This is a genomic window from Jonesia quinghaiensis DSM 15701, from assembly GCF_000423205.1.
GTDB lineage: Bacteria > Actinomycetota > Actinomycetes > Actinomycetales > Cellulomonadaceae > Jonesia > Jonesia quinghaiensis.
The window spans coordinates 288177-345847 of sequence record NZ_AUHN01000005.1 but is presented as its reverse complement, the minus strand read 5'-3'; the positions used below and the strand labels follow the sequence as shown (position 1 = coordinate 345847).

51 protein-coding genes and 1 pseudogene (2 of these 52 cut by a window edge) are annotated in these 57671 nt (G+C 56.0%); 22 read left to right on the top strand and 30 right to left on the bottom strand.

The window, feature by feature from the left end:
• The 3 genes from G538_RS0104780 to G538_RS0104770 form a co-directional block, all read left to right on the top strand.
• Nucleotides 1-82, top strand: the final stretch of a protein-coding gene (locus G538_RS0104780; protein WP_029068422.1) for an endonuclease/exonuclease/phosphatase family protein. It extends 1676 nt beyond the left edge of the window; the window shows 82 of its 1758 coding nt (coding positions 1677-1758); its start codon lies off the left edge, out of view; the stop codon is at nucleotides 80-82.
• Between the two features lie 91 nt (nucleotides 83-173).
• Nucleotides 174-401 carry a hypothetical protein gene (locus G538_RS17945; RefSeq protein WP_029068421.1) on the top strand — a complete coding sequence of 76 codons (228 nt, stop codon included), beginning with the start codon at nucleotides 174-176 and terminating at the stop codon, nucleotides 399-401.
• A gap of 10 nt (nucleotides 402-411) precedes the next feature.
• Nucleotides 412-681, top strand: coding sequence for a hypothetical protein (locus G538_RS0104770; protein ID WP_051196580.1), 270 nt, complete (start codon nucleotides 412-414; stop codon nucleotides 679-681).
• A gap of 21 nt (nucleotides 682-702) precedes the next feature.
• On the opposite strand, the gene G538_RS0104765 is transcribed toward G538_RS0104770, so the two are convergent.
• Nucleotides 703-2004: a polysaccharide pyruvyl transferase family protein gene (locus G538_RS0104765; protein WP_029068419.1), complete on the bottom strand. Its 1302-nt coding sequence runs from the start codon at nucleotides 2002-2004 to the stop codon at nucleotides 703-705.
• Nucleotides 2005-2126: 122 nt separating this feature from the next.
• On the opposite strand from G538_RS0104765, the gene G538_RS15125 reads away from it, so the two are divergent.
• The 3 genes from G538_RS15125 to G538_RS15120 all read left to right on the top strand — a co-directional run bounded on the left by G538_RS15125 (nucleotide 2127) and on the right by G538_RS15120 (nucleotide 7408).
• Nucleotides 2127-4031, top strand: a complete 1905-nt coding sequence (locus G538_RS15125) for a hypothetical protein (protein WP_051196579.1) — start codon at nucleotides 2127-2129, stop codon at nucleotides 4029-4031.
• Nucleotides 4032-4135: 104 nt separating this feature from the next.
• On the top strand, nucleotides 4136-5587 hold the full coding sequence (locus G538_RS0104755) for a bifunctional cytidylyltransferase/SDR family oxidoreductase (RefSeq protein ID WP_029068418.1): 1452 nt from the start codon (nucleotides 4136-4138) through the stop codon (nucleotides 5585-5587).
• 48 nt (nucleotides 5588-5635) lie between these two features.
• Nucleotides 5636-7408, top strand: a complete 1773-nt coding sequence (locus G538_RS15120; RefSeq protein WP_051196578.1) for a CDP-glycerol glycerophosphotransferase family protein — start codon at nucleotides 5636-5638, stop codon at nucleotides 7406-7408.
• 25 nt (nucleotides 7409-7433) lie between these two features.
• On the opposite strand, the gene G538_RS0104745 is transcribed toward G538_RS15120, so the two are convergent.
• The 12 genes from G538_RS0104745 to G538_RS17935 all read right to left on the bottom strand — a co-directional run bounded on the left by G538_RS0104745 (nucleotide 7434) and on the right by G538_RS17935 (nucleotide 21855).
• On the bottom strand, nucleotides 7434-7694 hold the full coding sequence (locus G538_RS0104745; protein ID WP_029068417.1) for a type II toxin-antitoxin system RelE family toxin: 261 nt from the start codon (nucleotides 7692-7694) through the stop codon (nucleotides 7434-7436).
• Nucleotides 7691-7954 (bottom strand): type II toxin-antitoxin system prevent-host-death family antitoxin, encoded by a 264-nt coding sequence (locus tag G538_RS0104740; protein ID WP_029068416.1) that lies wholly within the window; start codon nucleotides 7952-7954, stop codon nucleotides 7691-7693. The genes G538_RS0104745 and G538_RS0104740 overlap by 4 nt, the downstream gene beginning before the upstream one ends.
• Before the next feature lie 140 nt (nucleotides 7955-8094).
• Entirely contained in the window at nucleotides 8095-9852 is a 1758-nt protein-coding gene (locus G538_RS15115) for a CDP-glycerol glycerophosphotransferase family protein (protein ID WP_051196577.1), read from the bottom strand.
• Entirely contained in the window at nucleotides 9849-10706 is an 858-nt protein-coding gene (locus G538_RS0104730) for an ABC transporter ATP-binding protein (RefSeq protein ID WP_342664639.1), read from the bottom strand. The genes G538_RS15115 and G538_RS0104730 overlap by 4 nt, the downstream gene beginning before the upstream one ends.
• Nucleotides 10699-11571 carry an ABC transporter permease gene (locus G538_RS0104725; protein ID WP_245566793.1) on the bottom strand — a complete coding sequence of 291 codons (873 nt, stop codon included), beginning with the start codon at nucleotides 11569-11571 and terminating at the stop codon, nucleotides 10699-10701. The genes G538_RS0104730 and G538_RS0104725 overlap by 8 nt, the downstream gene beginning before the upstream one ends.
• A gap of 329 nt (nucleotides 11572-11900) precedes the next feature.
• The gene (locus tag G538_RS17940; protein ID WP_157544299.1) at nucleotides 11901-13814 is read right to left on the bottom strand and encodes a hypothetical protein; all 1914 of its coding nucleotides are present in this window, start codon (nucleotides 13812-13814) and stop codon (nucleotides 11901-11903) included.
• Nucleotides 13804-14628 (bottom strand): glycosyltransferase, encoded by an 825-nt coding sequence (locus G538_RS0104715; protein WP_245566801.1) that lies wholly within the window; start codon nucleotides 14626-14628, stop codon nucleotides 13804-13806. Before G538_RS0104715 ends, G538_RS17940 begins: the two co-directional genes overlap by 11 nt.
• A 243-nt stretch (nucleotides 14629-14871) precedes the next feature.
• On the bottom strand, nucleotides 14872-15651 hold the full coding sequence (locus tag G538_RS17690; protein ID WP_084618086.1) for an acyltransferase: 780 nt from the start codon (nucleotides 15649-15651) through the stop codon (nucleotides 14872-14874).
• A gap of 75 nt (nucleotides 15652-15726) precedes the next feature.
• Entirely contained in the window at nucleotides 15727-18372 is a 2646-nt protein-coding gene (locus G538_RS0104705; RefSeq protein WP_157544298.1) for a bifunctional glycosyltransferase/CDP-glycerol:glycerophosphate glycerophosphotransferase, read from the bottom strand.
• Nucleotides 18373-18452: 80 nt separating this feature from the next.
• Nucleotides 18453-19163 carry an acyltransferase family protein gene (locus tag G538_RS0104700; RefSeq protein WP_029068410.1) on the bottom strand — a complete coding sequence of 237 codons (711 nt, stop codon included), beginning with the start codon at nucleotides 19161-19163 and terminating at the stop codon, nucleotides 18453-18455.
• A 51-nt stretch (nucleotides 19164-19214) separates the two neighbouring features.
• Complete coding sequence (locus G538_RS0104695; RefSeq protein ID WP_029068409.1) at nucleotides 19215-20543, bottom strand: CHAP domain-containing protein; 1329 nt, start codon at nucleotides 20541-20543, stop codon at nucleotides 19215-19217.
• A 46-nt stretch (nucleotides 20544-20589) separates the two neighbouring features.
• Entirely contained in the window at nucleotides 20590-21855 is a 1266-nt protein-coding gene (locus G538_RS17935; protein WP_157544297.1) for a CHAP domain-containing protein, read from the bottom strand.
• Nucleotides 21856-21960: 105 nt separating this feature from the next.
• Here G538_RS17935 and G538_RS0104675 point away from each other — a divergent pair, with 105 nt between their 5' ends.
• On the top strand, nucleotides 21961-23136 hold the full coding sequence (locus G538_RS0104675) for an acyltransferase family protein (RefSeq protein ID WP_029068406.1): 1176 nt from the start codon (nucleotides 21961-21963) through the stop codon (nucleotides 23134-23136).
• Nucleotides 23133-24182: an acyltransferase family protein gene (locus G538_RS0104670; protein WP_029068405.1), complete on the top strand. Its 1050-nt coding sequence runs from the start codon at nucleotides 23133-23135 to the stop codon at nucleotides 24180-24182. Before G538_RS0104675 ends, G538_RS0104670 begins: the two co-directional genes overlap by 4 nt.
• A 76-nt stretch (nucleotides 24183-24258) precedes the next feature.
• On the opposite strand, the gene G538_RS0104665 is transcribed toward G538_RS0104670, so the two are convergent.
• A complete protein-coding gene (locus G538_RS0104665; RefSeq protein WP_029068404.1) occupies nucleotides 24259-25104 on the bottom strand; it encodes a COG1361 family protein in 846 nt (281 codons plus the stop codon).
• A 159-nt stretch (nucleotides 25105-25263) separates the two neighbouring features.
• Here G538_RS0104665 and cmtR point away from each other — a divergent pair, with 159 nt between their 5' ends.
• The 3 genes from cmtR (at nucleotide 25264) to G538_RS0104650 (ending at nucleotide 27508) form a co-directional block, all read left to right on the top strand.
• Complete coding sequence (gene cmtR / locus G538_RS0104660; protein WP_029068403.1) at nucleotides 25264-25620, top strand: Cd(II)/Pb(II)-sensing metalloregulatory transcriptional regulator CmtR; 357 nt, start codon at nucleotides 25264-25266, stop codon at nucleotides 25618-25620.
• Nucleotides 25617-26279, top strand: coding sequence for a cation efflux transmembrane domain-containing protein (locus G538_RS0104655; RefSeq protein ID WP_029068402.1), 663 nt, complete (start codon nucleotides 25617-25619; stop codon nucleotides 26277-26279). The genes cmtR and G538_RS0104655 overlap by 4 nt, the downstream gene beginning before the upstream one ends.
• Nucleotides 26280-26413: 134 nt before the next feature.
• Complete coding sequence (locus G538_RS0104650; RefSeq protein WP_029068401.1) at nucleotides 26414-27508, top strand: acyltransferase family protein; 1095 nt, start codon at nucleotides 26414-26416, stop codon at nucleotides 27506-27508.
• Between the two features lie 299 nt (nucleotides 27509-27807).
• Here G538_RS0104650 and G538_RS17930 read toward each other — a convergent pair whose 3' ends face one another.
• From G538_RS17930 to G538_RS18505, 6 genes and pseudogenes are all read right to left on the bottom strand, one after another.
• The gene (locus G538_RS17930; protein ID WP_157544296.1) at nucleotides 27808-28002 is read right to left on the bottom strand and encodes a hypothetical protein; all 195 of its coding nucleotides are present in this window, start codon (nucleotides 28000-28002) and stop codon (nucleotides 27808-27810) included.
• Between the two features lie 570 nt (nucleotides 28003-28572).
• Entirely contained in the window at nucleotides 28573-29316 is a 744-nt protein-coding gene (locus G538_RS15110) for an ABC transporter permease (protein WP_051196576.1), read from the bottom strand.
• Complete coding sequence (locus tag G538_RS0104640; protein WP_029068400.1) at nucleotides 29313-30221, bottom strand: ABC transporter ATP-binding protein; 909 nt, start codon at nucleotides 30219-30221, stop codon at nucleotides 29313-29315. Before G538_RS0104640 ends, G538_RS15110 begins: the two co-directional genes overlap by 4 nt.
• A gap of 295 nt (nucleotides 30222-30516) precedes the next feature.
• A complete protein-coding gene (locus G538_RS0104635) occupies nucleotides 30517-30711 on the bottom strand; it encodes a Trm112 family protein (RefSeq protein WP_029068399.1) in 195 nt (64 codons plus the stop codon).
• A gap of 47 nt (nucleotides 30712-30758) precedes the next feature.
• Complete coding sequence (locus G538_RS0104630) at nucleotides 30759-32267, bottom strand: phosphomannomutase/phosphoglucomutase (protein WP_029068398.1); 1509 nt, start codon at nucleotides 32265-32267, stop codon at nucleotides 30759-30761.
• Between the two features lie 635 nt (nucleotides 32268-32902).
• Nucleotides 32903-33094: pseudogene (locus G538_RS18505) on the bottom strand (DUF3499 domain-containing protein); the annotation flags it as partial.
• Nucleotides 33095-33173: 79 nt separating this feature from the next.
• Between G538_RS18505 and G538_RS18290 the strand changes: the two are divergent.
• The gene (locus G538_RS18290) at nucleotides 33174-33764 is read left to right on the top strand and encodes a metallopeptidase family protein (protein ID WP_245566792.1); all 591 of its coding nucleotides are present in this window, start codon (nucleotides 33174-33176) and stop codon (nucleotides 33762-33764) included.
• A 10-nt stretch (nucleotides 33765-33774) separates the two neighbouring features.
• Here G538_RS18290 and G538_RS0104615 read toward each other — a convergent pair whose 3' ends face one another.
• The 3 genes from G538_RS0104615 to G538_RS0104605 form a co-directional block, all read right to left on the bottom strand.
• Nucleotides 33775-35850, bottom strand: coding sequence for a DUF5719 family protein (locus tag G538_RS0104615; protein ID WP_029068397.1), 2076 nt, complete (start codon nucleotides 35848-35850; stop codon nucleotides 33775-33777).
• On the bottom strand, nucleotides 35850-39383 hold the full coding sequence (locus G538_RS0104610; protein WP_029068396.1) for a glycosyltransferase family 2 protein: 3534 nt from the start codon (nucleotides 39381-39383) through the stop codon (nucleotides 35850-35852). Before G538_RS0104610 ends, G538_RS0104615 begins: the two co-directional genes overlap by 1 nt.
• A 62-nt stretch (nucleotides 39384-39445) precedes the next feature.
• A complete protein-coding gene (locus tag G538_RS0104605) occupies nucleotides 39446-39775 on the bottom strand; it encodes a WhiB family transcriptional regulator (protein ID WP_029068395.1) in 330 nt (109 codons plus the stop codon).
• 282 nt (nucleotides 39776-40057) lie between these two features.
• Between G538_RS0104605 and G538_RS0104600 the strand changes: the two genes are divergently transcribed.
• Nucleotides 40058-40816 (top strand): TIGR03089 family protein, encoded by a 759-nt coding sequence (locus G538_RS0104600; protein WP_051196575.1) that lies wholly within the window; start codon nucleotides 40058-40060, stop codon nucleotides 40814-40816.
• 10 nt (nucleotides 40817-40826) lie between these two features.
• Here G538_RS0104600 and rfbB read toward each other — a convergent pair whose 3' ends face one another.
• Nucleotides 40827-41843, bottom strand: a complete 1017-nt coding sequence (gene rfbB / locus G538_RS0104595) for a dTDP-glucose 4,6-dehydratase (RefSeq protein ID WP_029068393.1) — start codon at nucleotides 41841-41843, stop codon at nucleotides 40827-40829.
• 120 nt (nucleotides 41844-41963) lie between these two features.
• On the opposite strand from rfbB, the gene G538_RS15095 reads away from it, so the two are divergent.
• Both G538_RS15095 and G538_RS18285 read left to right on the top strand, forming a co-directional pair.
• Complete coding sequence (locus tag G538_RS15095; protein ID WP_051196574.1) at nucleotides 41964-43157, top strand: LCP family protein; 1194 nt, start codon at nucleotides 41964-41966, stop codon at nucleotides 43155-43157.
• Between the two features lie 11 nt (nucleotides 43158-43168).
• The gene (locus tag G538_RS18285; protein ID WP_245566791.1) at nucleotides 43169-44620 is read left to right on the top strand and encodes an LCP family protein; all 1452 of its coding nucleotides are present in this window, start codon (nucleotides 43169-43171) and stop codon (nucleotides 44618-44620) included.
• Between the two features lie 5 nt (nucleotides 44621-44625).
• Here the strand turns inward: G538_RS18285 and purE are convergent, their stop codons facing one another.
• The 3 genes from purE to G538_RS0104570 all read right to left on the bottom strand — a co-directional run bounded on the left by purE (nucleotide 44626) and on the right by G538_RS0104570 (nucleotide 47304).
• Nucleotides 44626-45144 carry a 5-(carboxyamino)imidazole ribonucleotide mutase gene (purE, locus tag G538_RS0104580; protein WP_029068392.1) on the bottom strand — a complete coding sequence of 173 codons (519 nt, stop codon included), beginning with the start codon at nucleotides 45142-45144 and terminating at the stop codon, nucleotides 44626-44628.
• A 30-nt stretch (nucleotides 45145-45174) separates the two neighbouring features.
• On the bottom strand, nucleotides 45175-46347 hold the full coding sequence (locus tag G538_RS0104575; RefSeq protein ID WP_029068391.1) for a 5-(carboxyamino)imidazole ribonucleotide synthase: 1173 nt from the start codon (nucleotides 46345-46347) through the stop codon (nucleotides 45175-45177).
• Between the two features lie 105 nt (nucleotides 46348-46452).
• Nucleotides 46453-47304 (bottom strand): alpha/beta hydrolase family protein, encoded by an 852-nt coding sequence (locus tag G538_RS0104570; protein ID WP_035833223.1) that lies wholly within the window; start codon nucleotides 47302-47304, stop codon nucleotides 46453-46455.
• A 231-nt stretch (nucleotides 47305-47535) separates the two neighbouring features.
• Between G538_RS0104570 and G538_RS15085 the strand changes: the two genes are divergently transcribed.
• Nucleotides 47536-47928, top strand: a complete 393-nt coding sequence (locus G538_RS15085) for a maleylpyruvate isomerase family mycothiol-dependent enzyme (RefSeq protein WP_051196573.1) — start codon at nucleotides 47536-47538, stop codon at nucleotides 47926-47928.
• Between the two features lie 163 nt (nucleotides 47929-48091).
• On the opposite strand, the gene G538_RS0104560 is transcribed toward G538_RS15085, so the two are convergent.
• Nucleotides 48092-48760 (bottom strand): maleylpyruvate isomerase family mycothiol-dependent enzyme, encoded by a 669-nt coding sequence (locus G538_RS0104560; protein ID WP_029068389.1) that lies wholly within the window; start codon nucleotides 48758-48760, stop codon nucleotides 48092-48094.
• 120 nt (nucleotides 48761-48880) lie between these two features.
• Here G538_RS0104560 and G538_RS0104555 point away from each other — a divergent pair, with 120 nt between their 5' ends.
• Nucleotides 48881-49354 carry a GtrA family protein gene (locus G538_RS0104555; protein WP_245566790.1) on the top strand — a complete coding sequence of 158 codons (474 nt, stop codon included), beginning with the start codon at nucleotides 48881-48883 and terminating at the stop codon, nucleotides 49352-49354.
• On the opposite strand, the gene G538_RS0104550 is transcribed toward G538_RS0104555, so the two are convergent.
• Together G538_RS0104550 and G538_RS0104545 are read right to left on the bottom strand one after the other, a co-directional pair.
• On the bottom strand, nucleotides 49351-50706 hold the full coding sequence (locus G538_RS0104550; RefSeq protein ID WP_029068387.1) for an ATP-binding protein: 1356 nt from the start codon (nucleotides 50704-50706) through the stop codon (nucleotides 49351-49353). The two genes, G538_RS0104555 and G538_RS0104550, sit on opposite strands and share 4 nt — an antisense overlap.
• A 45-nt stretch (nucleotides 50707-50751) precedes the next feature.
• Nucleotides 50752-51432 carry a response regulator transcription factor gene (locus G538_RS0104545; protein WP_029068386.1) on the bottom strand — a complete coding sequence of 227 codons (681 nt, stop codon included), beginning with the start codon at nucleotides 51430-51432 and terminating at the stop codon, nucleotides 50752-50754.
• Nucleotides 51433-51532: 100 nt separating this feature from the next.
• Between G538_RS0104545 and G538_RS0104540 the strand changes: the two genes are divergently transcribed.
• From G538_RS0104540 to G538_RS0104520, 5 genes are all read left to right on the top strand, one after another.
• Nucleotides 51533-52753 (top strand): sensor histidine kinase, encoded by a 1221-nt coding sequence (locus G538_RS0104540; RefSeq protein WP_029068385.1) that lies wholly within the window; start codon nucleotides 51533-51535, stop codon nucleotides 52751-52753.
• A gap of 8 nt (nucleotides 52754-52761) precedes the next feature.
• Entirely contained in the window at nucleotides 52762-53472 is a 711-nt protein-coding gene (locus G538_RS0104535; RefSeq protein WP_029068384.1) for a response regulator, read from the top strand.
• A gap of 189 nt (nucleotides 53473-53661) precedes the next feature.
• Nucleotides 53662-54438: an ABC transporter ATP-binding protein gene (locus tag G538_RS0104530; protein WP_029068383.1), complete on the top strand. Its 777-nt coding sequence runs from the start codon at nucleotides 53662-53664 to the stop codon at nucleotides 54436-54438.
• Nucleotides 54439-54475: 37 nt separating this feature from the next.
• Complete coding sequence (locus G538_RS0104525) at nucleotides 54476-57100, top strand: ABC transporter permease (protein ID WP_051196572.1); 2625 nt, start codon at nucleotides 54476-54478, stop codon at nucleotides 57098-57100.
• 109 nt (nucleotides 57101-57209) lie between these two features.
• Nucleotides 57210-57671, top strand: partial view of an FtsK/SpoIIIE domain-containing protein gene (locus G538_RS0104520; RefSeq protein ID WP_029068381.1) — the beginning only. 3345 nt of this gene lie beyond the right edge of the window; only the first 462 of its 3807 coding nucleotides appear in the window; it begins with the start codon at nucleotides 57210-57212; its stop codon lies off the right edge, out of view.

The window sequence follows — 57671 nt, the reverse complement described above, 5'->3', positions numbered from 1 at the left end:
GAACTCGGATGGCAGCTTCAACGATGCTTTCCGTGGGTCAGACCACAACCTGCAGGTCGCGCAACTGTCGGTCGCGAACTGACAGGTTCGTTCACTCAACTAGGAACACGCTCACCACCCACGCACGTCAAGCCTTACTTGACAATACCAAATTGTCAAGTAAGGCTTGACGTGTGAGAATTTTACCCAGCGCACTGAAGCACGGAATTTCAGAAGATCAGATAAAAGCCGGGTTACAGGTGCCGATGCGTCGGGTAAAGATGGATGACAAACTGGTGTTAATCATCGGAGCGGATCAAGGCGCACAATTACTTGAGCTCGTCATAGCTGACCCCGAGAGCGATGACCCACGTGTCATCCATGCCATGCCCCTGAGGGCAAAGTTCTACCACTATTTGTGAGGTGAGAAAAATGACGGCACACCAAAATGACCACGATGGGACTATCAACGCCGAAGCATGGCTTGACGCTCTAGACCCTACAATGACACCTGCTGAGGACCCCCAAGAACTACGCCGAGTAGGTTTGGCTCAGCGAGACGTTCATGCCGCTGATCTAGAACTACGAAAAGCCGTAACTTTGGCGCGTCAGGCAGGATACACCTGGGCTGATATCGGCATGACACTGGGCGTAACTAGGCAAGCAGCGCAAGCTAGGTTTCGCGAACCAGCACATACATAGATCGGTCGCGAACTGACAGGCTTAGCGCCGTAGTAAACTCTCAGCCTTGCGCTGCACTTTGTTCGCAAAGCGCAGCGCAGGGTTGTTTTGTGGGGGCCGCACAGCACCAATGCGTTTACCTGCGCGGATTTTTTTGTCGAACCGTGGTGCGGTGCCGTCTTCATCCCAGATGGTGTGAAGGTTGTTGTCCCGCAGGAACTGCAAGTACGTCTCAAAGCGCTGTGGCATCAGTTCGTTGAACTGGGTGTAGTCAGTGTCTTGGTAGAGGTCTTCGGCGAGGGGCACATCGCCATCACGGGTGTATTTGGTGTGTGGCATTGCGTGATATTCGGCGAGTTCCAGGGTGCGGGAGTCGTGCGCGAGGATGTGCGCTGGGGTGCCCGCGAGGATCGCTGCGATATTCCCATGAAGGCGGGTACCAAAGGCGAAGTCCTGCTCTGTGAATGACTCAATCCAGCCCCACGGGTTGGGGTAGTACACAACCTTGCGTTTTTTGTAGAGCGGGTGGCCGGTGTGCACGGGGGTGCCCAGGTTCACGGTGTCGAGGTCGTATTGGTCGTTGCCCGTAACAATCATGCGTGCTGATTTTGCGTCTTGGGATGGGCTGGTGAGGTTGCGGTACCGGGCCATGTTGGCGTCAATGAGGCGTTCAATACCGGGCACACGGTAGTCAATGTTCATGGACACTGCTGAGCGTGGGGTGAGTGCGTCAACGCCTTTGTTGACTTGGTGTTGTGGGCCCCACGTGAAAATTGAGGGGCACCCAATGACCGTGATGCGGTCGGCAGGTAAACCCAGTGAAACAAGGAATTTGCGGGTGTACTCGCCGCGCACCCCCATTGAGTGGGATTTCTCAAGCACTGCTTCAACGAGGTTGTAGATCGCTTCGTTGTGCCGGTCAGCGGCTTTGGTGCTCATTGTTTTGGTGCGGCCGGTGCGGCCCATGGTGAATTTTTCCGACTCAGCGGCATCGGCGGTTGTTTGTGCCCCTGCACCCACAATGGTGACGGGGATCTCTAGTTGCCGAATAATGCGGGTGAGTGACTGCAGTTGGGTGGTGAATGACGCCCGGAACATGTTGGACATCGGCATGACGTAGTGGTCGTACTTTGCGTTAGTCTCGGCGATCCACTGGCTTGGGTCTTGGTCTCGGTGTACCGCGAAACCCCCGTACCGTACTGTGTTTTCCTGCGCGGATAAGGCGCGCGCTACGCCGTTGGCGTAGAGAAGGTTCCCTGAATTTCCACCCATGAGACGGGTCGATTCCATGGTCCCATAGGTCAGGAGCGGGTTTTGGGCGGCACGTACGAGAATCTTGGGCATTATGCAGTTTCTGTGTGAAGGGCCTGATCGGACTGTAGAGGAGGCGTACTGCGTCATAGGGATGCCGGGAACGGCACTATTCTAGAGGTGGATCTTCCAAAAAATCTGTATCAGGAGCTCGAATGCTGCGACGCGTTGCGTCTTTCTGCTTGTCCATCTTTGGTTCGCTTCCCGCAACGGCGGCCTATGCCCTTGTGGGGTATACCTTACAGATGGCGGCTATTGCCACACATCAGTGGCAGTTTGCGGTTCCTGGCCTGGCGTTATGGGCTGCTGGAGAATTCTCATTACGTATGCACCCTAAGGTCGCTGCATTACTCCGCAGGGCCGCTTTTGGATTCGCTGTGCGTCTCAGCGTGTCGCTCCTCCTTGTCTCACTAATTGTCGGGACAAACAAAGTTAATGAGCAACTGACAACAACTGTTGTTTTTGCGATTCTCACTTTGTTGCTCCACTGTGCTCAGGTGCTCTTGATGAGTTCACTTAATGCGCGCCGCTCGGTGTCTGTTGACGCCCGCAATATTGATGCCTACCTCCCCACGCACACTTACCGCCCTCGATTCTTAGCCCAACTACCTGAGGTGTGGCGCACGGTGCCTGCGGCGTTGCTCTTTGGTATCCCTGCCATGATCACTGACACCATCGGTGCTGTGGTTATTTTTGGGCTGATTGCTGCGCTGTGGCAGTTGGTTGTTTTAGGTCAGATCGCGCGGTGCATTCTCGATGTTCGTCGTGTGCCTCGTACCGGTGACCGGTTGGCGTTGATCCAAAGCGCGTTGAACGAGCTCAACCCACAGGTTGCGTTGTATTTCTCAGGTGATGCACCCTCCACCTACCAGGTGAACTCGTGGCTTTCCACGATGGAACGCCTTGAGCGGCAAGGTATCCGTGGGGTTGTTGTGCTGCGTGAGAAGTCTGTTTTCAATGCACTAGCGCCCACGTCGATTCCTGTGCTGTGTATTCCTGGTGCCGTTGATTTGATGTCTTTGGACTTTGGCTCAGTGCGCGTTGCGCTCTACCCCGCCAACGTGGGTAAGAACATCCACTTTTTGCGTATCCCAACAATGCGTTCGGTGTTTGTGGGCCACGGCGACAGCGACAAAAACGCCTCATTCAACCCGTACTCCAAGGTGTATGACGAGGTGTGGACTGCAGGCCAGGCAGGGATTGACCGGTATGTGCGCGCAGAGATTGGCGTCCACACCGAAGATGTTGTCGCTGTTGGGCGCCCGCAAGTATTGGACCTGCTGGAATCCTCAGTGGCCCCAACCCCCATTCCCACGATTTTGTACGCACCCACGTGGGAGGGGTGGAACGAACTTCAGAACTACTGCTCTATCCCCACTGTTGGGCGTCAACTTGTTGAAGCAGTGCGAAGCAGTGCAACGCCGGTGCGTTTGATTTACCGCCCCCACCCGTTCACGGGGCGCCGCTCCGCTGAGGTGATGGCAGCACACAACGAGATCGTTGATGCTCTTGCGCAGCTGAATGCACAGGTTGTCACAGCCCCGATTGTCTTGCCGGAATTTGTTGCTGACAACGCCGTTTCCAGTTTGGAACTCCTTGACCAGCAATCACGCCGCGACGCCGCATATATTGCTGCTTTTGGTGAGCGCGGGCACATCACCTCAGATTCGAGCGCAGGCTTGTCTATCTGGTCGTGCATGGCGGCTGCAGATTTCATGGTTGCAGACATTTCTAGTGTCATTTCAGATTTCATTGCGTTGGACCGCCCGTACGCTGTCACCAATTGCACGGGTAAATCGACGAGCGAATTCTTGGAGGAGTTCCCTTCAGCATCCGGCGCTCAAGTCCTCTCCCCCGCTAACCCTGACCTCGCCCAAGTTTTGGGTGTAGCTACTGGAAACCAGGACGATGCGTTCCGTGAGGCACGCGGCGCGTTACGGCGGGCGTTGTTGGGTGATGCCCCTGAAACGTCAGTGGAGACGTTCTCAGCGGCTGTTCGCCGTTTGTCTCGCGAGTCCCAGCAGCGTAACGAGCGGGTTGCTGCACTGGGAATGGTGTAAACCGATCGCTATTGTTGGGCTCAGCCCTTTGCGTCGTTGCGGGGTAAAGTTAATCCCGGCGCCACGTGTGGGCCATTTACTTGTCATCGAGGAAAGGTAATCCTGTGCGGACTGTAGGCGTTGTGCTCGCCGGTGGAGTTGGAGCCAGGCTCGGGCTGAATGTGCCCAAGCAAATGGTGAAGATCGCTGGCAAAACTATTCTGGAGCACACGGTCACCGCGTTCGACCAGAGCCCTGAGATCGATGAAGTGATTGTCATGATCACTCCGGGTTGGTCGGAGAATGTGGCTACTCTTTTGGGGAGCCGTTTCAAAAAGCTCACCAAAATTCTTGAGGGTGGTTCCACTCGTAATGAAACAACCCGCAAGGTTCTTGACGCCATTGATGACGCCGAGTGCAAAGTAGTCCTTCACGATGCTGTGCGGCCGTTGCTGGATGAGCGGATTATCCGTGAATGCGTTGAAACACTTGATGTGTATGGCGCTGTTGACGTTGTGATTCCTTCCTCTGACACCATTGTTGCTGTCGATGGCGATGAGGTCATCACCTCAATCCCTAACCGTGCGCTGCTTCGCCGCGGTCAAACACCTCAAGCTTTTAAACTCACCGTCCTCAAAGAGGCATACGAACGGGCCATGGAAGACCCGTACTTCGCTGCCACTGATGACTGTGGTGTTGTTTTAAAGTACTTGCCAATTGTGCCTATCAAGACGGTTCAAGGTGCTGAGCACAACCTCAAGGTCACCCACCCGGTGGACTTGTTCATTGCTGACAAGTTGTTCCAACTTGCTTCACGTTCCGCTCCCCTTCACGCCAATGATGAAGAGCGCGCCGTGCACTTGGCGGGTAAAACCATTGTGGTGTTGGGTGGGTCGTACGGGATTGGCGCTGAGATTTGCCGGATCGCCGCAACACACGGAGCGAACGTGGTTTCCCACGGCCGTTCCACCACGGGCTTGCACGTACAAGACCCCGAATCCATTGCGAAGGCCTTTGAGGAGACCTACGAGAAGTACGGTGCTATTGACGCCGTGATCCTTACCGCTGGTGTGCTGCGCATTGGACGGCTTGCTGATACCTCAGAAGAGGAAATCACGGAAACCATTGGCGTGAACTACCTTGCCCCTGTGCAGGTGGCGAAGGCCGCGTACCGGTACTTGTCGAAGTCCAAGGGTCACCTGCTGTACTTCACCTCGTCGTCATACACTCGTGGGCGGGAGAACTACTCACTGTACTCGTCGACTAAGGCCGCCGTGGTGAACCTGACTCAGGCGTTATCTGAGGAATGGGCAGCGCAGGGCATCAAGGTCAATGTCATTAACCCTGAACGCACTGCCACCCCCATGCGCACTAAAGCTTTTGGTGAGGAATCACCTGGAAGTTTGTTGTCTGCCGTGTCAGTTGCTGAAACATCGTTGGATGTCATCACATCTGACATCACCGGCTTGGTCGTTGATGTCCGTAAAGAAAATGCTGGTGCACGCTCAGCAGGGGACGCAATCAACGAGGCGTTGAGCGAGGCGGAACAAGAGCTGTCTGCTACAGAAACCAAATAACCGTCGCCCCGGTCCCTTTGTGACCGTTTCACAATGATCGGATGACGCGTGTCGCTTGCTGATGACGAGCCTCGGGTGTGGGCCCGTGAGCACCGGCGAATGATGAAGTTCGCTGGGCTCGCGGGGGTCCGCCCTTTGGCGACCAGCTTGATATTTGTTGTTGCGGTCATTGCCGCGTATTTGGACCAAGCATATGTGGCTGTTGGCGCTGTCCTGGTTGGGATAGCAACGATTATGTGGGCGTGGCGCCCAGCGCTGCGCTTGGCACCCGCGCACAGTGATCACCGGTTGGTTGCAGTGACCGGTTCAGCGGCTGGCACATTCCTGATACCCCGGATGCTCCTCATCACGGTGGGGTTTGCCGGGGTGTCAGGCCAAGTACCTGTTGAATACATGGTCACGGGGTTGTTACTTGTTGTGGCGGTGGCTTTGGAACTGAGTTTGCGTTCTATTGCTGAACGCATTGTTCCCATGGCTGCGAACCTTCCGGGGTTCACGTACTACCCACAGTTGTTCTATTCGCCCTCGCTTGTGGCGTTGGTGTGGTTGGGAGCTGGGTGTGTTCACGCCGCATCGATGTATCGCCCTGATTTTCTGAGTGGATCGCTGGTATTGGCAATTATCTCGGTGACCCTGACTGCGGTGTTACTGGTCCAGGCGGCGTCCCTTGTTCTTCAACGGAACCGCGAGATACCGAACCTGCGGCGGGCGTTGGAAGAGTACTCCCCTGTGGTGCTGTTCCATTGGGAGGCGCCACCTGAAACCACCTACCAGGTGGGCATGTGGCTCCCATATGTTGAAAAGTTGGGTGTGCCGTTCGCAGTTTTGTTGCGTAGCCCCGCAAACTTTTTGGAAGTTGCCGCCCTCACTGACCGGCCCATCATTTTCCGTGAGCGCCTCTCAGAGTTGGACACTGTCATTGTGCCGTCACTGCGTGCGGTGTTGTATTGCAACACCGCAACGGTCAATAACCATGTGGTGCGGTACACCCACTTGAAGCATATTCAGCTGAATCACGGTGACTCTGATAAGGCCCCGAGTTATAACCCGGCGTTCAAAATGTTTACGCGTAACTTTGTGGCCGGGCAGGCAGCTGTTGACCGTTTCACGGAGCACGGTATCGCTACCCCACCGGACTTTTTCCGGATTGTGGGGCGCCCCCAGATCACCACTATTGCGGTGGGTGCTCGTGCTGAGGGGGCGCAGCGTACGGTGTTGTACGCACCTACGTGGCAGGGTTTTTATTCTGATGCAAATTATTCGTCGTTGCCGCTAGGGCTGGATATTGTGCGGTTTTTTGCGGAGCGCGGGGTGAGGGTTGTTTTCAGGGCGCACCCTTATTCTCAGTTGCACCCTCGGTACGCGCAGTACCGTACCGCGATCATCGATTTTTTGCGGCAGCATTCCGCCCAGTCTGGGGTGAAACATGTGTGGGGCGATGAAGCAGAGTTGGTGCCGCTTGCCCAAGTTTTTAACAGGGTTGATGCGTTGATTTCTGATGTGTCTTCTGTTGCTGCAGACTTTTTGTACTCGGAGAAACCGCTCGCGATGGTGCGAATGTCGAACGCTGATGCGTTTTCGGCTCAGACGTCTCTGGCTCGTTGCGCGTATGTGCTCCCGGGGCGGGAAATGGTTGTTGACCCGAAGACCCGCACTGCGGCGTTGGAGGTGTTGTTTGATCAGTTGTTTACGCATGACCCATTGGCTGCGGCTCGTGTTGCGATGAAGCGCCACTACTTGGGTGACATCCCGGACGATGCCCGGGAACAGTTTTTTGTTGAGACCTTGCGTGATGAGGTTCTGAACCCAGTTAGGAGTTGACCATTCTAGTGCTGCCTAACAAGATCTACCGTTCATAGACCTCACGCCGATGCGCCGCTCTGACAATCGACACGATCAGCTCTCCGTCAAAGACGTCATAAATCACGCGGTAATCTCCGACTCTAATACGCCAAGCCGTTGCTTCTCCGACAAGTTTTTGGGAACCATGTGGCCGGGGATTTTCTTCCAATCGCTCAATGGCGTCTAGTATTCGTGCGCGCACAGAATGCGGTAGTTTCTTCACCTGCCGCGCTGCGGCACTAGTGAACTGAATGCTGTAGTTCATGAAGCGATGTCAGCACGCAACTCTTCAATCGACACCCGGGCACCATCATCCGATGCCTTCGCTTCACGATAGGCAGCAACGTCTTGCATCATTTCGAATTCTTCAAGGGCTTCTAGGTCAGCAACACTGACAACAACGGCTGCAAGTTTGCCGTTACGCGTCACGCCGATGCGCTCGCCTGCGTACATGGTGCGCCCGAGAACGTCCGAGAGTTGGCTTCGTAACTCACGGGTTGTCACTGCGCTCGTAACTGTATCCATGTGTACACAGTATCACTAGATTACACATTCACACAGACTCGTGCCCATTGAATTGACACACCGGTGCACCTGTCACATGAGGCGTCAGTGAAAATGTCCGTCGGGCGGGTATGAGATTTACAGCTTCACTGTTGAGTTGCTCATGCGTTGCCGTTGACGTAGCGCCTTGCTGTGGTGAGGAACGCTTGGTCGTATGTTTCGTGGGGAAAGTCGCCCAGGTAGTGGGTGCGCAGGCGTTGGCGTTGTTCGCGCAGAGTGTCAGTGTGGACGGCCTCAGCGATGACCTCGTGCAGGTTGCTGAGGTCTTCGGTGAGGATGTAGCAGGCCGCCCCAATGGGGTTTTCGGTGAGAAACTCTTCGAGGCTTGGCGCCCCGATTGCGGTGAGGATGATGGGTTTCCCGGAGTACAGGTAGTCAGGGATCACTGAGGATACGTCTGAGATGAGGGAATCTGAGTGGTTGATGCAGTCGATGATGCTCCACTCGCGTTCTGCTGTTTCGCCAAACACATGGTCGATGCCGGTCGTTGCGGCGTGTTCGGTGAGGCGGGCGGTGATGGCGTCGCACCCGGCTCGTAGCGCCGGGGTTTTGCGGGCGTGGGGGTGCGGCCTGAAGATGATGCGTGTTCCTGCGGATAGTGCGGCGTTGATAATGTTGAGCCCGATGTGCAGTGAGGAGCATTGGCTGTCTGCCATGAACCCAGCCCAGGTGGGCGCGTACAGCATGGTGTGCCCGGTTGGGTCGGCTTGTTTGTGCGCGGGTTGGATGTCTTTGATTTGTGGGCGGCCAACAATGTCGAAGTAGCCGGGGGCGGTGTCAACGCCGTGGTTGGCGTAGCGTTCCACGGCTGCTTGGCCAGCGACGAAGTTCCGGTCGTACATGCGCATCGCAGGGTTGTAGCTTGGGGGTTTGTCGGAGTCCCCGTGGTTTAACTGGATGTGGGTGTACTGGTGGAACCGCACAAAGTGAGCGTTCTTGATGGCGTTGTTGGCGTAGAACACTGTGGTGACGCTGTCGATGGTGACGTCGTCGAGTTTGGTCATGGAGTTACGCACGATCACGGGGGCGTTTGTGAGTGCTGCTACTTCATTGAGTGTGTTTTGGTTTCGGAGGATCACGCAGTACCGTTCACCGATGGCGTCGAGGTGCGGCAGCCACATCCCTATCTGGTATGCGGTCCCTGGGGCGGCGTCGTAGTAGAGGTAGAACTTTGGCTGGTAGGCGGTGAGTTCTTTGCGCAGTGTTGCTTCAACGGTGCGTTTGATGCGGTTGCGCGACAATGCGGCAACGTTGCTGAGGAGTTGCAGGGCCAGGCTGAGGGTCACGAGCGCCGCGGTGATTGCGAGGAGCGCTGGGGTGTGGTTGGCGAGGGCCAGTGGGATGGGGGTGAGGGTGTTGGCGAGGTATGCGGGGTAGTGCGGTGGCGTGTTGGTGCGTGGTGTTGGCGCCCACGGTAGGTGTGCGTGGCTGAGGGTGCCGCGGCGGGTGGCTCGTAGGGTGATGGGTTCGAGGGTGAGCGAGAGTACTGCGAACCCTATGACGATGCTTGTGGTGAGTGTGCTGTGCCCTGTTGGGGTGTTGGTGATGGCGAGGTAGCTTGCGGTGGCGAGTGTGAGGTAGCGCTGGGCGTGCCCTGAGCCGAGGTATCCGCGACCGTCGTAGGTGGTGAATTGTGTGCGGGTGCGGGGTAGGTACCTGCGGGTGGTGAGGTCTGTGGTGGTGATGAGTGCGAGGAGCACTGCGATGGTGGGGGTGGTGAGTTTGCCGGCGAGGGTGGCTACGAAGACGAGCGCGGTTGCCAGGAGGAGGACTGCCGGGTACCCGGCGAGTTCTTTGGTGAGTGTGTGCAGCTTTTTCAACGGGTTGGTTGTTGTGTTGGGCTGCACACTGTCACTCATTTTGTGGCTGAATCCTTGGTGTATTTGCGGTACGCGGCTGTTACTTTTTGTGGGTCGCCATCCATTTTGATGACGCCTTTGTCCATCCAGATCACTCTGGTGCACATTGCTTTTATACTCGCCAGGGAGTGCGCGACGATGAACACTGTTCCGGCGTGTTGCCGGATTTCGTCGATTCGTTCGCGGCTTCGTTCGCGGAATGCTGCGTCTCCGGTGGCGAGGGCTTCGTCGACCATGAGGACGTCTGGGGTTGCTGCGGTGGAGATCGCGAAGCGGAGGCGCGCACCCATTCCTGCGGAGTAGGTTTTCATGGGCAGGTAGATGGCGTCTCCGAGGCCGGAGAATTCGACGATTTCGTCGAACCGGTCTTCAACTTCTTGGCGGGTGAGCCCGAGGGCTAACCCACCGATCATGATGTTACGTTCTCCGGTAAGGTCTCGCATGAGCACTGCGCTGACGCCGAGGAGCGATGGGATCCCTGAGACGTAGATTTCGCCTTGTGATGGTTGCAGTAGCCCGGCGATTGCTTTGAGGAGTGTTGATTTTCCGGACCCGTTGGTGCCGATCACTCCGATGGATTCGCCGTGGCGTGCGGTGAAGCTGACACCTTGGACTGCTTTGATTTCGGTGTAGCCGCCGGTGAGGTTTTTGCCGCGGCGTAGGAATTTGCGCAGCATGTTGTCTTTGACGGGGGTGGCGCCTCTTTTGCGTGCACCGACCACTTTGTAGGTGACGTGGAGGTCGTTGACCATGACGGAGGGGGCACCGAGTTCACCACGGGTGGGGGTGCCTTGTGGGAGGTCTTCTGGGTCGATTTCGTAGTCGAACTCGTCATCCATTGCTGTATTACTCACGGCCGTACCTCGCTTCGTCTTTCCAGAAGGTAACGAAACCAATGATGAAGAAGACAAGAGCCCATCCTAATCCGAGCGCCCACTTTGACCAGTCGAGTGGAATGTTTGATTCTGCCAGTACTGCTTGCCGTGCCAGGTTGAGGAACACAGCCACGGGTTGGTAACTCATGATTGCTTGTAGAACTGGGTGTTCCACCCATCTATCGATGGAGAAGATGACACCTGAGGCGTACATTCCGATGCGCAGAATGAATGGGAGTGTGTTGTTGATGTCTGGGATCCGTGAGGCATAGCGGGCCAGGATCATCCCAACGCCTGAGGAGAAGAGAAACAGCATAACCAGCGCTGGTATGAGGAGCAGCCACCGTTCAGGGTGGATCGCTTCACTACCTTGTATTACTCCGATAGCTATCTGGGAGATCACCATCATGATGACGAGGCCGGGAAGGAGGACGAACATTTCCTTCATGGCGATGGAGATGGGCAGAATCGCTCGGGGGAACTGGAGTGATTGGACGAGCTTGAGGTTCCCGGAGATCGATTTTGCGCTGGAAGTCACCGTGGATGAGAAGAACCCGTAGATGAAGGTTCCAACCACGATGTAGCCGATGACGTTGTCCATGCCGTCACGGGTTTTCAGCAGAATCCCAAAGATCAGGACGTACACCATGGAGTTGAGCAGCGGGGTGAGGATCGCCCAGATTTGCCCAAGGTAGGTGTTTTGGTTTTCTGCTTGCGCCTTTGATGAGGCGAGGACGGTGATGAATTCGCGACGTTTGATGATCGCTTTGATGTATTCGCCGAACTTGGGTCGCACCCCAACGGGGTGCAGACCGTGTTGGGCTGCCTGCTCACTTATCGACACGGCTAACTGTCTCTCTTTGACCAGCACCATTAGCGCTGGTCCGCATAGGTATACGTGTAGGGATCATGCCGTGGTAGCGCGTAGTACGCACCGCATCACCGCGACTGCTCAATGATACCCGCCGCAAACTCACGACCATCGCCATGTGGGGTGCGTTCACCATACCCACAAGTCTTCTTCGGATCCTGTTCAACGAAGACAGAGCTCAAAAACTACTGTACTTACCCGGCTTGAACTCTTGACGTGAAAACGGAGCACTGTCGGTCACATCAAACATTCTTAGCCGGAACATTCAACTTGATGATCTCCTTGTAGACTCGCGCAAACAATCATCTCCATCGCGGATGTATTTCTAGCAGTTCAGAAACTTCATTGAATAGATCATGATAAAAGTGCTCTTCATACGCATAAGGATCGGAACAAATTTTTGCTTGTATATTCGCCCGGTAGTTTGAACTCATTCTCAGCACCTGTAAATACGGTAACTCAGCAACTGCCTCATCTCTTGCGGTCGAAGATGCTTCGTACAGGATTTTTCCCTCCGCAGCGAAGGGACGACGTAAATCACCGTCAACAAGTTCGGAGGCTGGTGGAGCGTCCACGAAAACCGCTCTATAACGCCCTTCGACAGAATGCTCTTTGATCCGCTGAATTAGTTCACTAACAGGAACGAGCTTGCGAGTTTCGCGAAATCCGAATCGATCCAGATCAATGGGAGAGACGTTTTCCGAGAACGCTTCTTCATTTAGATTGAAAAAAACAACAGGAGAAACCGTACTTAACACAAACTCGCCTGAATCAATCGCTTTTATGAAGTCCGACATCGTCTCGTAACAGTGCAGTCCATCTTCGCCACCTCCAAACCGAAGCGTGAAAGCAGTCGAATTCAAAACATCACGAAGAGAAACTCCAGCAAAGCAAAAAGGTCGACTTAACGAATGTTCATGCAACACTGACAACTTTTTACCCATAAACCCGTGTATGGGCGCACGCTCGAGCGTGACAGAGTTAAGTGCTTGCAAGAAATAACGACCAGGTGGCCGGACTAGATTGGAATTTCTAAGCACTTTGATCAGATCAGATGCGCCTGCGTTTGCAGAAGAAGGAGAGCGAAACCCATAGGTCTCGCCACCTTCCATTTCATAAATGACTACGTCCGAAGGCAGTTTTTTAACCGGGGCCCCGAGTGGCAACTGCGAATATTTGTATTTATCGAAAAATATACGACCCGCATCGCGTCGAAATTTTGCAATAGCTGTATCTGTGATTTTAGATGGCAGAGAGTCGAGATCACAGTCAAAGCAATCAATGTTAAAGGTGCCCTCTATTCTAGTGATCTTTATGGAAACTTTGAAGCTCCCATCTGGTAGGTCAGAGTAGGGAATAGAGCGTCCGCTTAAGTTCTCGAATCCGCTATATTCGAAACCGAAGTTGAAATCTGACTCCACTTTTAATAAATCAGACGGAGTTAAACCCAACGGATAAGAATACTTTGTCTCGCCATCTAAGACGTCAGTTAGAACCAAACTAGTTCTTTGTGAGCCGTACTTATCGACCGGCAAACCTTCAACAGCGGCTGCACCTCGTACCAATAAGCCTCGTCGGGCGAGTTTTATGCGAGTTAGGGTAGCTTTTGAATGCGTATGCTGTGTATTTGGTGTTAGTACCTTAGACAGAATCCCTGAAAGAGCTGCCTTTGTTAACGATGAGCTAGTGAAATCTAAGGGGAAGAGGTGCTCGAACAGTAATTCAAAAGAACCAGCCTGAATCACGAGCGGTACGTAATTTTGACTTGAGCGTACAGAAAACAAATTTCTTGAATAAAAATCTGAAGGTTCTACACCTGTGAACGAGCGAACTTTTTGCGCGAAGGAGTCTTCTACGACTAGAAATGTATTAGGATGACAGAAGATACCATTTGAAAGACCTATTGCCGGAAATCTGTGGCGGTAAGCGGACTTATAGCCTTCTATTTCGGGTAACCCATGGGTGAAAGCAGCCAACATTTGTTGGCTTCCAGCTAGAAGAAGAACAATTTTTAAATCGATTGATACTTGACGGAGTACGGGATAGAGCCATGCGGAGGTATCGTCAAGGAAAACGACTTCAGAGTTTCCGATCATCGAACGAACTAACGCTGAATCCTGCCCAGCAAACTTACAAACGTCAAGTAGCTCGACGTAATTCGGTAAACGAATTCTGTCACGAGATAAATTCGACAGATAAATTATTTCAGAACTCATGCGAATCTCCGTCAAGTCGAAATTTTACGGGAACCGAACTCATATCGAAGCGTGAAACATCCATTGAATCACAGATTACTGAGGAAAACAGGTTATCTTTAGACAGCAGTACTGGTATTGAAGTGATTTCTTTGACCCATTTGGGCGTCCATGAGTTGTGCAGTAACATCAAGTCCGCTATAGCGACGTTTCGATAGTTTAGATCGGCATATTTCGTCTCCTCGAACCAGATTCTACGATACAACTCCATGGGATGCGCTTTAACGCCAAGTGAAGTCTCCAAAATGACGCCATACTTATTCTTATCAAGTACTTTAATTAGATCTTTTGTATCCATGGACTTTAAAATGTCTGAAAGCGGAGCGTTGCCAACGTGACTCCATTCATACTTACCAGGGAGTGGACTGAGTCTCCTTGCGATCTGGTCAACCCAGAATCGAGCGAGCTGATTTGGACCCGATGAACTAAGGAGGGCCAAGTGAAAACCACTTTCCGGACTAATCCCGAAGCAATGAAGACGCTCGTCCTTCGGTAGCATGAAGCTTCTAGCGCGCTCTCCTGTCACGATCGTATCGATATCAACGAAGACACCGCCTACTTTACTCAAAACTGCGGCGGATACGACATCTGATTGCATCGCAAAACTTAACTTTTTCACTTCGGAAACGGGTAATAGGTCTTCGAGCCACTCACCCATATTTGAATGATCGATAATCGTTAACTCGAGTTCCGGGAAATGAGAGTACCAAGTTGCGACACATGCCTTCAGGTAAACTGACGGGGCAGCTCCTTCCCAAAATGTATATAGTTTCATCTGATCCACCAATTTCCTGTGTATATGAGCGAGAAAAACACGAACTCATTCTAATAGATCTTTACATATGGAGAACTTCAAAAGTTTACTCCATCCAGACGATATCGAAAACTCTAAATGACTCGGTCTTTCGATTTCCACTACTTCACAATCGAACGCAACTTTCAATCTCGGGTAAAAAAATAAAGGTGCGACGACTTAAACAACCCCCTTTCATGAATCGACTAGTACTATCCAGGATCACTAAGATTTTTTTCGATCAAAATTGATGAGGCCTTTTATTTTATTAAAGATTAGTCGAGATCGCTTTTTTATGGCAGGCGCAGAGAGATGTTTTTCAGTAGTTTTCCAATATTGCAGAGTGGGTGTTATGTGTGACGAGTCCGGACGGTAGGGAGGTGATGTCAACGATAAGTGAGGTCTCTCCCACGCAATATTTTCTCTTATCACACGAGCTGGAATTCCGGCTGCAATACAATTATTTGGAACATGTCGATTCAATACACTTCTAAAACCTATGACAGATCCGCCTCCTACGTGAGCACCGCCAAGTAGACATGCTTCGTAGGCAATCCACACATGATCGCCTATTGATATAGACTTTGAATCGTTAACACGGTTACCCGTGACAACATCATATATCGCATGTCCATCGTCGGCACGCAGCTGGTTTCCGGTGGCAAACATTACATCATTACCTATGACGACTGATGTACCTTCAACAGCAGAGATCACGCACATCGAAGTAGTGGAAACATCGTTTCCTATAACCACCTTCGAGTCCTCACCGGCACGTATATTCCAACTCGAGGGCCCTACATTACGGTTCGCACCAATTTGCACTAGAGCATTGTTTCCATCAAAGTTTACTATGATGTTCGCAATTCGTGCAGACTCATGAAGAATTAAACGGTTGCCTGACCCCTTAAAAGTAATTCTAGATTTTTCTAGGCTGAGATTCGAATCAATGGAGTTTCCTTTATCATCAGAATAAGGAGCTAGAGGAACAATTTTCGCAGTCATGATGCCTTCCACAAAGGGATGATGTTTTTCGACGAAGCAATTTCAACAATTGATGGCGCAATATCTGCATTACTTTCAAGCATCTCGATGTCTTTTTCGCAGATTCTTAATAGCGACAAACGTGCGCTCAGAATTCAGTCCGTCCCTGAACTCAAAAGCATCTCTTGAAGAGTGGTGAATATGGTTGTTCAAATTTTTGAACAACTGATCGAGATCTGATGAAACTGGTCCGAATCCATGTGTATCGTAATCGAAATAGCCGGGAATAACAGTGTGATTCCCGGAAAATACAGCATCTCTATCAAACTGGAAATAATGAACATGACCACCGCAATATTCAACATCAAAGAAGACTGATGAATAATCGGTCACGAGTAGCGCAGACGAAGCAAATATTTTTTGCACATCGTCGTCGTATGATGCAAGGAGCACCCAACTGGGGATATCGAATCTGTTAACATGTTCTTCTAGATTTGGATGAACCAAAAATACCACGCTCAGCCCTTTATCTAGAGCCTGCTCTTTTAGTCGGGGATCATTCAGTAAACCGTTCCAGTTTGTGTAGTATTCACTACTTTCAAAATCCGGAACGAGAGTTCTAACAGGATCACCGACCACCTTAGGGGTGAAAAGAGTGTCTCTCCAAGTTGGCGCGATTAGGATTTTATCCTTCAGTAGATTTGATGACAGGTCATGAAGTCTGTCGAAACGGGGAAAGCCTGTAAGTACAACTTCTTTGCTCGTTAACTTGTACCTTGTCTTATCTGCGGTAAAGGATTCATACTCCTCTGACGTAGCTGTGACACACATCGCGAACTCTTTAGTATTTAGCCAAAGCGATAGATCATCCTTTGTTATGCCGTGCTGCAGAAAGACAAAACGCCAAGGTACTTGGCTACTTGGGTAGAACGAAATAGGTTTTGGATTGGTCATCTCAACATCTGCGTGAGACGAAATAACAAATTGCGCCATTAAAAGTGCAGCACAGTGTTCAACTGAACCATATTCTAATAGATTAAATCCGTCTCTTCTTAATCGATCCCAGTCAGCAGAGTCTTTTTTGAGAACAAAAAAAACTTTGATGGACGGGTCTTTTGCTTTTACGTATCGGTATAGATGCTCAGCATTGTCTCTAGCCCTGTCAAGACGGTCCATAAAGAGCCAAGCATTGTCAAAACGCATCGCTGTTTTAGGTCTCTTGGTGAGTGCATAAGCGCTGACTTCCACCTGGTTGATCTGTAATCGTTCGTTCCGACGCTCTTGAAAAGCCTTCGTTTCGAAGGCTACTCGTCTTAGTAGGCTCCTAGCGCCGGTGACACTCGGCGCTAGAGTCTGCAGGATCTTCCGAGGTTGCGGCAGCGCACGTGCCACATCGACTTCAGTCAGGGCTAATCGACGAATTATTGGATCCGAAAAACTCAACCCTCTCGGAATGCCATCAAGCCGCACTGAAATCCACGAGTTGGCCGGAATCCACAAAATCCTTTCCCAGATTTTTTGTTGCTCGAAATAGTCGAGCATTCGAACCTTTCCGTGAACAGGCTTCACAACCTGTGCTCGAACTCGTAGTTCCTCAGTTGGTAGCTCACCTGTGAAGTAGTAGCGCACTTGAACCAAGTTTCTACTTTGATCCAAAGGCCCCACACGAACAGTCTCGCCTGGAAATTTCTTACCACCGAGCGCTTGGAGTACATATCGAATTTCGTTATGTATTGGTGTTGTTCGATATTGCTCGACATGGTAGTCTTCAAACTCAGAAAGAATAGCCTCTGCGATCGCAATAAAACTTTGCTTTTCTTGTGTGCTTAGCACATTTGATCTAGAACGAACTGATCTCTCCGCACCAAACAACCATCGGTATTCATAGAGCACTTGGGAGGCGAGCCAATCGGGCACCTTACCAAAACGGTTTTTCGCGGCAAGGATTAACGGTAGATATCCCGTTTCAAACCGCGTTAGATATGTTTCTGGGTTTTTCTTAAATCCATCAAGAGCAGAAGAGTTATCTGCTCGTTTTCTGTAGTAATATATTGCAGTATCTATTATTCCAAGTTTTGGTTCATCGAAACATAGCAGGTAGTTCGCAGTGAACAATGCATCTTCGGAAGCATGCAGGTTTTCCATAAAACGGATATTATTTTTTAGAACGACATCTCTTCTGAAGAAGCCTGTTGGTGCAGACATATGAATATAATGTGGACTCGCAAGCAGGCTTACTTGCTTCGAACCTCTGGCGAATTTGAACCGTAGTGCATGTGTGTCTCTAATTTCTTTTGTGTCTTCGAAGTATCGTATTATGTTCGTAGAGGCTAACGCGATTGTTGATTTCTCTCTCGCAGTCAAAAAGTTGTACACTTCTTCAAAGTATGTTGGGCTTATAAAGTCATCGGGATCAGGGAAGGTCAACCAGTCCCCCTTAGCGTGCTCTATTCCTCGGTTTCGGGCAGCACTCACGCCACTATTTACTTGTTGCAGCAATTTCACATCTATTCGCTTCTTCTTCGCCCATTGTTCCACTAGCTTGTACGAATCGTCAGGTGAACCGTCATCAATGAAAATGTACTCGACACCAAAATCACCAGTTGTCTGATCTTCAAGACTCTTTAGTAGTTCTGGTAAATATTTTTCTACGTCGAACATCGGGATAATTGCCGTAAATTTCATTCTGACTCCGAACCTTTCGTGACTATTTTCATTAAGTTTGGTCTCGTTAACGCTCAAGATGTTACTTTGTCAGTCAACTGCGGAAATTGTTTTTTGCAATGCTGCTGATCACAGCGAAGCTGTATGCGTTCCTACCTTCATAGTTCGTAGAAGTTCTGTTTCAACAGTACGCTGTTGTTGTATCTTATCGAAAACAAGTACGATGAGTTGGGGTTTTGGGCTGTCTTAACAACGGAGTACGCAAACGACACGGCAATGACGCCCGCAAGAGCTACCCCCAACACCGCCCTTGTGTTACACCACCGCGTGCGTGCGGTCAGAAGCAGAACAACAGCAATGAGAACAGGCCACACAACGTAGAACTGTTCCTCTACGGAGAGTGACCAAAAGTGTTGGAACGCTGATGGCTGATTTTCTGCAGCAAGATAGTCAACGGACTCGTTAGCCAGCCACCAGTTCTGTACATAAAAAACTGAAGCAACTGCTTGCTTGGCACTGTTCGCCCAGTCAGCTACTGGCGCAATAAAACGCACCATCGCGAGCGTGCTCAGCACCACGACAAAAGTCAGTGGCAAAAGCCTTTTGATCCGTCGAGCCCAAAAGGTTGCAAGGTCACCGAAGGATCGTGGTGGCCTTGCAACCAGGTGGGACGTAATGAGGAAGCCAGAAATCACGAAAAAGACATCTACGCCTACGTATCCCCCGCTGAGGTTTTGCGGCCACAAGTGGTAGACCACAACAAGAAACACAGCGAAAGCTCTCAGAGCCTGAATATCTTTTCGTGTTCCCCGCGCTGGACCTGCGATCGCCGATGTTAAAGGCTCTGCAGGAGCAACTTGTGCGGACAACTTTTTCCTCGATAGTTCTGTGTCACGTGCGACTTTGCTTAACGTGTTGGATCAGTACTTTGGGTAGATGTAGTAGAGGATATCGCCTGAGGTGCGTACGCGCTTGAGGACACCCCGTGTTTTGGCAGGAAGATTCCCAATGACGTTGCCCTCAACAACGGTCATCTTGCCACCCTTAACCTCAGTGACCAAACCCATGTGAGTGGCACGGTTTGCGTTCAGCGTATCCATGATAGCGATTGCCCCAACCTTCGGGGTCTTACCAGTCTTCATAGTTTTACGCAGGTAAGCGAGTTGTGTGTCAAAGTTCTTGCGGGTTGGGACAACACTGGCGTTGCCCGAGGCCGCTGCACTCCATGCCACGAAGTGACCACACCAGTGGCTGGAATACCCCGCCCACTTGTTGAACTTCGTGCTTTGCACCTGTGACGTCTTAGTCCACTTCTGTCGGAAACCCACCTGTGAGGTGGCCACCGCGGCAACTTCACCAACACGACCCGTCGCTGTCACACCTGTCGCTGTTGACTTGTAGCTTGACGAATAGATGGTGCCCTTCGAGAAACGTTGCACGCACCCGCTCTCAATAAGCCCACACTGAGCGTCCATCACAGGGACACCGTAACGACCCTTTGGGCCACCAGCTGCCCAGTACTTTTTGTAAATCTTGCCCCGCACAACAAACGCGGTGCTCTTCGCTGAGGTCGACGTCCGCACAATCATCGCTGACCCAAAACGTTGGTACGCAACCGACTTCACGCCCGAAACTTTGACCGCTTTACGTTGCGCGGCACTCAAACTCACTACACCGGACTTCTTAGAGCCAATGTTGTTCTTCAAGATCTTCACACGCTGAGTCAGGTTCCGTGACGCCGACGAAATCGTCACCTTCTTTGCAGACGACACAATGTACTTACTTGATCCAGCAGGTTTTACCGCCACCCGAACATGCCCTGCAGTGGAGGGGCGCCAACTCAACGAATACTTCCCCGAGTTACTGGTTTTACCCCACACGGCTGTTTTCCACTTGCCGCCAGTCTTTTTGAACTGCAACTTCACGGTGCCCTTAGCGATGGCTTTACCCGAACCGTTGCGAGCCTGCGCAACAACCCGGAACGACTCGCCCTTCCGCAACGCCGTGGTTGTGGTTTTTATCGTCACCTTTGACGAGGTAGCCATCACCAACGGTCCACCCACTGCCGCAACCGCCGACATGGGGTGCAGGGCAGGCATCGTCGATGCTTGTGAGGCAACACCCGCCAACGCGGCGCCCGCAGGCGCCACCGGAGCAGGAGTTGATAACGCTGGGGCAGCCGCCCCAACACCAGTCACACTCAACACAGCAGCCAATGCCGCCGCATGAAAAGTACGAGTCGCTTTCATGATTCCCCCTTGTGTTGATACTGCTGAGCCCACTACTGGACTCGTTTTACGTGAGATAGATGAAGTAACCAAGGCTCGACGCTGAAACCCAACGCTCACTCACACCCCGGTACCCACCTGGCGAGCTGTAACCCGTATTGCCATCCATGATGCGCACCCGCTTACCGGACACGCCCGTCACAATGGCCGCGTGAGTCTGGAACCCAGACCCGTTAAGGATGACAACAGCACCAACCTTCGGCTTCTTACCTGTCTTATAACGCTTAGCCATCTCCGATTTGAACGTCACAAACGTAGGGATGATGGGGATAGTGTCACCGTTGCCACTGGCATATGAAGCCCACGACAAATACATGGCACACCACGGTTTAGTGCTGCCAGCCCAGTTATTGAACTTGGTGTACTGCACAGAAGAGTTCGAATACCGTTTGCGGTAACCAACCTGTGAAGCACCCGCCGCAACGATCTCACCCGTTTTACCCTTAGCAGTCACCACCGACACAGCCTTTTTGTTGGCATTGGTGTACACGGTGCGCTTAGAGAAACGCTGAACACAGCCGTTCTCCATCAAAGAACACTTAGCATCAACAACCGGGATGCCCCACGAACCACCAGGCCCGCCAGCCTTACGGTACGCAGTCGCCGTTTTACCGTGAACAAACCACGTTGCTGTGGTTCCGTTGCGCTTCACCTCAACGAGCATGCCCTTAGAGAAATTGCGGTAACGGACCCGGCTCACACCAGAAAGCCCAACTTTCTTGCGTGCTGCCGCGCTCAACGTCTTAGTCCCCGACGTTGCCTTACCCGTCGCCAACGACCCCAACGACTTAGTGCGAGAAACAATCGACCTGTTGGCCTTAGAACGCTTCACAGCAATGGCCTTAGACTTCACCGACGTATTCGAAGAAACCACCACACGGTAATCCCCCGACTTCGTCGGCCGGTGATACTGCACATACGCACCAGAACTAGAGGTGCTCACTGTGCGGAAAGTCGAAAACTTCCCGCCCTTGGCGCGGTACTGCAAACGCACCGTAGTGCGCACGCCCTTGCCGCCCTTAGTAGTGACCTTCCCCGACAACCGCACACTCTCATTGATGCGAAGAGTCTTGGTGTTAGTGCGGAACGTAATTTTCGTCGGCGACGCCATAGGCATCAGCGCAGGAAGTGACGTTGCCGCATTACCCGCTGTCACCTGCAGTGGAGCAGCAGTTGCCGGCACTGCGAGCGCGGGGGTCACCGCCATGACAGCCGCGATGGCAGCTGACGTCAACGCCGCCCTCCACCGTGCCTTCATTGTTCCTTCACCCATCAAACACTCCCTGCGCTAAAAAACTTTACCCGTGGTGGACTCTATAGTGTTGAACGTGGGTATTGTTCCCACGCCACTAAAATCACCCGCTCGCTGGGGGGCAGCATGAACGGGACCATCACCAACCGCCGTGACCGCGCACAGAACACAATCAGCACCACCCGGGACCCGTATTTTGATAATGCGCGGGGGCTACTCATCATCCTTGTGGTAGTGGGGCACGCACTTCTCCTCGTTGAAGGGGAACTCGCAGACAGGGCCGTCGCGTACTTATACGCCTTCCACATGCCAGCATTCATTTACGTGTCCGGTTACGTGGCGCGCAATTTCACCCCTACCCCGCGGCGGTGTGCCGCGATCATCGGGACGATGATCGTCCCCTACCTGATATTTCAGGGGATCATCGACGTTTTTGTTCCCCTGGTGCGCGAAAAACCGTGGGAAGCTGACCTACTCAATCCGCAATGGACCATGTGGTTTCTACCCGCCCTCGTGGCGTGGCGCCTGATGTTGCCGTTGTTCCGGCAACTGCGTTTCCCACTGATATTCGCTGTGGCTATCGCGGTGCTTTCACCAGTGTCAGGGAGCATCGGCAACGAATTCACCACCGGGCGGATACTAGCGTTCCTGCCATTCTTTATCGCAGGGGCTGTCACCCCGGCACGGTTCTTCACCATCATGACCAGTGTCTGGGGGCGACTCAGCGGAATCATCACCGGGGTGCTCATGGTGGTGATCGTGACAGCCCTGGCAGACCACGAAGCGTTCACCATGGAAATGCTGTACGCCAGGTTCTCCTTCGACGCCATGGAACACGGCACCAGCGAAGGGATCATGCTGCGCGCTGCCGTACTGGTGTGCGGAGCACTAGGCACACTCACTGTGCTTGCGTGGACACCACGGACAACCACGTTTGTGACCTCGCTGGGGCGGCACACCCTCTACATTTACCTGCTGCACCCCCTTGTGCTGTTCCCCATGAAATATGGGTCATGGGAACCTGAAATCTTCAACGGAACCCAAGGGAACCTGCTGCTCATTGGCGCCAGCGCCCTGCTCGCTGTGATCCTGGGGAGCCTGCCGGTACGCTTTGTCACAAGAATCCTCGTTGAACCACCGCTGGGGTGGATGATTAAACCGCCCGCACCAGAAAGCGCCGCTGGCATGGACGCTGGAGTGCCACTCGATCACGCCGACGCTGGCGCCGACGCTGGCGCCGACGCTGGAGCTGGAGCTGGCGCTGTCGCTGCGCCAACCACCAAAAAATCAAGGGAAACGTGACAGAACCACACAGTGCCAACGCGGCAGCGCGCATCGGGCAAGAAAAACAGCGAGACCCATTCTTCGACAACGCCCGCGGGCTCCTCATCATCCTTGTGGTTGTTGGCCACGCACTGCTCGAAGTAGACGGGTTACTCGCCCGGTACGGTGACGACATCATCTACGCGTTCCACATGCCCGCGTTCATCGTGATCACCGGGTACCTGGCCCGCAACTTCACCGCAAGCGACCGGGAATCACGGCGGCTCATCACCGGGATAATCGTGCCGTACATCGTGTTTCAACTCATCCACGAAGCACTTGCCGTGTGGGTGCGCGGCGCAACCCCCACCCTCGAGCTCTTCACACCACGATGGACGCTCTGGTTCCTCCTCGCCCTCGTAGCGTGGCGGCTACTCGTGCCACTATTCCGGCAACTGCGCTACCCGCTAGTTTTCGCCATCGCTATTGCGGTACTGTCCCCGCTCAGCGACTCCATTGGGTCCGAATTCTCCACCGGGCGAATCCTGCAATACCTGCCATTCTTCATCGCAGGCACCGTGATCACGCCCGATGCGATCCGCACGTTCCAGCGCAACCTCACCCGGTGGCATCGGCTAGCTGGTTGTGGGCTCCTTGCCGCCACCGCCGCCGTAACTGTGGTCCTAGTCCGCGCTGACTACCTCAACCACTCCATACTTATCAGCCGAGCCTCATACAACGCACTCGACATGACATTCCTCGACGGCGCCACGGCGCGCATCGTGGTGCTAATCCTTGGGGCAGCCGGAACAATCGGGATACTCCTCATCACACCCCAACGCCCCAGCTATTTGGACACAATGGGGCAACGCTCCCTGTACATATACCTGCTACACAGCTTGGTGCTATGGCCTCTGCGCTACACCAACCTCGCCCCCGCGTGGCTAGACACCTTCGCGGGGAACGGTGCTGTTGTCTTGGGGAGCGTTGCCCTCGCGGCCGCCCTCGCCTCACCGCCCGTTGTGTGGGCCACCCGAGGAATCATCGAACCCCGGTTGAGTTGGCTCTTCACGCAGCGTGAGTAACACCCCACAACAGACCACGGGCGGCGGGCGGCGGGCGGCGGGCGGCGGGCGGCGGGCGGCGGGCGGCGGGCGCAGCCTACTGCTGGTTCCGCAACTTCCCAAACAAGACATCGGCACTGTCAGCGACTTCCACCAGCACGGGCCGCGTCAACAACGTGCGCTCTGAACCGTCCGAGGTGTACGTGACCTGCGGGGTGAACGTGAAAAACTCCGCCACCTCAGCGTCACACGTGAACCCCATCGTCAACGTGGCGCTCTCCCCCGGTTCAATCCGCGACGGCACCTGCGTATCGGCGACCTCCAACACCGGGGAAGACGGCGCCAACACAATATCGTTAAGCGGTTCCTCACCGTTATTCACCACATCAAGAGAAATAGGGGCGCACTGAGTCACGGAAATAGTTTCCGAACCACCCGCCTGAAGCGGCCCCTGGGCCGCTTCCTCACCAGCCATCCCGATGCGCCACTCGCCCACCAGGATCGACGCAGGGCGGGCATCGGGCACAGAAACCTGCACATGCGTGAACTCGACCGGAAGGGAATCTTCCGCGAGCTCGAAAGTAATCCGCCCCATCACCGCATCTCCATCACGGGTTGCAGGGTCCTTCTGAATCTCCACGCTGGCGAAATCGAACTGCTGATCACCAGCCGCAGCATTCACCTCAACGCCCTCACCAAAAATAGGGTCATCAGCATCCGCAACAAACGCAATCGACCCGGTCGGGACCTGACCGGCAGGCAACAACGCATCCACCACAGAACGAGACATCACCGCCGACGTTGTGCGTTGCTCGTCCTCAGCGGAATCTTGATCACCGAAGCTGATGCTGCAACCCGAGAGCAGCAGCATGCCCGTAACACCCAACGCGGTGATAGTCATGAAAGATGCGGATGATGGTTGGGCAGGTAAGGTGCGTCGCATAGCCCAATCTTAAACGGCCCTGTGGTGCCACTTTCGCACCTCCCCTTCATGCCGAGATCCTAGATCTCGGCATGAGATCCCTGCCGTCGGCAAGGATTTCGGCGCGAAATATAGGATCTCGGCAGTAAACAGTTCACCGCACACTGTATAGTTCACCGTGTGCTGAACAATAATGACCATCTCGACGTCATGAACCGCCTCGGCCGGGCAATGGCCGACCCAACCAGGTCACGCATCCTGCTCACCCTGCTCAACGGGCCCACCTACCCCGCCCAACTCGCAGACGCACTCGGCCTCACCCGCCCCAACGTCTCCAACCACCTCACCTGCCTGCGCGACTGCGGCATCGTGACCACCACCCACCAAGGGCGAACCACCGAATACAGCATCGCCGACCCACACCTCACCCAAGCACTCACCGCGCTCCTCAACGTCACCCTCAACGTGGACCGCAACGCCCCCTGCATCGACCCCACCTGCACACTCACCTGCTGCACACCCCAGGACGCATCATGAACACACTCACCCCACAACGCCGCCAACGCCTCCACCGCAACGTGCGAATCATCGTGGCTATCACCATCAGCTACAACATCATCGAAGCGGTCATCGCCCTATGGGCTGGCACACTCGCGTCATCCACCGCTCTCATCGGGTTTGGTCTAGATTCCGTCATCGAAGTATCTTCCGCACTTGCCGTGGCCTGGCAGTTCACCCGCAAAAACCCCGAACGGTGGGAACGCGCCACCACACGAGTCATCGCCATCGCGTTCTTCGCCCTCGCCGCTTACGTGATCGTTGACACCGCACTATCCGTCGCGACCGGCTTCCACGTAGAACACAGCCCGCTTGGGCTAGGGATCGCCGCCGCAAGCCTGATGACGATGCCCGCCCTCGCCTGGTGGGAACACCGCACCGGGCGCGAACTTGGGTCACGCAGCGTCATAGCTGACGCAAAACAACTCATATTGTGTGTCTACTTGTCAGGTGCAGTGTTTATCGGCTTGCTCGCCAATTCGCTGTTCGGGTGGGCCTGGGCAGACTCCATAGCTGCGCTTGTTGTGGCTTTCTTGGCGATTCGTGAAGGCCGTGAAGCATGGGGTGGAGAACTCGAATCACCGTTCGAAGTACTAGAAGACCTTGATAACCCAGGAATGTCACCAACTTCTCACTGAAGCATGTGCGCAGGTGGCCCCGCCTTACCGCACCCCGAAGCACCACAACGCACAGAAATCCCCATTCTGAGGCACTGCATCGGCGAAAAACTCTCGTTAAGATCGCCTGCATACCCCACAATGCAGGAGCAACCGTGAGTCACACCGATCCAACCAACACCGCATCGCGTGGGGCACCAACACCCACAGCAAGCACCAGCCCCACCGCACGTGATCCATACTTTGATAACGCGCGGGGGATCCTCATCACCCTTGTGGTGCTAGGGCACGCACTCCTCGAAGTCGACGGACACATCTCCTTGTACATGTCAGACGTAATCTACTCGTTTCACATGCCTGCGTTCATTGTGGTGTCCGGTTATTTAGCCCGAAACGCCGCAGGAACACGCAAAGACGCCACCCGGCTAGTAGGCTCACTCCTCGTTCCCTACCTGATCTTCCAAACCATCCACAACGTTCTAGATGCCATCATCGGTGGCGGCACGTTCACGCTAGACGTATTCACACCCCGGTGGACACTGTGGTTCCTCCTGGCACTATTCTTCTGGCGCCTCCTCGTCCCCGTATTTCGCCACCTGCGATTCCCCCTCGCATTCGCAATAGCTGTGTCAGTTTTAGCACCACTGTCACAAGACATCGGCACCGAATTCTCCAGCGGAAGAGTGCTGTCATTCCTGCCATTTTTCATCGCAGGGACCATCCTCACACCCAAAGCATTCGCCTGGCTCACCGACCGACCCCGCCGCTACATCGCCATCGCCGGATTCACCACCCTCACCATTGTGCTGATGTTCCTACGCGACGAAAGCCTCATGCGACTCGGGTTCTTCCTCGGCCGCCACACCTACGAACAACTCGACCTCACCAGTGAGCAAGGCATGGCCATCCGTATCGGAGTGCTGATCCTTGGCGCAGCTGGCACAGCGGGGCTCCTCGCGCTCACCCCGCGCAACACCACGTACCTGACCACCATGGGGCAACGCTCCCTGTACATTTACCTGCTGCACGGCATCGTGCTCTGGCCGATGCGCTACACCGACCTGCCACCGGCTTGGCTTGGCACCACAACCGGGAACATCACGGTAATCATCGGGTCAATTCTGCTTGCGATGCTCCTAGGGTCACGACCAGTTGTGGCAGTTGTGCGACCACTGGTAGAACCCCGCGTAGGGTGGCTCTTCGACCGAGAGGCCCCCGCAGCTGCGGGGTCAGTGCGCGAAAGGCGCTAACGGCGCTAACCCTGCAATTGGCGTACGGCTACGCCTTCGGGGGCGTGTCCGTCGACCGCTCCACTGCCACTGCCACTGCCACTGCCACTGCCACTGCCACTGCCACTGCCACTGCCACTCGAGATCCTACTTTTGGGACCGAGATCCTTGCCCACGCGAAGGATCTCAGTGCGAGATCTAGGATCTCGGCATAAGAGGAGAGGGGCGGTTATGACAACAGTGAGCGCGCTTCGCTTTTCTGCTGCGCGGGTGTCATGTACCTCTGTTGACTGGGCGTACGAATAGCTGTTGGCGTACAACTACGCCTCCGGATGCGTGTCCGTTGGCCGCTCAACTTTATGTTCAACGGTTCTGCGGCGCCGCGACTCGAGCCAATACAGCAACAAGACACCGGTAGACATGACAACGATCAGCACCCAGAGCAGTGACCAGTCGGTCAACCAAGCGACGACATTGGCAACTACCGCCAAGAACACGATAAATAGAAAAGACAATACGTTTGATTTTCGAGAAGAGTCTTTCATCTGACTATCCAATCAATACTCGTTATCCCAGCTTAACCCTATCGATTTGAGTGCCGCCAACGTACCTGTAGTACCAGTCATACCAGTAGTCCGAATCATTGTTCGCCCAGGGCATGCCTCCGCTACTACCCGCCTCGCAAAAGTTTTCACCGGTCGAAGATGGGGGCATCCCGCCATCCAAAGCGCTGTTCTGCGCTGAACTGCGGCCCCCTTCGCTTTTCACGAACTTTAAAAAGGCTAGCAACTATCAGCCCTATCACGACTCTTCGCGTCACGCAGAAGCGAGACCAATGAGAACGCCAACGGGCGGCTGCTCGAGATCCTACTTTTGGGACTGAGATCCTTGCCCACGCGCAGGATTTCAGTGCGAGATCTAGGATCTCGGCGGGAAGAGGGAGAGTAAAGCCTCGTCTGAGTAGTTACCGCGCGCAACAACATGGCAGGGCCGAACACTAGAGTGTTGCTCTATTTAGGCATCAAAACTGTCGTAGTTGCTCGGGACCCTTCCATTGCCCTTGAACGTCTGCGCCTCAACCTTGCCTATGCGGCTTGCTTACTTTGATTTCGCCACAGTCCTACTGCGATTGGCATGACGTACCACAAAACAAAAGAGGTCACTGCTGGACCAACATGCCCTTCGCCCACAAACGGTGACATGACTGATGTAGACGCAAAGTAACTCCCCCAATCAAGGGTTAATGTGAGTGAAGCATCCACTGTTATCTGCACCAACGAGACAACAATAGCCAGCGCAGGAATCAGTAGTGCTGAGCCAATCCCAATGCCATACAGTGTTCCAAATACTGTCGAGACGGTGAGCAAATGAATTCCGGTAGCGTATTCAGCCCATTCCAGTGGAATCCCCGTTACTGCTGCCACACCCCAGCTCATTATGAGAGACAGCATCAGCACAGCACTGAAGAGCACTAGCGCTAAAATCATCGACGCCAAAACTTTTGCGCCGAAGACGAAATGACGGCGCGGCTCTAAGGCAAACAGTGTCATGACATCACGTGACCGCCAATCACTGGACATGACCAGAATGCTGAGGATCGGAGCGAAAAGACCCATCGTTAAGTACATTCCTGCTAGAGCTGACGCTGGACGAATAGTTTCCGCTTCTCCCGCCGATGCTTCCCAGAGTTGCAACCCACCTGCCAGAAGCCACAGTGTCGCGATTGAGATAAGAACCCATCTGCTACTACGGGTCGTGATGACTTTCCGTAATTCAACATGGGTGAGACGCAGCATACGAAAAACGAAGGAGTGTTGTGTTTGGATCATTGCGATAGTCCAATCGAATACTCACCAGAGGTCAGTCGCAGATAGGCATCCTCAAGGTTTTCTTGCACTGGCCTCAACTCATCAAGAAGCAAACGGTGGGTCAAACACAATTCGCTAATTGTTCGAGGAGTCGCAGTCACAACAAGATGCCCCTCGACCACAGAATGTCGGATGTTCTGGTCTGTTAGGAGGGCGGTAAGCCTATGGTCATCTTCGCTTTTCACAATGGTCCCTTCAGCGCCCCCAAGGGAGGCGATCGGGCCACTGTGGACTACTTTTCCTCGGCTCATCACTACGACATTGTCAGCGAATGCCTGCAATTCGTTGAGGAGGTGCGTCGAAATGAGCACTGCCCCGTTTCGTTCTTTGGTGTAGTGAACTAACGTGTCGCGTAGCCAGCGGGAAGATTCAACGTCTAGACCATTTACAGGTTCATCGAGAATCAGGTAGCGCGGTTCTCCTAGTAGCGCGATAGCCAGCGCCACTCTCTGTTTCATTCCCAGGGATAGAGCACCAAATCTGCGGCGGCGTACTGAACCCAACCCAAGTTTGTCCGCAATATTTCGCGCTGAGCTGGTTGGTAGATCCAGCATCATCGCGGTGTGGGTAAGCACTTCTGATACGGAGCGTCCCGGGTGGTGCGCCGAAGGATCGAGAAGAGAGCCGACCTTCTTCCCTGGGGCTGGCAGATCAACGTAGCTGACGCCATCGAACGTGACAGTTCCACAATCGGGTTTCGTGAGGCCTATCATCATGCGCATCGTTGTGGATTTGCCGGACCCATTCGGTCCAAGCAACCCCGTAATTGTGCCGGGCTGACACTCAAAACTCACGTCATCAACCACTTGGCGCTGAGCATAGCGTTTACTCAGCGAACGAACCATCATGGTGCTTGCGTCACGCATCGAGATCCTTGTTTTGGGACTGAGATCCTTGCCCACAACATGGATATCGCGCCGAGATCTAGGATCTCGACGCGAAGCGGGGATGGGGAGGCGCGAGAGCGAGCCGACGCGAAAAGAAGTGGGCGCGTAAGGAAATTACCTCACGAAGCGCTTATATTACCTGCTCAGCGGGCTAAACGAAGAATATTCCGCCGCGCCACCCCTCCCGAGATCCTACTTTTGGGACCGAGATCCTTGCCCACGCGAAGGATCTCAGTGCGAGATCTAGGATCTCGGCATAAGAGGAGAGGGGCGGTTATGACAACAGTGAGCGCGCTTCGCTTTCCAACAGCACGGGAATCCCATCGCGAACAGGGTAGGCCAACGGGTTTTCGCGGTCAGTTGAGTGGAGTTCCGCGCGGCCTTCCGCATCAACACCGTCAACCAGTTGGGCGTGGGTGACTGGGCAACGGAGGATCTCCACAACCCACGGGTCAAGTAACGCTGACACTGACACTGCTTTCGTCGCAGTGTGGCGTTGTGTGTTTTTGTCGGTGTTCATGCGTTATCTCCCTCAGAGTTACGGATAAGGCCAAGAACGTCATCGCGCACTTTGACCATCATGTCTTCGTCAGCGGCTTCCACGTTAAGCCGCAGCAGCGGTTCCGTGTTTGAAGCCCGCACGTTAAACCACCACTGCGGGTGGGAATCCCAGTGAGACACTGTCAAGCCGTCAAGTTCATCAACGACGACATCGCCTCCACCTTTCTGCTCCACATACGCCTGCACCACGCGCGCGCGGGCTGCTTGAACATCGTCCACCTCAGAGTTGATTTCCCCTGAAGCAACATACGGCTCATACATGTCCGCAATAGCGGACAAACTGTGTGGCTGTGACCCAAGCGCCGCTAGCACGTGGAGGGCCGCAAGCATCCCTGTGTCCGCGAAAAAGAAATCCCGGAAGTAATAGTGTGCGGAGTGTTCACCACCAAAAATGGCGTTATGTTCCGCCATTTCGGCTTTAATGAACGAGTGCCCCACTCGTGTGCGCACCACACGCGCACCTGCCGCCCCCAAAAAGTCAGGGACTGCCCGCGAGGTAATGAGGTTGTGAATCACTGCTGGTTCGCGGCCCGCCTCACGTTCACGCGCCACCTCACGCAACCCAACCAGCGAGGTAATCGCCGATGGGCTGACCGGGGCACCTAACTCATCAACCACAAAACAGCGGTCTGCGTCACCGTCAAAAGCAAGGCCGATGTCCGCCCCGTGTTCCACTACGGCTCGCTGCAAGTCCACAAGGTTTTTTGGGTCAAGTGGGTTCGCTTCGTGGTTGGGGAACGTACCATCCAACTCAAAGTACAACGGCACAATGTCCAACGGCAGGGCTGACAGGCCCGCTGCCTCCCCCAACACTGCTGGGGCGGTGAGGCCAGCCATACCGTTACCGGCATCGACCACAATTTTGAGGGGGCGAATAGTCGAAATATCGACGAGGTTTCGTAAGAAGGCTGCGTAGTCGCGCAACATGTTTCTGTGGGTGATTTGCCCCAGTTGGGTGGCAGCGCCTGGCAATCCGTACTGCAAATACTGTTGCGCTAGGTCACGCATCCTCGACAAACCGGTGTCTTGCCCCACCGGGCGGGCGCCAGCGCGGCACAGCTTGATGCCGTTGTATTGGGCTGGGTTATGGGAGGCCGTGAACATTGCACCCGGAATATCCAGTACACCCGATGCGTGATACAAACCGTCTGTTGAACACAACCCGATCAACACAACATCGACGCCAGCCTGAATCAAACCGCGCGCAAAAGCATCTACCAATTCAGGGCCAGAATCACGCATGTCATGGCCAATCACCACACGCGGGCGCTTCCCACCAGCAGCGACGATGTCCGCTGGGGTTTGGTCCGCCGCGTCACCAGCATCAGGAATCACAACAACTGTCGCGAAAGCCGCGCCAATAGCCTCAGCTACCAGCGGGCTAAAAGGCTGCGGCACAATACCGCGCACGTCATACGACTTGATGAGCTGCGACAGGTCAACGTTGGGGGCGTGTTCAGTCATACCCCAAGCCTAATCGCTTCCCGTGACGATGCGGACAGAGTCACCCGCTGCCCTGCTAGGCGGTCAGACACGGTGGCAAGGCTGGGGTGCGGTTAGGAGCTGGCCTCACCGCGCAGTACGCGCAGGTGCCCGCGGCGCATGATTTCGCCTTCTTGAACTGGTGCGGGGTCGGCTGCGTGCCGGGGAGGGACAACAACGTCGGGGCGCGTTTCATCCGGTTCTGCTGCCGAGTTACGCCCTGCGCTAGGAACACTGCGCGGAACGCTTCGGAGGCCGGCAGCCCGTTGCGGGGTTGGTGCGCTGGCGGGTTCTGGCAGGTTTTGGACGCTTCTCAAACCGGTGATGACGTCACGGGGGATTTCGATCGTGAGCGCTTCTGACGGTGAACTGACAACGTCAGCGAGGATGGCCCAATCGTCGTCGGGGCGTTGCAAAGGTTGGGAGATTTCAAGGCGGCGGGCTTCGACTTCTTCAGCGGCGGACTGTGAAGTAGGTGCAGAAGCGCGAGCACTTGCCCGCGTTCCGCCCGATACGCCAGCCCGTTCCTCGTAACCAGGGCGAGCATCGGCAAACGAACCGGATTGGTTGTCAGCAGCATTCAAGGAATCCATTGGCATGTGCCCTGACGCTGCGACCACGCGAACAACTTCCCAGCCGCGCGGGGCGGTTAAACGCGACGCGTGTTCTTCGCAGAGGTCGTAACTGTGGGGTTCCGCCGCAACGGCGAGCGGACCCAACACCACAGTCGAGTCAGAGTACACATACGTCAGCGTTGCCACGGCGTCGCGTGAACAAGCAGTACGAGAACATTGACGAGAGACAGGCACACCCAAAATCTACCCTTATTTCACCCAAAGAAAAGCCACTACACGCCGCGAAACGTGTTCCCCACACCACAACAGGGTGATGTCATCTACCCTTGAACTACTTTGCACCAACGGATGGACTGGCATGAAAGACCCAACTTCGCGCGATCACGCCACTTTTGACGCGGCATCACGGCCGCCATCATCGTTACCAGATCGTGAGATTGGCGCCGAACATATTCTTCACGGGTTGGCCACACTTGACCCTGCGTCGGTTCGTCCTAGCAAACGTGACCGTCGGGGCCGTGGCCTGCGTGGTTTGATGTTTCCGCCAGTCCACCCCGCCTACCGGACCCGCCGGGAACGGTTTGATGAGTGTGTGATCCGCTATGTGGGTACGCTAAAACCGCGCTGGGGTAAGCAACTCAGTGGCATGGAATTTGCCGTAGAAGATGTTCCCCCCTCCGACCCCTCCCCATGGGAAGCACACGGTATCCCTATGGGACGTTACTTCGCGCCGATCAGTGGGCAGCCGGGGCGGATTGTTGTGTACCGGCGCCCCGTGGAAGCACGCGCGGATGACCACAACGACCTTGAGTCAATTATTCGCGATGTGATTATTGAGCAAATCGCATATGTGCTGAGTAAAGACCCCTCAGAGATCGATCCAGACTACGACCCGGACGAGTAAACCGGCGTTGTTAGTCGGTAGGTAGCCCGGCACGTACGGATCGTTCAACAACAACTTCCGGTGAATCTCCGCGGACAACTGGCACGTGGAACGAACTCATCGCACCGTTGATGTCAGGGGAACGCGCAACGAGTGACCACACGACGGAATGTTGGCTGTGGTTGCCTTCACCAGCACCTTCACCAGCACCCGGAGCAGTGGCTTCAACGAATGCCACAGCAACAGCGCCATCAACTGTGTTGGCGTCGATGGTGACTGTTTGACCCGCACTTGCTGTCACATCTTGGGCTTGCAGTTGCTTGCCTTGAGCATCGAAAAACACAACACGCCCAATGACTGCCGCGGCGCCGCGCCACGCATCGCGCGCAGCGGTTTCCTCGTCAGTTTCTTCCCCAGCGTCGTCTTGCGCATAAACGCGGGGGATGTCGCTAATCGCTTGGGTGAGTTCATCAACTGTTGATGCGTTGGGAAGCCGGGTCACCGCAACCGTCGATGCCATTCCCATAGGGAGTGGCAGCACCCCTTGCGGGGTTGTGACCGGCAGCCCGGTTGGCGTGTTCTCACCGTCTTGGTCAAGTGCGGCTCTTGGGTCAGCAGCATCAGTTCCCGAGGCTGTCTCGGTGAATCCCTCAGTGGTGGGCTCCCCTACCGAGGTGAGGCTGTCCAGGGAGGGCACCCACATGAAGTCAGCGGGGACCCCAAACCGTGACTCGGTGTCGAGTTGCGCTTCACGGTTGACGCGGGTCGCCGCAGTGATAGCAGTGTCAGCTTCGACAACGATGGTGTACATGCCTTCAGGGACACCAGTGAGGGGTACGTCAACAACGTGCCCAGCCACGAGGTCAATAGTGTCCGCCCCAAAGAGGGCGATCTCGCCGTTCGCCCCGAGTACATGGACTCGGGCTTGCCCTACGACGTCTCCGCCAACCTCAGCGGCGTCATCTTCACTCACCTCAGCGAGGGAAGTGACTGGGCCAAAATCTGGAGCAACGAGACGCACACTGGAAGCGCGTTCCGTGTCATCAGTTGTTGGGCCTAGCGCCACCCCGGGCATCACGTTGACGCGGCGTGGTGTTGCGCCGGGCATCACATAGTCGAGCCCTTTCGCGGTGATTCCGTCAAGTTCGGTGTGCAGCATGTAGGAGGACACGAGTGCTCCTTCTGCTGCGACGTGCACGGCGAGGCGGCGTTGTTCTGCAGCGACCCCTTCGAGGAGTAGTTCGGTTTGTTCTCCGGGTGCAACGAGGAGTGATTCGGAGCCTGCGAGCCCAACTCGGCCGGATGGCCCCCACAGGGTTACGGTCACTGTTGCGGGGGTGAGGGACGGGTTTTGCACCACGAGTTTCGCTGATGACCCCAACTCGGTGGATCCGCCAACAAGCCACTGTTCACTGGACGCGGGCATGCACGATGCCCCTGCCGAGCCGCGTAGATCACCGCCGTTGATGCGGGTGATGACTCCGGCGCCGGTCCATTCTGCAGCGTTAGGGGCTGCTATGGCGCGACCCTGGGTGACAAGGCTGAGTGCGTCACGCAGGCCCGGGTATTCTCGCACCGCACCGGCGGGAATGGAGTGACCGGTCACACTCGATACCGGATCGGCTGCGGGAGCACTGCTAGCACCCGCAGCATCTGCATCTGCATCTGCATCTGCATCTGCATCTGCATCTGCAGAATCATCAGCACCATCGTCAGGGTCAGTGTTTTCGCCGCTTTCAGCGGCGTCGTTGCCAATAAACGGCACCAGCCCACTGACATCGACGGTCCCTTGCCCGCCAACAACGGCTACGCGTGCCGCACTAGAAACCCCTACTTGCACCTCGTTCAACGAATCATCAAGGGTTGTTGCGGCTGACCCACTGACCGTGACCGGTACTGGGCAGGTCAACGTTGAGGAGGGTGCACCGAGGGACACAGTGGTTAGCCCACTAACCACCCCGTCGGTGCTTTGTGGGGTGGGCGCCCATTGCGGCATGAACGCTAAGCCCACCATGGCACCGACGAGTGTCACAGCGCTGACGGTATACGCCACCGTTGAGCGGCGGGCGCGGCGTTTGTCGATTGCTTCTTGTGTTTGAACACCCATCAGGTCACCTCTCCTCGGCGGCGTACGGGAACCGCAAGGAGGACAAAGACGAGGAGGACGAGGCTTTGGCCAATAAGCCAGGGCAGCCTGGATGATCGTTCGTAAGTGACGGTCACGCGTTGTCCTTCGGTGGCGCTTGCTGGGATGTTGAATCCTTGCATTCCGGCTACTTGTGTGGCGGTGAGGGGGCGCCCGTTGAGGGTTGCTTGCCACCCAGGGGCGGCGTTTTCTGCTAGCACAAGGAGTCGTTCCCCTTGGCCTTCTGGCAGGGTTGCGTTGACGCTGAGTGTCCCAGCGTTGAGGGCTTGGGGGCGCCCGAGTACATCATCGCCTTGGGTGTCTGTGCCGACTTCGTAGAGCACTGCCCAGGCTGGTTCTCCGGCCACGATGGTGATGCGCGGCTCAGGGGTGTCGTCGTTGGTGGTGGTTGTGGTTGGTGGCGCGGTTGCGAGGGCTGGGTCGAGTTCTGTGGGATTAACGCGCCACAGGGTGCCTAGTTCGCTGGTGGTGATTCGTTCGATTCCTGCTACTCGGTCGATGCGTGACACAAGTTGCGCTGTTGTTGAGGGGTTATCACCGGGGACGAATACGGAGCCGATCCCTTGTGCGGCGAGGGAGAACGCTAGGGCTGGGCCTTCTTGGGTTTCGATGCCGCGTGAGACGTGGGCGACAAGGTCTGCGATGTCGTCTGGGCGGCCAGCAAGTTGCGCAACGTTCACCACTGTTGAGGTTTCGAACATGTGGGGTCCATCGTGGTGGAGTAGTTGGTAGCTGACGTGGTCCGCGTCGTGCGCGTCAACGATGAGAACTCGCGCTTGGCGCCCGGATTCTTGCATTTGTTGGGCGACCGCGGGGACAAGTGATTCGTCAAGGTAGGTGATGACGCCTTCACTGGCACCGAGGGTACGTTGCGGCGCCCACATGGCAATAGTTCCGATGGGAACAACAAGCACAAGAGTCGCTGCGATTCCTAGGCCAATTTGACGCCACCCAAAGGAATACTGGTGTGTTTTGCCTGCGAGACCGTCCGCTGCGCACACACACGCACCAAGGAGTCCAACAAGCATGAGGGACAGCCCTGCACCGGACCATCCATGCACGTACTGACCTTCGTGGGCAGCGATCACGATATCCGAGGAAAGCAGCGCGGTGGCGTACCCCACGATGGCGAGAATCCACGCGAATCGCACACCACGGGCACCGTGCCCGCGGCGGATGAAAGCTAAGAGCGCACCGATGAGCAGCGTTGCGCCAAGGACAAAAGGCAGCAGCGACAGTACGACGGCACCCCACCCCTGCGTCAGTGGCGCGATGGTGTGTTCGATGGGTACACCGAGCACTTGCTGCCACGTGGGGGCTGTGTCGTAGGCGTATGCGGCACCTGGGTCAGCCACGAGGATTCGCCAACCACCGGCATCAATGTTGATGATTGCCCGGAACAGGAGTGGGCCCAGGAGTGCCAGCGCAGGTATGGGCACAACAAGCAGGGCCCTCGTTTTGGAGGCGATCGCTGCGATGATGAGCGCGATGATTCCGGGGATGAGAAGCACAGGCGCACCAGCGCACACCACGGCGAAGACGAGGGCGGCGCCTCCTACTGCAGCAAGAGATTTGCGTGGTGGGGCGGTTGGTGATGTTACGGCGGGGCGCGCGGCGACGGTGTCTTGTTCGGCAAGTTTTTCTCGCAGGAGCGCGTCGGCACGTTTCTCGTGGCGCAGTTGCGGCCCGGTGAGTTGGTCTCGCCGGTGAACACCGGCGGCGCGCATCACGGCAACGATCAGCCATGGCAGCGCAGAGTGGGCGATGATCGCGCCGAGGCGCCCTTGGCTGTATGCCATGAGGAACGCTGGTGATGCGACCCAGAGCAGTGACGCCCAGAGGCGGATCACCACGGAGCGGCTGATGGTCCCGGCTGCGAACCACGCGCCGATGCCTGATGCGATGAGTGCGCCGAGCATCGTGAGGTGGACTGCTAGTTGCAGGTTTCCACCGGCGAGTGTGGTGATGGGGGTCAGCGTTTGGATGAGTGGGTCTGCTGGTGCGGAGGCACCGAGCCCGTCTCGCACCCACCCGCTGGTCCAGGTGCGCCACAGGTCAGCCCAGCCGCCATCAGCTGTGACGAGCGCTCCACCAAGGATGCGCCCTTGCCCGGTAAGGGCGGGCAAGAGGTCACGTAACGCAACGGCGGTAGCGATGGTGAGCATCGTGATGAGGGTGATGAACATGGACCGGCGTTTTGCGGCGATGGCGCGCACTTCACGGCGGTCGAGTTCGCTGAGGCCGTAGAGCTGTTTGCGCAGTGCGGCGCGGGCGAGGCGCCGGTCACGGTAAAACTGGGTGAGGTCGCTGAGGCTTACCCGCATAGGGCGGAGCACTGAGGCGGGGACGGTTCTGCTTGCGGCGATCCTTCTACGCCCGGCGATGACTGAGCCGGTTCGGCCGATGAGCCAGATGGGGATGCCAAGTTCGTTCACTGCGCGGCGTGGTTGTTTGCGGGTGACGCGTGCTAATGCTCGCAGTGGCGCCATCAGGGTGATGAGTAGCCAGAAGAATGGGTAGAGAATGAGGGGCCGGTCGGTGGCGGCGAACAGTCGTTGAGTGGTGAGGCGCACCCGGAAGGTGGGTTCTTCGAGGTGGTCGTCGAGGACTGTGGGGCGCGGTGATGGGTGGAGTTCGTTGCTGTCTCGCAACCCCATCAGGGAGGCCTGGGCGTGTTCGATGACTGCTGCGGGCGCGACAACAACTCGGGCGCCGTGGAGGCGTGCGCGGCGGCAGAACTCTAGTGAGTCGCCGTAGCGACCGTATGCGGGGTCGGTGCCGTTGAGGGTGCGCCACAGTTCGTGGCTGACTAAAGCGCCGTTGAGTCCCACTGCGTAAACGTCTTCGCGGCCATCGTGTTGGCCTTGGTCATATTCACCAGGTTCGATGCCTGTGAAGCGGCGGCCACCGGGTGCAACGGAGTACCCAACATCGAGAAGGTCTGAGGGGGCACCGTAACGGACGTGTTTAGCGCCGATCACTTGGACGCTGGCGGAGTACTCGACAACTGCCAGTTGGGCGGCGAGTGCACCGTGGTGCACGATCGTGTCGTCGTGGAGGAGCCACAGCCAGGGCGAGCCTACCGGTGGGTTGCCTTGTTCGAGGGCGCGCGATACTGCGACACCGAAGGTTTTCGCGCCGGGCACCGCAATGATTTCTGGGGTAACCGGGTAGCTCATGCCCTCGGGGAGGCGTGCTGACGATTCGGCAGAGACGTCAGCGATGAGGATACGCCCGGGGAGGACGTCATGCCCCATGAGTGACACAAGTAGCGGTCGCAAGTATGGGGTGAGTCCGTTGGTGACGATAACGGCGGTGACACGCTGAGCGGTTGGCGGGGGTAACGGGCCTGGTCCCGGGGTGCGGGTAGGCTCCGCTGGGGCGTCATGCCCCACCGGGTGGGTTGGCTCAGCGGCGAGCGGCACCCCCCGTGGTGGAGTGAAGTCGTCGGTGTCGTTGGTGTCGCCGTTGTCGGCGGGGCGTGCGGTACTCATACGCAGACAATCTTGCCCCACATTCCTGAAAAGCTAGGACGTTGGGTGAGGCGTGGCGAGTTTCAGACAGCGCGACGCTTGAGTTTGCGCCGTTCTCGCTCGGAAAGTCCGCCCCAAATTCCGAATCGTTCATCGTTCGCCAGTGCATATTCCAAGCACTCGGCTTTCACATCGCAGGCTGTGCATACACGCTTCGCCTCACGAGTTGACCCGCCTTTTTCTGGGAAGAAGGCTTCTGGGTCTGTCTGCGCGCACAGTGCGCGTTCCTGCCAGCTCAGTACTGCCTCGTCGTCCCCCTCTGTGAGGAGAACACTGAGACCGGCTGATACCGGCTCGGCTAGGCGGCTCGCATCACTGGGAAACGGGCCATCCTGGTTAAGCAAGTTCCACATACAACTACCCTCCGTGTTTCTCGCTGATGCGCCGTGCCACAAACAACCTTACGCAGAATTACACGCGTGTGATCTTCACCAGTCAAGCCGAAATGGTAGAAAACGGACGGGTTCAGCGGGTGAAATCACAAATCTATAACGGCCCCTGCACCACAAGACCACTAGCACCCAAGGTTTGCCCATGTTTTCCGCACATTTCCGCCAAACTTGCAGGCCGACGTCCTGTGTCATCCGACACCATCGGCAGGCCGAAGCGTTTGTTTACAACTAAAGTGAAAAACTATGATTCCGGTCTCCTTCATGAACTCCCTGATCAACCTCAATGACCGCACTGGAGCTCACCCACAGCTCACCTGGTACGGCCACGACGGCCGAATAGAACTCTCGGGAAATGTCCTCAATAACTGGATTAACAAGACGACTAATCTACTCATTGAGGAGTTTGATGCAGAATCTGGCGTCACCATTGACGTCGACCTTCCACCACACTGGCGGACCCTCACGTGGCAATTCGCCACTCTTGTGACCGGAGCCACCCTCAACCTTTCGCCGCACACTGCCGCCGGGCGGGTGCTGGTCACTCACCAACCCACCAGCGACCTCGCGGTGGGCGCATCATCAGCCACAGACATCGTCGCAGTGAACCTCGCGCCTCTCGCGCGCACTTTTGGGTCCCCGCTGCCCCCAGGCGCCGTTGACGCCGCTGGGGCCGTGATGACCTACTCAGACGCGTTAGGTTACGTCCCTGACACCGACGCCACCGCACGGGCAATCGTCAGCGGTGACACTGCCGTGGACTACCTGGACTTGGCCAACTGGATTCACCCAGACACTCAGCCGTCAGCGCGCACGCTCGCGTTGGTGTCGCAAAGCACTAGCGCTGTTGACGCTCTGCACTGCGCACTGAGCGTCTGGGCTGCTGGCGGATCACTCGTCATGACCGACCCGGCAACAACCGCGGAACTGGCCACAGATGCGCAACGCACGCAGCGCATCGTCGATACAGAACGCATCACCCACACCATCGACCTTAGCGCTTAATCAGCGGCGGCTACTGCCCGCGCTCACGATAGCGGCGTTCAGTGGCTTCTTTCGCTTGCCCCCACCACCGTTCGTTGTTTTGGTACCAGCGGACTGTGTCCGCAAGCCCCTGCTCAAAGCCGATGCGCGCTTCCCAGCCCAACTCATGTTCGGTTGCGGTGGGATCTAGTGCGTAGCGCACATCATGGCCGTGGCGATCTGCAACGTGCACAACGTCCGCAGCGTCACGGCCCATGACACGCAAGAGGTCGCTGGCAACCTCAGTATTGCTGCGTTCGTTGCGTCCACCTACCAGGTAGGTTTGACCAACCTGTCCATCAGTGATGATTGACCACAATGCACGGCAGTGGTCCTCTACATGAATCCAGTCACGCACGTGAACACCGGAACCATACAAACGCGCTGGGCGCCCACTCAGTAGTTCTGTCACTTGCCGGGGAATGAACTTTTCGACGTGCTGAAATGGGCCATAGTTGTTCGAAGAAATTGACACAGTGGCAGCCACGGCGAATGAACGCACCCAGGCACGAACGAGGTGATCGGCTGCAGCTTTCGACGCAGAATATGGGCTCGATGGCCGATACGGCGATTCTCTATCAAATACCCCACCATCTAGTGGGAGATCTCCAAATACTTCATCTGTTGAAACATGATGCAATCGCCTGCCATACTTGCGGACGGCCTCAAGAACAATCGCTGTTCCCATGACATTGGTATCAACAAACTCCGTAGGGCGAGTAAGTGACCAATCATTATGTGATTCAGCGGCAAGATGTACCACCACATCATGGTCTTCTACCAGCGGAAACACCGTGTCACGATCCCGAACATCACCGCGCACCACCGCCAAACGGCTCCACACAGGATCTTCACGTGATTCTTGCGAGAGATAACTAAAATTCTCAGTGATGACTGCCGAGGTAAAAGAGTCAAGTACTGTCACTGAGGCATGTGGAGCCTCCCGTAAAACCCACAACACAAAATTGGTCCCAATAAAACCCGCACCACCTGTGACCAGTAAACGCATCTAACTGCTCCACCCATCTACAATGCGTAAGACCGCATTGTGGTCTCTTTACAACTCCTACACTGCATAATCCCCGTACATGCGGGCATTATCCTTCCGTTCATTCTAGGATTGACTATCGTGACGACGTCGAATACCCCCACACGGCCCGCACCAGCGCATGCGCCGCAGAAGCACCCACGCCGCATTTTGCGCGCGCTTTCGCTGGTCACCGTTGGAGTGTTGGCGTTCGGCGCCTCCGCTACCTACGCAGGCATGGAACGAGTGAAAGGCCTCGTCAAAACTGAGAGCGTTGTTGACCTTGTCGCAGCACCTGAGACCCCGCCTGAAGACTCTGAAGCCGGGAACTCCATCAATATTCTCGTGATGGGGTCTGACAAACGCGCAGACGGATCAGTTGAAGGCATGCGTTCTGACACCACCATGCTGATTCACGTATCAGAGCAACGGGACCGTGTTGAGGTCATCTCGATTCCCCGTGACTCAATGGTTTCAATCCCCGAATGCAAAGTTACGGGTGGCAATGTCCTCCCCGCGCAATCACGGGCAATGTTTAACTCCGCCTTTGCAAAAGGGTGGGATTACGGTGGCGATATTGCCTCCGCCGCAGCCTGCACCATCAATACCGTGCAACACAATACTGGCCTCAAAATTGACCACTACGTCGTGGTTGACTTCGAAGGATTCATCGGCATGGTTGATGCCCTCGGCGGTATTGACATCGATGTTCCTGAAGCCGTAGACGCACCTAAAGCCAACAAACTGAAGTTGGAAGCAGGCGAACAAACGCTCACCGGTAAAGAAGCCCTCGGTTTAGTTCGTGCCCGTACAGGATCGGGGTGGGGGCTCGAAATGGGTTCTGACCTTCAACGCATTGAACGCCAACAAGCCGTACTTGACGCCACAGCAGAAACTGCTTTATCCAAAAATCTTCTCACTGACCTCGGGAAACTCACCCAGTTCGCAACAGCAGGTATGTCTTCTCTGACAATGAACCCTGAACTGAATGACAACATGATCGGTTTAGCCACCTCCATGAGCGGAATCGACACATCGAAAATCTTCTTTGAAGCCGTTCCCGTCATTGACGACCCAGCTGACCGCAACCGTGTGGTGTGGACCGGGGAAGCGACCATCATGTGGCAAAAAATGGCCAAAGACGACCCAATCGTCGACCTGCCAGCATGCGAAGACACCCCCAACGCAGACAGTGACACCACAACCGATAGCACAGCCGGTGACGACACCAGCAGTGACGCTGAGTGCATCACCACCGACTCCGACACGGAATCAACCGACACCGTCCAGGACTGATAGGTAGATTTGTGAACTCTGAGAAACCACAGCGCGCCGCAACATCACGGTCCTCGCTGCCACCGAGCTTCACACCATCCGGGGGCCGGCCCACTCGTCCACAACGCACCCCCGCCATAGAGGTAGGCAGCGGAGAAAACGCCACCACCGCAACACCACCACCCGCTGCATCTCAAGCACCAGTAGCCCCACCATCACGGCGCCCCGTTCAACGGATCTCCGGCCCCAACCGGGTCCAAGGCGACGCCCAACCCATCCCCGTTCAAGCGCACACCCCAGGAGCCAACACACCCGCAGCGGCAGGTGGCCCGGAATCATTTGCGCCACGCAGCCACTCCTCACGGGCACACGGTTCCCAAGCGCCACGCACCTCACCCCCAGCACGGTCAGCACGCCCAGCAACACCAGGTGCGCGCAGCCGGTCTGCAGGCAACGGTAGTGGTAGCGGAGCTGGTGGGCGCCCAGGTGGCCCGCGAACCCCAGGAAACACCTCGGGTATTGGTACAAATGGAACCCCACGCCGCCCACGCAACAAAAAACGCATCGCCGCGTTTGTCGCTGGTGGGCTTGTTCTCGCAATGATCGCCTGGCCGGTTGGCCTAATTATTTGGGCTAACGGCAAACTCAACCGAGTTGAAGCGCTCTCCGGGGCGGCTAGTACAGCCGGTGAAACCTACCTGCTCGCAGGCTCTGACTCACGTGAAGGAACGGACATCGGCGGGGAAGCACCCGGTGCCCGCACCGATACCATCATGCTGCTCCACGTCCCAGATTCTGGCCCCACTGCCCTCATATCGCTCCCCCGCGACATCTACGTCGCAATCCCGGGAGAACAATCATCCAAAATTAATGCCGCCTACTCCTGGGGCGGTGCACCACTCCTCGTAGAAACCGTGGAGGAACTCAGCGGCCTGACCGTTGACCACTACATTGAAGTTGGCTTCGCCGGAGTGCAAGGCCTCGTCGACGCTGTGGGCGGCGTTGAACTGTGCCTAGATTACGACGTCAAAGACAAAGAGTCACGGCTCGACTGGAAAGCCGGCTGCCACCCAGCAGATGGCGACAAAGCACTAGCGTTCGCCCGGATGCGCAAAGCAGACCCACTCGGTGACATTGGGCGCGCAGAACGCCAACGACAAGTTGTCGGTGCCGTATCAGAATCACTGCAAAGCCCTGGGAACCTGCTCAACCCCATGACCCAAACATCACTGATCAACGCCGGAACAGGCGCGATTGTTGTCGATGAATCATCAGGGATCATTGACCTCGGGAAACTCGCCCTGGCTTTTCGGAACGCCAACTCAGACAAAGGGATCACCGGAACCCCACCCATCGAATCGTTGGACTACCGCCCAGGCGGTGTGGGATCAGCGGTGAAACTTGACGACGCCGGGACCAGCCAGTTCTTCAAAGACATCGCCGACGGTTCACTGGAACCAGGCGAGTACAACGGCCTCAATTAAAAGCCTTACCGGGCGTTCCTGCGCTCGCGCAACGCAGCACCCTTGTCATACGCCTGCTGGCGCAACCCATCCTGGTAGTCAAGCATCGCTGAACGCAGTTCTTGAGCGCGCTCCCCTGCCCCAGAGGCGAGAATACGCACCGCGAGCAGGCCAGCGTTCTTTGCCCCACCAATAGACACAGTGGCCACTGGGACACCACCGGGCATTTGAACAATAGACAACAATGAATCCATGCCGTCCAAGTACTTCAACGGGACCGGCACACCAATGACAGGTAGTGGTGTGACTGCGGCCAGCATGCCGGGAAGGTGCGCTGCACCACCGGCGCCAGCGATGATCGCTGCGATACCCCGCTCGTGAGCCCGCTGACCGTACTCCACCATTTCTGTGGGCATACGGTGCGCGGACACAACATCGACCTCATATGGCACAGCAAACTCGTCAAGCACCTCAGCGGCAGCCTCCATGACTGGCCAGTCCGAATCCGACCCCATCACAATGCCAACAACTGGTGAATCAGACATGCTTCTCCCTACCCAACGTGGTGGTGGTTGTCAGATCTCTTCGCCGCGCAACAACGCAGCTGCTTCACGTGCCCGAGTCAACACATCGTCAAGTTCACTGCCACTGATATTTACATGACCAAGCTTGCGACCTGGGCGCACCTCTTTGCCATACAGGTTCACTTTGGCATCAGGGTAACGTTTCAGCACATGCGGCAACGCATCATTGAGGTCCTGTAGCGATGAACCCAACACGTTCGCCATTACTGTCCATGGCGCTGTGGTGTGGGTAGAGCCCAACGGCAAATCAGCAACAGCACGCAAATGCTGCTCAAACTGACTCGTCACCGACCCCGTAATGGTCCAGTGGCCGGAATTGTGGGGGCGCATCGCCAACTCATTAATGAATATCTGCGGGTGGTCATCACCGGGCTTGGGCGCAACCTCGAATAGTTCCACTGCCAAGACACCAGTGACACCAAGATCCGTGGCAATTGTTGTTGCGTACTGCGCAATACGTGCCTGGTCCTCGGCTCTTAATCCAGGCGCTGGGGCAATCACCTCAGAACACACACCGGCGCGTTGAATGGATTCCACCACAGGCCACACTGCGATCTCACCGCTCGGTGTGCGGGCAACAAGTGCCGCCAGCTCACGGGTAAAGGGAACTTTCTGTTCCAAGAGCAGTTGCGGCCCATCCCCCTGGGCCAAGTCGATCCACTCGGCAATGTCAGTGGCTGCCTCAATGACACGAACACCCTTACCGTCATAGCCGCCACGAGCGGTTTTCGCAATCACTTGCGGGCCGTGTTCAGCAATGAACTGGGAAATCACGTCCGATGCCTGTGCTGGGTCACGTGGCACAGCAACCCACGGCGGGCACGGCAACCCGGCCTGCGAAAGGCGGGTACGCATCGTAATTTTGTCCTGCGCAAACGCCAACGCATCCGGGCTGGGTTGGACAGAAACACCCTCAGCGATCAGCTCACGCAACATGTCATGAGGGACATGTTCATGCTCAAAGGTCAACACATCACTGCCCGCCACGAGCGCACGCACTGCGGCACTGTCCGTCGCGGCGCCCACCGGGGCATCAACAACCACCTGCGCGGCGCTGGAGCCCGGTGCTTCAACGAGCACCTTAAGTGTCACGCCAATTTCTGACGCAGGAGGAACCATCATGCGGGCCAGTTGCCCGCCACCGATTACTGAAATGACTGCCACGTCTCACCAGCCTAGTCCAGAGCAGTGGGCTGTTCCGAATACTGGGATCTGACACTCAGTCACGCGGTGCGGTCACCCTGGGATCGGCGACCGCACCGCTGCCTGTTACTGAAGCCGGTAGTCCGACACACCCGAGGAGTACCCCACAGTGGGCCCAGGGGTGAGGAACTTTTCATAACGTTCGTCATCATCAAGGTGACGCTTCATCCACGCAACACTGTATTTCGCGATCGTTGTGTTGCTGAAGTTCGGTGCAAAGTGGCTTGCGCCTCGCAGTTCTAGATAGCCGCGTTGGTCTGCTCCAGTCAACGACTCATAAAACGGAATCGAGTGCGTACGCACCGACGCGATGGTGTCGCGTTCCGCACCAATGATGAGGGTCGCCGCATCGATGTTGCGCCAGTTTCTCTTGAGGTTCCATGGCGTGAGTGGAATGACAGCATCAATTTCTGGTCGGCTTTCCGCAGCTTGGAGAGCTCCGCCTCCACCCATAGAGTGCCCCATTACGGCTTGGCGCTCTGGGTCGATCATTGGCCCAACAACAGAATCTTCCATCGCGTGGTCGAGCGCTGCGAGAAGTTGGGTGGAACGTTGCCGCGGTTGGTCATACCGGGTGGTGGTGTTGATCGTGACGACAACAAAACCAAACGAGGCCATGCGGGCCCCAAGCCAGGCAATGCTTGATTCACCAGCGGTGTAACCGGGAGAAATAGCGATCACACCAAACTGGCCGTCTGAACTGTCCGTCGGGTAGTAGATCGTTCCATTGCGGAACCCATCAGAACCCATCCTGTTAATGGAACGCTGTGCAACGTCATAGTTGCCGCGCCGCTGTTCGATGAAGGATTCAGTGGGGTCCGGGCCACGCTCAAGCGGGTTCTCGTCTGCATACGCAGGGGTCGTCCCCCCGACAACGAGGAACGCTAAGGTGAGGAACAGGGCAAAGAAACGTCTCATCTGCTGTGTCCTTTCAGAAAATGGTGCGGGGTGCGCACTGGGGCCTCAATGCTATGACGCCATTTTTGGGGATTCTCACATAGTGGAAAGAGATATCGTTATCCCGCTATGGGGACCGTTGACCTCCCCACATGAACACCAGCCACGGCATGGGTTATGGTGAGCTTGCTCATAAAATCTAAGTGCGCATTTCGTCATAAATGCGCAGCCAACCGCTTGTTGGGAGCGACCATGACCTTGGCGACACCAGAACAACACTGGGAAGCAATTCATGCCGAACGCGCTCGACTGCTCGGTGACCTCGAAACCCTGACACCAGAACAATGGTCCGCACCCTCACTATGCGCTGCGTGGACCATAGAGGACGTTGTTGCCCATCTGACTGCCGCTGCGAGCATCGGACGGTGGGCCTGGTTGCGGAGCATCATTGGCGCGCGTTTTCAACCCGATGTTCACAACGACCGCCGTCTCGCAGAACATCGCGGAGCCACACCGGCAGAAACATTGGAGAAGTTCCGCACGGTTGTTGATGCACGCATTGCACCCACTGGCGACTTGTGGGCGTGGCTTGGTGAGGTCATTGTGCACAGCGCTGACATTCGTGTGCCGCTGGGGACGGGCTAGCAATTGAAGGCCCAACACTAGACCTGGTGTTAGCCATGGCAGGCCGAGCAGCAGCCATTCCCCGCTTGCACGGCGAAGGGGTCACTTCCCTAGAGCAGCGCATCACTGCGTAAGAGCAATGCCCCGCAATCTAACGGGCGCCTGAGCGGTTTTGGCAAACATCTCATTTCCCCATAGGAAGGTTCTGCATAAATGCGGGGGCACCTGGGCCGGTGAAATCATCTGCACGGACTGGTCGCCCTGAAACAGCAAGCAAAAACGCCAAACACGTACCGTGCACCTGCGGTCCATCCCCTAAATCAACCTCGCCGTGCGCCGCGCTTTCACAACCAGCAGGAACGAGCCGGAAACCCGCAGCTCGTTGTTTTCCCCCACCAAACGACACACCGGTTTTCACTTGGTACCGCAGGGCGGTCATCACCCGGTCGCACGGGTAGGCGCGGGTGATCGCAAGAGGACCACGAATGTCCTCACCGTGAACGATGGCCTCCACTAACCTCGTCGGGGGCGAGGCTGGGGGTGTGTTGGTTGCAGCAATAACGCGCTGGTACTCGGTGAGAGTCAGCGTTGGGGTTGCTGCCCGTTCCCAGGTGATGCCTGTGGCGTTGTCCCGGTCAAAGTCACCTTTCGCTGCGATCATGCGCCGCACAAAACCCAGGCGTGTGGTTTTCGCGGAGTCAATCAAGTGCGCCACAACATCGTGAATGCTCCACCCGGGGCACCACGAGGGTTCCTCCCACTGCTCTGCTGTTAAGGAGGTCAGGTCATTGAGGAGTGCCTGGCGTTCATCGTGAACCGCTGGCCATACTGTTGCCCAACTGTCAGAAACCATGTCGCCAGTCCATCACACCCTTCATAGGTTCGCTGGCTCACCACATGAGGTTGCAGTCTCCCCGCGGCACACTGCGGGTTAGCGTCCCGTTACCCACTACTGGTGTCGTACTCTAAACGGGTGTCTTTTTTGTCCTCATTGCTGCCAGCCCACTGGTTGCCACGCCTCAGTGAACTGATGAAGTTTGGTTCTGTGGGGGCGTTGGGGTTCATTGTGGACATCGGGCTATTCAACCTGCTCCAACACGGCCCCATTGCCGTACTCGCAGGGAAACCCGTGACTGCAAAGATTTTCTCCGTCAGTGTCGCCATGATTGTGACGTGGCTGGGTAACCGGTTGTGGACATTCTCAGCTCAACGCACACCCACCCGAGTACGTGAGTTTACGGGGTTTGTGGTGGTGAACATCGGCGGTATGGCTATTGCCGTGTTGTGCCTGTGGGTGTCCCGTTACGTGTTGGGTTTTGATTCCCCGTTAGCGGACAATATTGCGGCAAATGGGGTGGGGTTGGTGTTAGGCACAGCGTTTCGCTACGTGGCGTACAAGTACTTGGTGTTTACTGGGGCACAGCCAACCCTCGGATTAGGTGACTAGCTCTTATCTGCTGACTTATTCCGGAAGATCCGCCCGCGTTTGCGTTTCGTTGACACAAAAACGCCCTGTGGCAGCACCGTTGACGGGTCCAGTGTTTGAACAAGCCCGGTGAGGTACAGGGTGAACATGGCAGGGCGGCGGCGAGAAAGTTCCAAGCGGGCACCGTCTGCTGCGGCCAGGTCGCGTGCCAACGGCAAGCCGAGGCCTGTTCCGTTCCCTGACGTTACGCCGCGTTCAAAGATCTCGGGGGCAAGCTCATCCGGTACACCTTCCCCTTCGTCTTCCACCGTGATCACAATGGCGCCGCGTGGGCCTTGTTGGCGGGCGTGAACAGTTGTTGGCCCGCCACCATGTTTCAAGGAGTTCTCGATCAGTGTGGCAAGTACTTGGGCTAGTGCACCTGGGGTGGCGAAAACGGTGAGGTCGCCATCTTGGATGACGCGCAGTTCCCGGTTCGCTTTCGCATAGACGGGGATCCACTCTTCCTCTTGCTGGTGAAGGACCTCTTGCAACGCTATCGCTTCAGCTGTGCCGCCGGCCGAACGCCGTGAACGGGCAAGGAGGTCGTCAACAGTAGAGACAAGCCGCTCAATTTGTTCAAGGGAGATTCGTGCTTCTTCTTGCACGTCAGGGTTGTCCTCGGAGAGCATGCTGATCTCTTCGAGTCGCATCATGAGCGCAGTCAATGGGGTACGTAACTGGTGGGATGCATCGGAGGCAAATTGCCGTTCAGCGGCGATGCGTCCAGCAAGCCGGTCAGCGGACCGGGCAAGTTCGGCGGCAACAAGGTCAATTTCTTCCACACCTGATTCTTCAAGGTGTGGGCGCACTTGACCTGAGCCCAGTTGTTCCGCAGATGCAGCGAGGTACACCAGTGGCGCGGACAGGCGGTTTGCCTGCCACACAGCCATGATGATTCCGCCACCAAACGCAACAAGCGCGGCAGCAATGACCAGGACAACCACTTGCGCGGAGCGTCCCACCACATCCCAGTAGGACACTTCCATGGTGACAAGTGCGTTAGAGTCCGTGAGTTTCGCGATTTGCACAATGCGCCCCTCAACAGGGTCGCCCGCCACACCGTTTTCGCCGGTTGGCATGATCACGCGGATGTGTGCGTGAACGGAGCTCCCTTCACCGCCAACGTAGCGGTCAAGGAACTCTTGATCGAGTGATTCGCCGCGTTGGATGCGGTTCTCCACTTGACGAGACAGCCCGTCAAGTCGCAGTTCTACCGCGCGTAGTTCGGTTTCGAACACGTAGTAGCCGCCAAAGAAGGCCAGGGGGAAACCGAGAAGGATAACCGCCATCACCACCGCTGACACGGTGGCCATAATTAAGCGTTTACGCATGGCAGTTCATCCCCTCACAGTCGTGGCCCATCCTTTACGGCAGGGTCAGTGGCTTGCCTCAAAGCGGAAACCCAAGCCGCGTACGGTGGTGATGTACTTGGGGTTGTTTGCGTCATCGTTGAGTTTGCGACGCAACCATGAGACGTGCATGTCGAGGGTCTTTGTTGAGCCAATCGGCTCTGATCCCCATACTTCGCGCATCAACACATCACGGCCCACCACTGAACCTGCCTGCAGAACGAGTACACGCAGCAGCTCAAATTCTTTGGTGGTCAGGTGCATTTCACGGCCGTCTTGGAAAGCTCGGTGCGCAGCAACGTCAACTTTGACGTCTTGGGCACTGATCTCTTCAGTTTCGGTGGGGTCTCCGTGGGTGCGGCGTAGTAGTGCGCGCACCCGGGCGAGTAGTTCGGCGAGCCGGAAGGGCTTCGTCACGTAATCATCTGCTCCTGCGTCTAGACCAACCACAAGGTCAACTTCATCCGCGCGAGCGGTGAGCACAAGAACAGGTGTGGTCAATCCTTTCTGCCGGATGGCGCGGGCAACCTCTAAACCGTCCATGTCAGGCAATCCGAGGTCAAGGACGACTAGATCAGCGGCACCCGCATGATCAATTGCCCCTTGCCCGGTCCCCTGCACAACGACGTTGTAGCCCTCGCGCCCCAATGCGCGGGCGAGTGGCTCAGAGATCGCTGGGTCGTCTTCTGCCAACAAAACGTGGGTCATGTGCCTATGTTAGGTCATGAATTGGCATGTTGGCTCCAATTAAACGCCAAAGAACTGAGTGAGATCCGTAGCGGAGGCTCCTGCGGCTTAGGGTAGAGCCATGAACTGGTATGAACGCTACGGCGCGTGGAACGAACACAACCGGGATCGGTTGGACCTCGCCATCGCTGGGGTTCTTGTGCTGATCGGTGTGCCATTGTCCGTGGCCGCAGGCCAGGGCGGTTTGTGGTTTTTTGGTTTCGATACCATCGGTGCGTGGTCGGGCGTGTTTGCGTTTCTCTTGCTGGCACCTTTGGGGTTACGCCACCGATACCCGATTCCTGTTGTCGCAACGGTTTATACCGTTGCGCTACTTCACATGCTGCTGGGGCCACCTATTCCTTTGGTAGCGGCTTTTGCTGTGCCAGCCGTGCTTTATAACACTGCAGCCCACGGCCCTGTGTGGGGGCATCGGCTAGCGTTGTTTTCTGCTTTTGCTGGGGCTGCATTGTTTGGTTTGCTCGCAACCGATGGTCCACAACGTATTGCCGCAACGTTCGTCGCCTTCTTTACACTGTGTTTACTTTTTGTTGCCGTGTGGGCGTTGGGGCTCATGCGCCGGGCACGTATCGCGCAACTGCGAGCGCTGAGGGATCGTAATCGGGCGTTGGAGAGTGAGCAGGATCGTCAGAAGGAGTTGGGGGCGGTTGCGGAGCGGACGCGTATTGCCCGGGAGATGCATGACATTGTTGCGCATTCGTTGTCGGTGATGATTGCGCAGGCTGATGGTGGCCGGTATGCGGCGGCGTCGAATCCTGCGGTGGCGAAGGATGCGTTGGATACGATCGCGGAGACGGGGCGGGCGGCGTTGGCTGATATGCGCCGGTTGTTGGGGGTGTTGCGCCAGGATGATGGTGGTTCGGGGACGCCGACGTTGGGTGAGTTGGCGCCGCAGCCTGCTGGGGACAATTTGGAGACGCTGATTAATCAGATTCGCGCGTCTGGTGTGCGGGTGTCGTTGGTGCGGGTGGGTTCTCCGCGTAATTTGCCGCCTGGTGCTGGGTTGACGTTGTACCGGGTGTGTCAGGAGGCGTTGACGAACATTTTGAAACATGCTGGTCCTGATCCGACGGTGACGATTGTGTTGACGTGGTCGTCGGCTGCGGTGACGTTGGAGGTTGAGGATGATGGGCGGGGTGTTTCGGCTAGTGATGGGCAGGGGATGGGGTTGTTGGGTATGAGGGAGCGTGCTGGTTTGTTTGGTGGGACGGTGCGGACTGGGCCTCGTCCGGGGGGCGGGTTTCGGGTTCATCTTGTCTTGCCGCTACCTGAGGCGGCATAGTGACTTCTATGACCAGCCCTGATACGTCCACTGCGATTAGTGTCGCCATTGTGGATGACCAACAGCTTCTTCGTGCAGGGTTTTCGATGGTGATTGGTTCGCAACCGGATTTGACGGTGGTTGCGGAGGCTGGTGATGGTCGGACTGCGGTGCAGGTGTTGCGTGATACGACCGCTGATGTGGTGTTGATGGATATTCGGATGCCGCATCTTGATGGGTTGTCGGCGACTGCTCAGCTTGTGGAGCATTGGGGGCGGACTCGTCCGGTGCATGCTCCGCGCATCATTATTTTGACGACTTTTGATGTGGATGAGTATGCGTTGGAGGCTATTCGGGCGGGGGCGTCTGGGTTTTTGTTGAAGGATGCTCCTCCTGAGGAGATGTTGTCGGCTATTCGTACTGTGCATAGTGGTGATGCGGTGATTGCTCCGTCGACGACGAAGCGGTTGTTGGCGCGGATGATTACGCCGTTGCCTGCTGAGCAGTTGGCTCATTCGCCGCAGGCGGACATTATTGCGTCGTTGACTGATCGGGAGCGTGATGTGACGTTGCTGATTGCTAAGGGGAGGAGCAACACGGAGATCGCGGCGGAGTTGTTTGTTGCTGAGGCGACGGTGAAGACGCATGTTGGTCGTATTTTGCAGAAGTTTGGGGCGCGGGATCGGGTGCAAATTGTTGTTGCCGCGTATGAGAATGGTTTGGTGCGCCCTGGGGAGTGACTCAGGGTTCTCTCAGCCATGAGGCCCACCCTGTGTATACCCTGAGTGCGACTGTAGGGGGATGCTGGGTGTGGAAAGAGGGGTCTGGGGCGCGACGCGCTGTGGGGTGACCTGTTCGTAGTGTGGTGTGTGGTGAGACTGGCCTGTGAGGCTGTCTCGACAAGGTCCCTCTACGTTCTAGGAGCACTTATGTCTGTCCCTCAGGCAAACGGTATCAACGTTGCGGTTTCTGCCCGCGGATTGACGAAGCACTACGGTCACGGTGAGTCAACGGTGAAGGCACTTGATGGTGTTGATGTTGATTTTGCTGCCGGTCAGTTCACGGCGATTATGGGGCCTTCTGGTTCAGGTAAGTCAACGTTGATGCACTTGTTGGCTGGGTTGGATTCTGCGTCGTCCGGTCATGCTTACCTTGGTTCGACTGAGGTGACTGCGTTGAATGATGACCAGTTGACGATGCTGCGCCGTGACCGGGTTGGTTTTGTTTTTCAGTCGTTTAACTTGTTGCCCATGTTCGATGCTGAGCAGAACATCTTTTTGCCGTTGACGTTGGCGAACAAGAAGATCACTGCTGATGACCGTGCGTGGTTGCACCAGTTGGCGGAGACCTTGGGGTTGACGCAGCGCTTGAGTCACCGCCCTTCTGAGTTGTCCGGTGGTCAGCAGCAGCGTGTGGCGATTGCTCGGGCGTTGATTTCTCGCCCTGAGGTGATTTTCGCTGATGAGCCGACGGGTAACTTGGATTCGCGTTCTGGTGCTGAGGTGTTGAACTTTTTGCGGACGTCGGCGCGTGAGTTGGGGCGCACCATCATCATGGTGACGCACGATCCGGCTGCGGCAGCGTATGCGGACCGTGTGGTGTTGATTGCTGATGGGCGTATCGCTGGTGATATCGCTAACCCCACCCCGGAGTCTGTGTTGGCAGGGCTTGATGCTCTGCGCACTTTTGACTCTACTGCTGCGTGAGGGCTGATTTCTTATGCTGAGTATTACTTTTTTCCAGATGCGCAAGAACATTGGGCGGTTAGCTGCCGCTGGTGTTGCGATCCTGATTGGTACCGCTTTTGTGGCGGCTACGTTTGTTGCCGGGCAGTTGTTGGTAGCAACAACAGAAAACCAGATGACAGCTCCGTTTGCTGATGCTGATTTGGTGGTTCCAGCGAGCTACCAGGACGCTGAGGACATGTGGCAGTACAACGCTCTTGACGAGGCTGACCGTGCGGCGTTGGCTGATGTTGAGGGCGTGAAGGCTGTGAATGCCCAGCCGAGCCTTGGAGGATCAGCTACTTTTGGTGACAAAATTGAGTACACCAGTGTAACGATCACCAATGATGATCCTCGGCTAGTTGTGCCCCGTGTGGATTCTGGGGCGGCTCCTGCGACGGCCTCTGAGGTGGCGTTGGATACCCGAACAGCGGAGCGTATGGGTGCTGGTGTTGGTGATTCTGTTGCGTTGAATGTGTCTGGTGAGCCAGACGACTCAGTCACGATGACAGTTTCAGGGCTGACGTCTGACCCGGCTGGTGTGTTCGCGGCGACGAGCGGTAGCGCGCTGGTGAGTAGTGAGGGCTATTTAGCGCTCGTTGAGGCTATGCCTGCTGACAGTGAGTTGCGCGAAGATATATACCAAACCTTGACGGTAACTCTTGATGATGGTGTCATCCCCACAGTGGCGGCGGAACAGGTGTCCACTGTGTTGGATGGCCAGCCAGCTTTAACACCGACGCAGTATGCGGAACGTCAGTTGGGTTCATTGACTGGTGAAGCGAACATTCTCACCACCATTGTGTTGATGTTCGCCGCTATTGCACTGTTCGTTGCTGGGCTTGTTATTTCAAATACGTTCCAAGTGTTGGTGGCGCAGCGTGCCCACACCCTGGCGTTGTTGCGGTGTGTTGGTGCAAATAAGCGACAAATCCGCAACTCTGTCCTGGTCGAAGCGTTTGTGCTGGGTGTTGCGGCGTCAGTTGCGGGCATCATCGCGGGGATCGGGCTGATCCAAGGTGTGTTGATGGTGCTCAGCTCTATGGAGGTTTCCAGCGCTATCCCCACAACTGTGAGCATCCCAGCAACAGCGGTGTGGGTTCCACTCGTTGTTGGTACCGCGGTCACAGTTATTGCGGCGTTGGTTCCAGCACGCATCGCCACGAAGGTGTCACCGCTTGCTGCGTTGCGCCCACAAGAGGGTGCTGGTGACAGCGGTAAAAAGGTAGGCATCGGGCGGCTTATTGTCTCTGGTTTGCTGTTGGTCAGTGGTGGAGCTTTGCTTGCTGGTGGCCTGATGATGTCAGGCGCGGATGACTCTTCCCTTGAGATTGCGGTTGTGCTGGGGATTTTGGGCGGGGCGCTAACTTTCGTTGGCCTTATTACGTCCTCCATGCTGTGGATGCCACGTGTGGTGTCTTCCGTAGGGAAGTTGTTCTCATCACTGGGCGCACCTGCGAAATTGGCAAGCGCCAATACGATGCGTAACCCTCGGCGCACAGCAGCGACATCCACTGCGTTGTTTATTGGTGTGACCCTGGTGGCGATGCTGTCAGTGGGAGCAGCAACAACACGAGCCACGTTGAACAATGCGTTAGACGAGCAGTACCCACTGGATATCACCGTTGAGCAGTATCTTCGTGAAGGCCAGGCCCCTGCATCGGACTCTCAGGTTGACTCAACACTCCAACAAATCAGAGCAATTGACGGAGTCAACGAGATCGTTCACGGCCGCACGGCCTATGTGTCAACGACGTATGGATCTGGTACATCACTGGTCGAAAGCTGGGACTCCCTCATCGCCGTTGACCCAGCAAACTTTGACACCGTATTGCGTGATACTTCACTAGCGGGTTCACTGACCGATGACCGGGTGTTACTGAGCCGCTGGGCGAACGCCAACGATATCGGCGACAGCATGAAGTTGTTCCGCATTTCCTACAACGACGACGGCACTGAGCTTCCCCTTGAGGAACAACCCGGTTACCTCAATGCTGTAGAACTCACCCCTGTGGCTGGCATTGGAACTGACGCATACGTTGTCACAAACGACACATTCGACAAGATTCTAGCCACAGACCCACAAGCCAGCGATGTTGTTCAAGACATGTACTTCATTAAAGTTGACGACGTCAACGGAGCAGGTGACACGGTCGCTGAAATCCGAGAGGTCTTTAGCGGCACAGACACCTACATCACCGGCGCTGTCCTGGAACGCGAAATGTTCCAACAAGCCATTGATGTGATGCTCTTGGTGCTCGTGGGATTGCTCGGTGTGGCGGTTCTGATAGCACTGATCGGTGTCGCAAACACCCTGTCCCTGTCGGTGATTGAACGCCGCCGCGAGTCAGCGACACTGCGTGCGGTAGGCATGTCACGGCGCCAACTGAAACGCTCCCTGGGCATGGAAGGAATGCTGATCGCTGGCATCGGGGCGCTTGTTGGTGTAGTTGTTGGTGCTCTTTACGCTTGGCTTGGCACACAGCTTCTCTTTGGCGGGTTTGCGACACCGGACTTCACGGTGAGGTTCCTCGACATTGCGTTGATCATGGTGGTGTCTATTGGTGCCGGGTTGTTGGCGTCCATTGCGCCTGCACGTGGCGCAGCGAAAACGTCACCCGTTGCGGCTCTCGCGGTGGAGTAGTCACATCTAGTTATCCACATCTGTGCCTTCCGCTGCGTTCTTCACAGAACGTAGCGGGAGGCACAGTGCTTTTCTCGAGATGCCTAGCGCCCACGGGCATCCTGACACTATGGCGACACCTCCCGGCAGCGGCGTGACTCTGACTCTCCACCCCTTTGGGGACATCACAACACCACCTGGAATGACTGTTCGGGAAATACGCGAACATGCCGCTCGGTTGTGTGCTTCACCGTCACTAGCAGCCCTCCCGTTGGCGTGCGCGGGTTCCCTCCTTGACGACACCCACCCAGTTGGCACACCACCGCTGGTTACCGGGGCAACCTTGACCACAAACACCAGCCCACAACCCAACCCGTTGTTAGCGCCCCACCATGTTGCTGTCCTTGATGGGCCCCACACCGGAGAGCTGCGCCTTATTAGCCACCCAGACAACCAGGTCAGGTCGTGGCGCCTACCAGGCCGCAAACGCAGGCTTATCACCATGCCGCGCATCGGCTGGCGTTTATCTATCAGTACACCCAACCGACGTACACCAAAACGGCGACGCTTCGCCCTCGTCACCCCCGGGGCG

What these genes read in the sequence shown, in the direction of transcription:
- G538_RS0104665 (WP_029068404.1), bottom strand. Translation starts at nt 25,104, where the DNA reads ATGCGACGCACCTTACCTGCCCAACCATCATCCGCATCTTTCATGACT.
- G538_RS0104740 (WP_029068416.1), bottom strand. Translation starts at nt 7,954, where the DNA reads ATGGATACAGTTACGAGCGCAGTGACAACCCGTGAGTTACGAAGCCAA.
- G538_RS15115 (WP_051196577.1), bottom strand. Translation starts at nt 9,852, where the DNA reads ATGAGTGACAGTGTGCAGCCCAACACAACAACCAACCCGTTGAAAAAG.
- G538_RS0104745 (WP_029068417.1), bottom strand. Translation starts at nt 7,694, where the DNA reads ATGAACTACAGCATTCAGTTCACTAGTGCCGCAGCGCGGCAGGTGAAG.
- G538_RS17940 (WP_157544299.1), bottom strand. Translation starts at nt 13,814, where the DNA reads ATGAGTTCTGAAATAATTTATCTGTCGAATTTATCTCGTGACAGAATT.
- G538_RS0104570 (WP_035833223.1), bottom strand. Translation starts at nt 47,304, where the DNA reads ATGAGACGTTTCTTTGCCCTGTTCCTCACCTTAGCGTTCCTCGTTGTC.
- G538_RS0104615 (WP_029068397.1), bottom strand. Translation starts at nt 35,850, where the DNA reads ATGGGTGTTCAAACACAAGAAGCAATCGACAAACGCCGCGCCCGCCGC.
- rfbB (WP_029068393.1), bottom strand. Translation starts at nt 41,843, where the DNA reads ATGCGTTTACTGGTCACAGGTGGTGCGGGTTTTATTGGGACCAATTTT.
- G538_RS15125 (WP_051196579.1), top strand. Translation starts at nt 2,127, where the DNA reads ATGCTGCGACGCGTTGCGTCTTTCTGCTTGTCCATCTTTGGTTCGCTT.
- G538_RS0104695 (WP_029068409.1), bottom strand. Translation starts at nt 20,543, where the DNA reads ATGAAAGCGACTCGTACTTTTCATGCGGCGGCATTGGCTGCTGTGTTG.
- G538_RS0104545 (WP_029068386.1), bottom strand. Translation starts at nt 51,432, where the DNA reads ATGACCCACGTTTTGTTGGCAGAAGACGACCCAGCGATCTCTGAGCCA.
- G538_RS0104535 (WP_029068384.1), top strand. Translation starts at nt 52,762, where the DNA reads ATGACCAGCCCTGATACGTCCACTGCGATTAGTGTCGCCATTGTGGAT.
- G538_RS18290 (WP_245566792.1), top strand. Translation starts at nt 33,174, where the DNA reads ATGTCATCTACCCTTGAACTACTTTGCACCAACGGATGGACTGGCATG.
- G538_RS17935 (WP_157544297.1), bottom strand. Translation starts at nt 21,855, where the DNA reads ATGGGTGAAGGAACAATGAAGGCACGGTGGAGGGCGGCGTTGACGTCA.
- G538_RS0104550 (WP_029068387.1), bottom strand. Translation starts at nt 50,706, where the DNA reads ATGCGTAAACGCTTAATTATGGCCACCGTGTCAGCGGTGGTGATGGCG.
- G538_RS0104525 (WP_051196572.1), top strand. Translation starts at nt 54,476, where the DNA reads ATGCGCAAGAACATTGGGCGGTTAGCTGCCGCTGGTGTTGCGATCCTG.
- G538_RS0104765 (WP_029068419.1), bottom strand. Translation starts at nt 2,004, where the DNA reads ATGCCCAAGATTCTCGTACGTGCCGCCCAAAACCCGCTCCTGACCTAT.
- G538_RS15110 (WP_051196576.1), bottom strand. Translation starts at nt 29,316, where the DNA reads ATGATCCAAACACAACACTCCTTCGTTTTTCGTATGCTGCGTCTCACC.
- G538_RS0104600 (WP_051196575.1), top strand. Translation starts at nt 40,058, where the DNA reads ATGATTCCGGTCTCCTTCATGAACTCCCTGATCAACCTCAATGACCGC.
- G538_RS0104530 (WP_029068383.1), top strand. Translation starts at nt 53,662, where the DNA reads ATGTCTGTCCCTCAGGCAAACGGTATCAACGTTGCGGTTTCTGCCCGC.
- G538_RS0104675 (WP_029068406.1), top strand. Translation starts at nt 21,961, where the DNA reads ATGAACGGGACCATCACCAACCGCCGTGACCGCGCACAGAACACAATC.
- G538_RS0104715 (WP_245566801.1), bottom strand. Translation starts at nt 14,628, where the DNA reads ATGAAACTATATACATTTTGGGAAGGAGCTGCCCCGTCAGTTTACCTG.
- G538_RS15085 (WP_051196573.1), top strand. Translation starts at nt 47,536, where the DNA reads ATGACCTTGGCGACACCAGAACAACACTGGGAAGCAATTCATGCCGAA.
- purE (WP_029068392.1), bottom strand. Translation starts at nt 45,144, where the DNA reads ATGTCTGATTCACCAGTTGTTGGCATTGTGATGGGGTCGGATTCGGAC.
- G538_RS0104610 (WP_029068396.1), bottom strand. Translation starts at nt 39,383, where the DNA reads ATGAGTACCGCACGCCCCGCCGACAACGGCGACACCAACGACACCGAC.
- G538_RS0104770 (WP_051196580.1), top strand. Translation starts at nt 412, where the DNA reads ATGACGGCACACCAAAATGACCACGATGGGACTATCAACGCCGAAGCA.
- G538_RS0104560 (WP_029068389.1), bottom strand. Translation starts at nt 48,760, where the DNA reads ATGGTTTCTGACAGTTGGGCAACAGTATGGCCAGCGGTTCACGATGAA.
- G538_RS0104640 (WP_029068400.1), bottom strand. Translation starts at nt 30,221, where the DNA reads ATGCGTGACGCAAGCACCATGATGGTTCGTTCGCTGAGTAAACGCTAT.
- G538_RS0104655 (WP_029068402.1), top strand. Translation starts at nt 25,617, where the DNA reads ATGAACACACTCACCCCACAACGCCGCCAACGCCTCCACCGCAACGTG.
- G538_RS17690 (WP_084618086.1), bottom strand. Translation starts at nt 15,651, where the DNA reads ATGACTGCGAAAATTGTTCCTCTAGCTCCTTATTCTGATGATAAAGGA.
- G538_RS0104605 (WP_029068395.1), bottom strand. Translation starts at nt 39,775, where the DNA reads ATGTGGAACTTGCTTAACCAGGATGGCCCGTTTCCCAGTGATGCGAGC.
- G538_RS0104540 (WP_029068385.1), top strand. Translation starts at nt 51,533, where the DNA reads ATGAACTGGTATGAACGCTACGGCGCGTGGAACGAACACAACCGGGAT.
- G538_RS0104630 (WP_029068398.1), bottom strand. Translation starts at nt 32,267, where the DNA reads ATGACTGAACACGCCCCCAACGTTGACCTGTCGCAGCTCATCAAGTCG.